Source organism: Bacteroides sp. OF03-11BH (assembly GCF_003604005.1).
GTDB classification, from domain to species: Bacteria; Bacteroidota; Bacteroidia; order Bacteroidales; family Bacteroidaceae; genus Bacteroides; species Bacteroides ovatus.
Genome location: NZ_QTMW01000020.1, coordinates 42,936 through 100,606, shown reverse-complemented (window position 1 = coordinate 100,606; position 57,671 = coordinate 42,936). Strand labels below are relative to the sequence as shown.

General features: G+C 41.4%; 37 protein-coding genes and 1 pseudogene (1 of these 38 only partly in view). 30 read left to right on the top strand and 8 right to left on the bottom strand.

What is annotated here, in order from left to right:
• Positions 1 to 1,017, top strand: a pseudogene (locus tag DXA54_RS15780) (sulfatase) (it extends 507 nt beyond the left edge of the window).
• A gap of 27 nt (positions 1,018 to 1,044) precedes the next feature.
• Positions 1,045 to 3,993, top strand: coding sequence for a glycosyl hydrolase 115 family protein (locus DXA54_RS15775; protein ID WP_008649367.1), 2,949 nt, complete (start codon positions 1,045 to 1,047; stop codon positions 3,991 to 3,993).
• Position 3,994: 1 nt separating this feature from the next.
• On the opposite strand, the gene DXA54_RS15770 is transcribed toward DXA54_RS15775, so the two are convergent.
• Positions 3,995 to 5,098 carry a family 43 glycosylhydrolase gene (locus DXA54_RS15770; RefSeq protein WP_032852727.1) on the bottom strand — a complete coding sequence of 368 codons (1,104 nt, stop codon included), beginning with the start codon at positions 5,096 to 5,098 and terminating at the stop codon, positions 3,995 to 3,997.
• A 164-nt stretch (positions 5,099 to 5,262) separates the two neighbouring features.
• Between DXA54_RS15770 and DXA54_RS15765 the strand changes: the two genes are divergently transcribed.
• From DXA54_RS15765 to DXA54_RS15695, 15 genes are all read left to right on the top strand, one after another.
• On the top strand, positions 5,263 to 6,252 hold the full coding sequence (locus DXA54_RS15765) for a glycoside hydrolase family 43 protein (RefSeq protein WP_008649371.1): 990 nt from the start codon (positions 5,263 to 5,265) through the stop codon (positions 6,250 to 6,252).
• Positions 6,253 to 6,357: 105 nt separating this feature from the next.
• The gene (locus tag DXA54_RS15760) at positions 6,358 to 6,930 is read left to right on the top strand and encodes an RNA polymerase sigma factor (protein WP_008649373.1); all 573 of its coding nucleotides are present in this window, start codon (positions 6,358 to 6,360) and stop codon (positions 6,928 to 6,930) included.
• A gap of 112 nt (positions 6,931 to 7,042) precedes the next feature.
• A complete protein-coding gene (locus tag DXA54_RS15755) occupies positions 7,043 to 8,245 on the top strand; it encodes a FecR family protein (protein WP_032852760.1) in 1,203 nt (400 codons plus the stop codon).
• A gap of 159 nt (positions 8,246 to 8,404) precedes the next feature.
• A complete protein-coding gene (locus DXA54_RS15750; RefSeq protein ID WP_032852761.1) occupies positions 8,405 to 11,836 on the top strand; it encodes a TonB-dependent receptor in 3,432 nt (1,143 codons plus the stop codon).
• Between the two features lie 11 nt (positions 11,837 to 11,847).
• On the top strand, positions 11,848 to 13,767 hold the full coding sequence (locus DXA54_RS15745) for a RagB/SusD family nutrient uptake outer membrane protein (protein WP_004322390.1): 1,920 nt from the start codon (positions 11,848 to 11,850) through the stop codon (positions 13,765 to 13,767).
• A gap of 23 nt (positions 13,768 to 13,790) precedes the next feature.
• On the top strand, positions 13,791 to 15,113 hold the full coding sequence (locus DXA54_RS15740) for a glycoside hydrolase family 76 protein (protein WP_008649377.1): 1,323 nt from the start codon (positions 13,791 to 13,793) through the stop codon (positions 15,111 to 15,113).
• Between the two features lie 25 nt (positions 15,114 to 15,138).
• Positions 15,139 to 16,281, top strand: a complete 1,143-nt coding sequence (locus DXA54_RS15735; RefSeq protein ID WP_032852728.1) for a DUF4972 domain-containing protein — start codon at positions 15,139 to 15,141, stop codon at positions 16,279 to 16,281.
• A 22-nt stretch (positions 16,282 to 16,303) separates the two neighbouring features.
• The gene (locus DXA54_RS15730) at positions 16,304 to 17,770 is read left to right on the top strand and encodes a DUF4972 domain-containing protein (RefSeq protein WP_032852762.1); all 1,467 of its coding nucleotides are present in this window, start codon (positions 16,304 to 16,306) and stop codon (positions 17,768 to 17,770) included.
• Positions 17,771 to 18,010: 240 nt separating this feature from the next.
• Complete coding sequence (locus DXA54_RS15725) at positions 18,011 to 19,270, top strand: glycoside hydrolase family 76 protein (protein ID WP_008649381.1); 1,260 nt, start codon at positions 18,011 to 18,013, stop codon at positions 19,268 to 19,270.
• A gap of 55 nt (positions 19,271 to 19,325) precedes the next feature.
• Positions 19,326 to 21,803, top strand: coding sequence for a glutaminase domain-containing protein (locus tag DXA54_RS15720; protein ID WP_008649382.1), 2,478 nt, complete (start codon positions 19,326 to 19,328; stop codon positions 21,801 to 21,803).
• Positions 21,804 to 21,815: 12 nt separating this feature from the next.
• On the top strand, positions 21,816 to 24,107 hold the full coding sequence (locus DXA54_RS15715; RefSeq protein WP_008649383.1) for a GH92 family glycosyl hydrolase: 2,292 nt from the start codon (positions 21,816 to 21,818) through the stop codon (positions 24,105 to 24,107).
• Positions 24,108 to 24,154: 47 nt separating this feature from the next.
• On the top strand, positions 24,155 to 25,573 hold the full coding sequence (locus DXA54_RS15710; protein WP_232284364.1) for a glycoside hydrolase family 125 protein: 1,419 nt from the start codon (positions 24,155 to 24,157) through the stop codon (positions 25,571 to 25,573).
• Between the two features lie 143 nt (positions 25,574 to 25,716).
• Positions 25,717 to 26,847 carry an aldose epimerase family protein gene (locus tag DXA54_RS15705; RefSeq protein WP_008642822.1) on the top strand — a complete coding sequence of 377 codons (1,131 nt, stop codon included), beginning with the start codon at positions 25,717 to 25,719 and terminating at the stop codon, positions 26,845 to 26,847.
• A 141-nt stretch (positions 26,848 to 26,988) separates the two neighbouring features.
• Positions 26,989 to 29,043 (top strand): beta-L-arabinofuranosidase domain-containing protein, encoded by a 2,055-nt coding sequence (locus DXA54_RS15700; RefSeq protein WP_120080008.1) that lies wholly within the window; start codon positions 26,989 to 26,991, stop codon positions 29,041 to 29,043.
• 26 nt (positions 29,044 to 29,069) lie between these two features.
• The gene (locus DXA54_RS15695) at positions 29,070 to 30,158 is read left to right on the top strand and encodes an acyltransferase (RefSeq protein ID WP_120080000.1); all 1,089 of its coding nucleotides are present in this window, start codon (positions 29,070 to 29,072) and stop codon (positions 30,156 to 30,158) included.
• Between the two features lie 182 nt (positions 30,159 to 30,340).
• On the opposite strand, the gene DXA54_RS15690 is transcribed toward DXA54_RS15695, so the two are convergent.
• Positions 30,341 to 31,690 (bottom strand): VapE domain-containing protein, encoded by a 1,350-nt coding sequence (locus tag DXA54_RS15690; RefSeq protein ID WP_120080006.1) that lies wholly within the window; start codon positions 31,688 to 31,690, stop codon positions 30,341 to 30,343.
• 333 nt (positions 31,691 to 32,023) lie between these two features.
• Here DXA54_RS15690 and DXA54_RS15685 point away from each other — a divergent pair, with 333 nt between their 5' ends.
• Positions 32,024 to 32,659 carry an HU family DNA-binding protein gene (locus tag DXA54_RS15685; RefSeq protein WP_120079998.1) on the top strand — a complete coding sequence of 212 codons (636 nt, stop codon included), beginning with the start codon at positions 32,024 to 32,026 and terminating at the stop codon, positions 32,657 to 32,659.
• 221 nt (positions 32,660 to 32,880) lie between these two features.
• Here DXA54_RS15685 and DXA54_RS15680 read toward each other — a convergent pair whose 3' ends face one another.
• Positions 32,881 to 33,348, bottom strand: a complete 468-nt coding sequence (locus DXA54_RS15680) for a hypothetical protein (protein ID WP_004299546.1) — start codon at positions 33,346 to 33,348, stop codon at positions 32,881 to 32,883.
• Between the two features lie 337 nt (positions 33,349 to 33,685).
• Between DXA54_RS15680 and DXA54_RS15675 the strand changes: the two genes are divergently transcribed.
• Together DXA54_RS15675 and DXA54_RS15670 are read left to right on the top strand one after the other, a co-directional pair.
• Entirely contained in the window at positions 33,686 to 34,705 is a 1,020-nt protein-coding gene (locus tag DXA54_RS15675) for a DUF2059 domain-containing protein (protein WP_120079996.1), read from the top strand.
• An 83-nt stretch (positions 34,706 to 34,788) separates the two neighbouring features.
• Positions 34,789 to 35,979: a TlpA disulfide reductase family protein gene (locus tag DXA54_RS15670; protein WP_243647659.1), complete on the top strand. Its 1,191-nt coding sequence runs from the start codon at positions 34,789 to 34,791 to the stop codon at positions 35,977 to 35,979.
• A gap of 87 nt (positions 35,980 to 36,066) precedes the next feature.
• Here DXA54_RS15670 and DXA54_RS15665 read toward each other — a convergent pair whose 3' ends face one another.
• The gene (locus tag DXA54_RS15665) at positions 36,067 to 37,134 is read right to left on the bottom strand and encodes a M20 family metallo-hydrolase (protein WP_004299550.1); all 1,068 of its coding nucleotides are present in this window, start codon (positions 37,132 to 37,134) and stop codon (positions 36,067 to 36,069) included.
• A gap of 109 nt (positions 37,135 to 37,243) precedes the next feature.
• Between DXA54_RS15665 and DXA54_RS15660 the strand changes: the two genes are divergently transcribed.
• Positions 37,244 to 39,058 (top strand): AMP-dependent synthetase/ligase, encoded by a 1,815-nt coding sequence (locus DXA54_RS15660; protein WP_120079992.1) that lies wholly within the window; start codon positions 37,244 to 37,246, stop codon positions 39,056 to 39,058.
• A gap of 189 nt (positions 39,059 to 39,247) precedes the next feature.
• On the opposite strand, the gene DXA54_RS15655 is transcribed toward DXA54_RS15660, so the two are convergent.
• On the bottom strand, positions 39,248 to 42,166 hold the full coding sequence (locus DXA54_RS15655; protein ID WP_165863257.1) for a M16 family metallopeptidase: 2,919 nt from the start codon (positions 42,164 to 42,166) through the stop codon (positions 39,248 to 39,250).
• Positions 42,167 to 42,265: 99 nt separating this feature from the next.
• Here DXA54_RS15655 and prfB point away from each other — a divergent pair.
• The 5 genes from prfB (at position 42,266) to DXA54_RS15635 (ending at position 46,819) form a co-directional block, all read left to right on the top strand.
• A protein-coding gene (prfB, locus tag DXA54_RS15650) for a peptide chain release factor 2 (RefSeq protein WP_143256892.1) occupies positions 42,266 to 43,382 on the top strand; the annotation gives its coding sequence in 2 pieces (ribosomal slippage) (positions 42,266 to 42,328 and positions 42,330 to 43,382; 1,116 coding nt in all).
• A gap of 84 nt (positions 43,383 to 43,466) precedes the next feature.
• Positions 43,467 to 43,601 carry a hypothetical protein gene (locus tag DXA54_RS28755; RefSeq protein WP_004299554.1) on the top strand — a complete coding sequence of 45 codons (135 nt, stop codon included), beginning with the start codon at positions 43,467 to 43,469 and terminating at the stop codon, positions 43,599 to 43,601.
• Positions 43,602 to 43,836: 235 nt separating this feature from the next.
• Entirely contained in the window at positions 43,837 to 44,889 is a 1,053-nt protein-coding gene (locus DXA54_RS15645; protein ID WP_008649397.1) for a porin, read from the top strand.
• Between the two features lie 111 nt (positions 44,890 to 45,000).
• Entirely contained in the window at positions 45,001 to 45,468 is a 468-nt protein-coding gene (locus DXA54_RS15640; protein ID WP_004305204.1) for a CYTH domain-containing protein, read from the top strand.
• 58 nt (positions 45,469 to 45,526) lie between these two features.
• Positions 45,527 to 46,819, top strand: coding sequence for an MgtC/SapB family protein (locus DXA54_RS15635; protein WP_117512575.1), 1,293 nt, complete (start codon positions 45,527 to 45,529; stop codon positions 46,817 to 46,819).
• Between the two features lie 218 nt (positions 46,820 to 47,037).
• On the opposite strand, the gene DXA54_RS15630 is transcribed toward DXA54_RS15635, so the two are convergent.
• Together DXA54_RS15630 and DXA54_RS15625 are read right to left on the bottom strand one after the other, a co-directional pair.
• Complete coding sequence (locus DXA54_RS15630; RefSeq protein ID WP_008642847.1) at positions 47,038 to 48,195, bottom strand: DNA/RNA non-specific endonuclease; 1,158 nt, start codon at positions 48,193 to 48,195, stop codon at positions 47,038 to 47,040.
• On the bottom strand, positions 48,192 to 49,217 hold the full coding sequence (locus DXA54_RS15625; protein WP_004305199.1) for an endonuclease: 1,026 nt from the start codon (positions 49,215 to 49,217) through the stop codon (positions 48,192 to 48,194). The genes DXA54_RS15630 and DXA54_RS15625 overlap by 4 nt, the downstream gene beginning before the upstream one ends.
• A gap of 200 nt (positions 49,218 to 49,417) precedes the next feature.
• On the opposite strand from DXA54_RS15625, the gene DXA54_RS15620 reads away from it, so the two are divergent.
• From DXA54_RS15620 to DXA54_RS15605, 4 genes are all read left to right on the top strand, one after another.
• Positions 49,418 to 51,946, top strand: a complete 2,529-nt coding sequence (locus tag DXA54_RS15620; RefSeq protein ID WP_008024272.1) for a TonB-dependent receptor — start codon at positions 49,418 to 49,420, stop codon at positions 51,944 to 51,946.
• Between the two features lie 47 nt (positions 51,947 to 51,993).
• Entirely contained in the window at positions 51,994 to 52,848 is an 855-nt protein-coding gene (locus DXA54_RS15615; RefSeq protein ID WP_004305195.1) for a DUF5689 domain-containing protein, read from the top strand.
• A gap of 21 nt (positions 52,849 to 52,869) precedes the next feature.
• Entirely contained in the window at positions 52,870 to 55,014 is a 2,145-nt protein-coding gene (locus DXA54_RS15610) for a choice-of-anchor J domain-containing protein (RefSeq protein ID WP_004305193.1), read from the top strand.
• Positions 55,015 to 55,098: 84 nt separating this feature from the next.
• Entirely contained in the window at positions 55,099 to 55,944 is an 846-nt protein-coding gene (locus DXA54_RS15605; protein WP_004305190.1) for a DNA/RNA non-specific endonuclease, read from the top strand.
• 48 nt (positions 55,945 to 55,992) lie between these two features.
• Here DXA54_RS15605 and DXA54_RS15600 read toward each other — a convergent pair whose 3' ends face one another.
• The gene (locus DXA54_RS15600) at positions 55,993 to 57,546 is read right to left on the bottom strand and encodes an ATP-binding protein (RefSeq protein ID WP_004305188.1); all 1,554 of its coding nucleotides are present in this window, start codon (positions 57,544 to 57,546) and stop codon (positions 55,993 to 55,995) included.
• Between the last annotated feature and the right edge of the window lie 125 nt (positions 57,547 to 57,671).

Genomic DNA, 57,671 nt, shown 5'->3' with positions numbered 1-57,671 from the left:
AAAATGGTTACCAAAGCTTTGGCTTGGGCGGAGCAGCAAAAAGATTCCGCATTCTTTATGTGGGTTTCAATGCCTGAACCGCATAATCCATATCAGATATCAGAGCCTTATTTCTCAATGTTTTCTCCAGAAAAGATACCGGCAACTTTGACTAGCCGGAACGATTTATCTAAAAAAGGAAATAAGTATGAGATTTTGGCGGAATTGGAAGATACAGCCTGCCCGAACCTGGCAAAAGATCTTCCTCGTTTGCGTGGAAATTATTTAGGAATGCTTCGTCTGATTGATGACCAGACCAAACGTCTGATTGAAGGATTCAAAGCAGCCGGGCTTTATGAAAATACTATTTTTGTAATCCTGTCAGACCATGGGGATTATTGTGGGGAGTATGGCTTGATTCGTAAAGGTGCAGGAGTGCCTGAATGTTTGACCCGTATTCCGATGATTTGGGCAGGATATAACATTCATCCGCAAAAATCTCCTATGGATGCACATGTTTCTATTGCTGATGTATTTCCTACTATTTGTACAGCAATTGGTGCAGATATACCTCTTGGAGTGCAAGGACGCAGTTTATGGCCGATGTTGACGGGTAAATCGTACCCCAAGAAAGAATTTTCGAGTGTAATTGTACAACAGGGATTCGGTGGTGAAGATTTCACCCGGGATGAACCGTTGACATTTGCTAAAGAGGGGGCTTTGCAACCCAATAAAATAGCTCACTTTGACGAACTGAATACCTGGACACAAAGCGGAACTGAACGTATGGTTCGCAAAGATGACTGGAAACTAGTACTCGACAATTATGGTCGTGGTGAACTGTATAACTTGAAAGCCGATCCTTCCGAGATTAATAATCTTTATAATAAAAAGAAATATGCCTCCAAACAAATGGAATTGCTGGAAGAATTGACGACTTGGGAACTGCGTGTACAAGACCCATTGCCGGTGCCAAGAAATCGTTATCATTTTAAGCGGAATCCATATAACTATCATTTTGAAGATAAAAAGAAATAGAACTGAATAACTAGAACTACTGTATCAATGAGAATCTTTTCGCTATTAATATTATTGGTAGTGGCATCTGCCCTGCAATCACAAGTGGTTGTGAATGAGAATGTAAAACATAGTAAATATGCTTTCCCATTAGTCGCATCGAAAATAAAGGCGACCGTGTGTTATGATGCCAATGATTACCCGGTTGTAAAGAAGGTTGCCGAACTGTTTGTGTCTGATATTGAAAATGTCACAGGGCAGAGATTAAAATTGGCAGATGAATGGCAGAAAGGAAGAACAGTGGTGATTGTCGGTACTATTGAAAAGAATCAGGCAATTCGTCAGCTAGCCTCCAATGGGAAAATAGATATATCTCCTTTGGAAGGAGCATGGGAACGTTATCTGATTCAGACAGTTAATCATCCTTTTCCAGGAGTAGATAAAGCGTTGATTGTAGCCGGAAGTGACAGGCGAGGAGCTTCTTACGGTTTGTTTTCTCTTTCGGAAATGGCAGGTGTGTCTCCTTGGTATTGGTGGGCGGATGTCCCTGTGAAGAAACATAAAACACTTTATGTGGATGCTCCCACTACTGTTTCCAAGACCCCTTCCGTCAAATATAGAGGCGTTTTTCTGAATGATGAAGATTGGGGACTGAAACCTTGGGCCGCTAAGACTTTTGAGAAAGAGCGTGGCAATATAGGTCCCCGTACTTATGCCAAAATATGCGAATTGTTGTTACGGTTGAAAGCCAATCATCTGGCTCCTGCCATGCATCCGGTGTCGACTGCATTTTATAAGATACCTGAAAATAAGTTGGTGGCAGATACTTTTGCTATTGTAATGGGGTCCAGTCATTGCGAACCATTATTGTTAAATACAGCTAGTGAATGGAATTCAAAAACGATGGGGCCTTGGGATTATGGTAAAAATAAGGATAAAATTAATGAAGTTCTAGGAAACCGTGTAAAGGAAAACTGTGCTTATGAGAATGTATATACATTGGCTTTGAGAGGATTGCATGATGCGGCAATGGGAGGAGGTGATGTCCCCATGAAAGAAAAGGTCAAAATGCTGGAGAGTGCGTTGAAAGACCAGCGTAATTTGATTGCAGAACATTTTGATCGACCGGTTGAAACAATTCCACAGGCATTTACTCCATACAAGGAGGTGTTGGAAATCTATTCGAATGGATTGGAATTGCCGGATGATGTAACCATTATTTGGCCGGATGATAACTTCGGCTATATGAAGCGCTTAAGTGGCCCGCATGAACAGAAGCGCTCCGGGCGTGCAGGTGTTTACTACCATGTCTCTTATCTGGGAGTTCCCCATAGCTATTTGTGGTACAGCACTACTCCCCCGGCTCTGATGTATGAGGAACTCCGAAAGGCTTATGATACGACGGCAGACCGTATCTGGCTGGCTAATTGCGGTGATTTAAAAGGAGCCGAAATGCAAGTCTCTTTATTCCTTGATATGGCTTATGATATAGATAGCTTTAATGCGAATAATGTGGTTACCTATCCCGCCCGTTGGTTGGCAAAGATGTTTGGGGAGCAGTATTATAGCGTATTTGAAGATATCACTTCTTCGCATATCAATCTGGCCTTTTCCCGGAAACCGGAATATATGGGTTGGGGATATTGGAATAATTATTGGGGCGGGGGAGAGAAACGTACGGATACGGAGTTCTCTTTTGCCAATTATAATGAAGCAGAAAATCGTCTGAACGAATATAGCCGTATTGGGAAGAAAGCGGAAAATCTTTTGGCATCTTTGGATAAAGACAGTCAGCCGGCTTTTTATCAGTTATTATACTACCCGGTGAAAGGTGCCGAACTGATGAACCACATGACTATAAAAGGACAATATTATCGGCAGTATGTTCGTCAGCAGCGTGCCGCCGCCAATTTGATAAAGGAGAAGGTAAAGAATTACCATGATAGTCTGCAAATCATAACTGAAGGGTATAATTCTTTGTTGAACGGGAAATGGAAATATATGATGTCTTTGAAACAGAATTATGAAGGTTCCAGTTCTTACTTTATGCTTCCGTTGATGGAAGAAAGTTATACACCGGTTGGTGCTCCTAAATTAGCTCTTCAGGCAGAAAGTGAAATTTTGGATAAAGGTGGGATAAGCTATCATAGTTTGCCTGTTTATAACACTTTTTCCCGTAAAAGCCATTGGATCGATGTGTATAATCAAGGAAGTGGAGATTTGAGTTGGACTGCAAAGTCTTCGGACGATTGGATTATAGTGTCTCAAAAAGCTGGGAAAACTCCGACAGAGGACCGAATCAGGGTATCTGTTGATTGGGAGAAAGTTCCGGTTGGAGAGAGTATTAAAGGTTCTGTGGAGTTTAGTTCTAATGATCAAAAAGAATGTGTATTGGTTTCTGTTTTTAATCCGGCGTCTCCTGCGCGTGATGAGATGCAAGGAGTGTATATGGAAGAGAATGGGTATGTCTCTATTCCGGCTGCAGGGGTTCATCGTAAGTTTGAGAGTAATGACATAAAAATGAATATTCTTCCCGGGGTTGGGGTTGAAGGGCATGCTTTGCAATTAGGGAATCCTATATCTCCCTTACAGATGTATCGTGCTGGTGATGTACCTAGAGTGGAATATGATTTTTATACGTTTAATGCCGGGATTTATGATGTGTATACCTATGTTCTACCTACATTCCCTTTGCACGCAGAGCGAGACTATAAATTGCCGGAACATACTAATTCGGACACAAAGTATAGTGTCCGTATAGATGATGGTTCTATTTCTACTCCATCTACTTCTGCTATTGAGTATTCTCAAGTTTGGTATGATAGTGTACTGAAGAATTGTAGAGTGAATAAATCTACTTTGTATGTGAAGAAGCCGGGCAAACACACCCTACAGATACGTTGTGGTGATCCCGGAGTCGTCATTCAAAAAATAGTCATCGACATGGGAGGATTAAAACGTTCATACCTTGGACCTGAAAGTACAAAATGTAATTAGTCTAATTGATTGGAGAACCAGATGGCTTTGCCATGGGTTCTCCGGCTTTATCCGGTATTCCGAGTACAGGCATCCCATCTTTGTCACACTCTATTTTCTGCAAGCGGGGAGTACGTGAATCCATTGCACCCGGAGCATCATTCGGTATCTGACGGGCATGATAAAGCATATAACATTCCTTTCCATCCGGTGAAGAGACGAAAGAACTGCCGCCGGGGCCAAAAACTTCATTCTCCGGTTTCTGCTGAAATACAGGTGTCGGATGTTTCTTCCAGGAAGCAGGGTCCAACAGGTTGGCATTGGCGTCTGCTGTTAGCAATCCTACACAATAATAGGGAGTCCAGCTACCGCTGGCGGAATAAAAAATGCATACTTTATCTTTATTCTTCGGCTGGAAGAAATGAGGTGCTTCGTTCACATGGATCGGATAGGCTGTTTTGCTGCCATCGGGATTCACCCATTGACACTCCCATTCATATTCAGGCTTGGAAATCAGGACTCTATCAGAAGAAAGAGTCCACGGATTTTCCATCGAAGCGATGTATATACATTGTGTCTCGCTGTCAATTCTTCGTTTTTGCCATCCGCACCAAATCATGTAACGCTGTCCGTTGTGTTCGAAAGTACTCGCATGAATTGCCCAGTTGTTATCTTTGTCGGTCGGTATGCGCCCTTTCATAACAAACTTACCCTCTGTAGGAATATCAGCCTCGTTTTCAATCACATAAATCTGGTGATTATCCATATTACCATCGTCTGCTGCGAAGTAAATATACCATTTGTTGTTGATGCGATGCATTTCGGGGGCCCATAAGTGATGGGAATTGCTTGGATCGGTTGGTATCCATACCGGCTTTCTAAGACTGTCATTCAAATTTGTAATATCACTGGTCTCCCAGAGCATGATTCTGCTTTCAGAGCCTTGCGTATAATAATATTTCCCTTTATAAAAAACAGCCCATGGCTCTGCTCCTCTTTCACGTAGCGGATTTGTATAAGTAGCTCCTGTTATGGCTTCCTTTTCCGGCTCTGTTTTCTTCTTGGGTTGACAGGATGCACAAATAATGACTAAAAGTACGGCTAGTAATAACAATCTGCTTTTCATGGTATTTTTCATTTAATAATGACACTGCAAAGAAAGCACAAAATCCTGATAAATCATCTTTTTTTTGCAGATTGGTTAGTATTTATCCTTAATTGGTTTGTATTTATTGAATTTCTAGTTGTTTTTTCTCATCTTTGTGGCACGAACTTTAAAATTGATATTGTATGAAACTGAAGCACCTTATTCTTCTTAGTGTTATTTGCTGTTCCCAGTCTGTATTTGGACAAAAAGCCAATCAACAACCGAAGACGAGTGGCAATCCTGTATTTCCGGGATGGTATGCCGATCCGGAAGGAATTGTATTTGGGGATGAATACTGGATTTATCCTACGTATTCGGCGCCTTATGACGAACAGACTTTCATGGATGCCTTCTCATCTAAAGACCTGGTGAACTGGACAAAGCACCCGAAAGTGTTATCAAAAGAGAATATTAGTTGGTTTAAACGTGCTTTGTGGGCACCTGCCGTGATTCATGCGAATGATAAATATTATATATTCTTCGGTGCGAATGATATCCAAAGCAATAATGAACTGGGCGGTATTGGTGTAGCTGTGGCCGACAATCCTGCCGGACCATTTAAAGATGCGTTAGGCAAACCTCTGATTGATAAATTTGTAAATGGTGCGCAACCGATCGATCAGTTTGTTTACAAAGACGATGACGGACAGTATTATATGTATTATGGTGGCTGGGGACATTGTAATATGGTGAAACTGGCCCCGGACTTGTTGAGTATCGTACCGTTTGAAGATGGTACCCTTTATAAGGAAGTAACCCCCGAAAAATATGTAGAGGGACCTTTTATGTTGAAACGTAACGGAAAATACTATTTTATGTGGTCAGAAGGCGGTTGGACCGGACCGGATTATTGTGTTGCTTATGCCATTGCCGACTCACCGTTCGGACCCTTCAAAAGAGAAGCAAAAATATTACAGAGAGATCCCAAAATTGGAACAGGTGCCGGTCATCATTCAGTTGTAAAAGGGCCGGGAGAGGATGAATGGTACATCATTTATCATCGCCATCCATTGGGTGAAACGGATGGAAACGCTCGTGTGACCTGCGTTGACCGTATGTACTTTGATAAAGATGGAAAAATAAAACCCATAAAGATGACTTTCGAGGGAGTAAAGGCAAGCCCATTGAAGTAAAATCTGAAAAGTTCAGCCCATCCGTAATTAATATTTTAATAAAGATGGGCTTTTTTTGATTTATTGTTTTATTTTTGTCCTTGTAAATCAAACATACTTATTATAATGACCCCAGATATACACACTCTTTCCGACTCCCTTTTGTGGAAAAGGTTTCTCGAGGGAGATTCGAGTGCGTATACCCAAATCTATAATCGAACGGTGCAAGATCTGTTTCGATTCGGACTATTATATACTTCAGACAAAGAATTAATTAAAGATTGCATACATGATGTGTTTGTGAAAATCCACATGAATCGTGCAAAGTTAGCCCCAACAGATAATATTGCAGCTTATTTGACGGTAGCGTTGAAAAACACTCTTTTTAATGCGCTAAAAAAGACAACAGATTCTCTTTCGTTTGATGAAATAGGTGAGAGAGAAGAGACGGTTGACGAATCCCCCTCCACTCCGGAAACTATATATATTAATAATGAACAGGAAAAACAAGTTCAGGCAACCGTGCATACTATGATGTCTGTATTGACGGACAGACAGCGTGAAATTATTTATTATCGATATATCAAAGAGATGAGTATCGATGAAATAAGTAAGGTGACAGACATGAATAATCAATCTGTTTCTAACTCCATTCAACGGGCTTTGGGACGTATCCGGGACTTATTTAAGAGAAAATAAGAGAGAATAATCAGCCTATTTTTCCTGTCAATCAAAAAAAGTGGAAAAAACTTCGGAAAAGGTGAGTATAAAATGAAAGTACAACTGTTATTCATACGTAAAGACAATGAAAATGATGAACTCTGAACAAAAACATACAGATTTTTCCCTATATACTTTTGAAGAATTCCTTCAGAATGATTTCTTTATTTCTTCCATGAATTACCCTACGGAAGAAACACAGAAGTTCTGGGATGAATTTGAACAGATGAATCCTTCTAATATAGATGAATATATAGCAGCAAAAAGATATTTGGAGGTTTTTTCAAAAGAGAAAGAAGAAGTACTTTCAAACGAGGAAACGGATGATTTATGGACTCGTATACAGGCAACCAATATAAATAAGGAGAAGGCGAAACGTAAGAACTATTTCTTAATAGGATTGAGCTCGGCGGCCAGTGTTGCTATTCTTGTGGGATGTTTCTTCTTATTAAAGAGTTATTCTTCGGTGCTGGATCCGGATATTGCCACTTTTGCAGTGAATACCAAAGCTGATTTGCCTCTGACGGAAGAAACACTGTTGATTTTGGCGGAAGATAACGTAGTGAGCCTGAAAGAAAAAGAAACGGAGATTACGTATGATTCCGTAGAAATCAAAACAAATCAGGAAAGTATACAAAAGGAAAAATCGGCAGCTTACAATCAATTGGTCATTCCGCGTGGAAAGCGATCGGTATTGACGTTTGCCGATGGATCTAAAGTCTGGGTGAATGCCGGCACGAGAGTGATTTATCCGGTAGAGTTTGAAAAAGATAAACGTGAAATCTATGTGGACGGAGAAATCTACATAGAAGTAGCCAGAGATGAAAACCGCCCTTTCTATGTGCGGACCAAAGATATGAATGTCAGGGTGCTTGGTACTAAATTTAATGTAACGGCGTATGAGTCGGAAGCGATTAGAAGTGTAGTGCTAGCGCAAGGATGTGTTCAGGTAGAGACAGCCCGGACTCCGAAAGCGATTTTGGCTCCTAATCAGATGTTCAGTTCTGCCGATGGAAAGGAAAATATATCACAAGTAGATGTAGAACAGGCAATATCGTGGATAAATGGACTCTATTGTTTCCAAAGTGCCGATTTGGGAATAGTCTTGCAACGCTTGTCTACCTATTATGGTGTGAATGTAGAATTTGACCCAGCGCTAAGTAAAATAAAATGTTCCGGAAAAATCGATTTGAAAGACAACTTTGAAACAGTTATTAATGGATTAACCTTTGTTGCACCAATTTCTTATGCCTATGATGAACAATATAAAACGTATCGAGTAGTAAAGAAATAGATATAAAAAAATAAGATAATAAACTAATCTAACTCCCGTATTTTATGGTAATTATTGAAGAGAGTGGATGATACGAACTATCATCCAGATGGGACTTGTGTGCCTATGAATGTTTATATACAGAAAATAATATTATGAGAAATTTTTAACATGTTTAATATGAAAAATGCAATTAGAGAACGAAAGAGTAAGGTTCTCGGGCTATTCCTGTGCTTTTTACTTCTCGGAATAGACTACTCTTTCGCAAGTTACAACAATTATTCTCAATTTAAGACTCTTTCGGTCAGCATGAGTAACTCGACGTTGAGAGAAGTGCTTAAAACAATAGAGAAAAGTAGTCAATTTGTTTTCTTCTATTTAGATGACGCTGTCAACTTAGAACGTAAGGTATCTATCGACAGTAAGAATAAAAATATAGAAGATATTCTTTCTGAACTTTTCGAAGGTACTTCGTGTACTTATCGGATCTCTGACAGGCAAATATTTATTTCCGGAAAAGCCCCTGCTTCAACCGAACAGCAACAGAATAAGCGGAAAATATCCGGACGTGTCACTGATATAAAAGGAGAGCCGCTTATTGGGGTGAACGTCACTGTGGATGGAGATGCAAACGGTTCGATTACGAATATGGATGGTTTGTATGAGATATTCGTAACCAAGAAGAGCGTAGTGCTTAAATTTACCTATATCGGGTTTAAAACTTCTGAAATACGAACCAATGCCTCGACCAACATTTATGATGTCACCTTGGAAGAACAGGTCAACGAATTGGAAGAGACTGTTATTGTGGGGTATGGTACCCAGCGTAAAATAAGTAATATCGGTGCACAGTCTTCCATGAAGATGGAAGATATTAAGACGCCTTCTGCCAGTTTAACAACTACATTGGCGGGACGTCTGGCGGGTGTTGTGGCTGTACAACGTACAGGAGAACCGGGAAAAGATGCTGCTGATATCTGGATTCGTGGTATTTCCACTCCCAACACTTCTTCTCCGCTGGTATTGGTGGATGGAGTGGAACGTTCGTTCAATGACATCGATCCGGAAGATATTGAATCGTTGACAACGCTGAAAGATGCATCAGCAACAGCTGTGTATGGTGTACGTGGTGCCAATGGCGTAATTTTGATTAAAACCAAACCGGGAAAGGTAGGAAAACCGACAGTGAGCGCGGATTATTATGAATCGTTTACCCGTTTCACGAAGATGGTCGATTTGGCAGATGGTATCACTTATATGAATGCAGCCAACGAGGCAATGCGTAATGACGGTATTGCTACGAAATATACAGAAGATCAGATACGTAACACGATTGCCGGTAAGGATCCTTATCTATATCCGAATGTGGATTGGTTGAAAGAAATCTTTAATGATTGGGGACATAATCGCCGTGTGAATGTAAATGTACGCGGTGGTAGCGAGAAAGTCGCTTATTATGCATCAGTCAGCTATTTTAATGAGACAGGTATGACGGTGACTGATAAGAATATCAACACCTATGATTCCAAAATGAAATATAGCCGTTATAACTTTACTACCAATTTGAATATCGACGTAACTCCTACTACTAAGGTCGAGATCGGTGCGCAAGGTTATCTGGGAGAAGGAAACTATCCGGCCATCTCTTCTGCCGATTTGTATAATGCGGCAATGTCTATCTCACCGGTTGAATATCCGAAGATGTTCTTTGTTAACGGAGAAGCCTTTGTGCCGGGAACTTCAACCAATAACAACTTTAATAACCCTTATTCACAGGCTACACGTCGTGGTTATGACAACCTGACGAAAAATCAGATTTACTCTAATTTGCGCGTCACACAGGATTTGGATATGCTCACGAAAGGACTGAAACTGACTGCTATGTACGCATTCGACGTATACAATGAGATACATGTACATCAGGACCGTGCGGAGTCTACCTACAACTTCCTGGACACTAGTGTTCCTTACGATATGAATGGACAACCTATTCTGCAACGTATTTATGAAGGAAGTAACGTGTTAAGCTATACACAGGAAACGAGTGGCAACAAAAAGACTTATTTGGAGGCTTCCTTGAATTATGACCGGACATTCAACGACGATCATCGTGTTAGTGCGTTATTCCTGTTCAATCAGCAATCCAAACTATTATATCCGAAAGGGACATTGGAAGATGCGATTCCGTATCGTATGATGGGTATTGCCGGTCGTGCCACTTATTCATGGAAAGACCGTTACTTCGCAGAGTTCAACATCGGTTATAACGGTGCCGAGAATTTTTCGCCCAAACATCGTTTCGGAACTTTCCCTGCATTTGGTGTAGGATGGGTTGTTTCAAATGAGAAATTCTGGCAACCTCTGTCGAAGGCAGTTTCTTTCTTGAAGATACGTTATACGGATGGTAAAGTGGGTAATAGCGAAGTTTCCGACCGTCGTTTCATGTATCTGGATCAGATGAAAGAGAATGGAGACTATGGCTATAAATTCGGACCGAATGGAACTAAGTGGGCCGGTTATGAAACAGTGAATATGGCTGTTGACCTGATCTGGGAAGAATCTCGCAAACAAGACTTGGGTATTGACCTTAAGCTATTTAATGACGACCTGTCTATTGTGTTCGACTTGTTTAAGGAACGTCGTGAAAACATTCTGTTGAAGCGTGAACATTCTATGCCTTCATTCTTGGGGTACAACACATCTGCTCCTTACGGAAACATCGGTATCATAGAAAATAAGGGATTTGACGGAACAATCGAATATAACAAGCGTATCAATAAAGACTGGGTAATTGCGCTTCGGGGTAATGTCACCTTTAATAAGGATAAATGGATTCAGGGAGAATTGCCGGAACAGAAATACGAATGGATGAACCAATATGGACGTAACATCAATGGAGCGAAAGGGTATGTTGCCGAGGGACTGTTCACTCAGGCTGAAATAGATGATATGGCACGTTGGGAATCTTTGTCGGCTGCCAATAAAGCCATTACTCCCAAACCGTTTGCTTCACAGTTTGGAACAGTGAAAGCCGGAGATATCAAATACAAGGACTTGAACAATGACGGTCAGATTGATGCGTACGACCAGACTTACATTTCTCGTGGAGATGTGCCGACAACTGTCTATGGTTTCGGATTTACAGTAGGCTGGAAAGACTTGTCTGTGGGCATGATGTTTCAGGGCGTAGCGGGAGCCGAACGTGTATTGAACGGTAGCAGTATTAATCCGTTTAATGGCGGTGGTGGTAGCGGTAACCTCTACTCTAACATTGACGACCGTTGGACAGAGGAAAATCCGGATCAGAATGCCTTTTATCCGCGTTTGTCTTATGGAAGCGAAACAACCAGTAGCATTAATAACTTCCAGAAAAGTACCTGGTGGGTGCGTAACATGAACTTCCTGCGTCTGAAGACATTGCAGATCTCTTATAATCTGCCGAAACCCTGGGTGAATAAAGTTCATCTGAAGAATGCGGCTGTATATGTAATGGGAACTAACCTGTTCACTTTGAGTCGCTTCAAATTGTGGGATCCGGAGTTGAATACCGATAATGGTGCTTCTTATCCGAATACGACTTCTTATTCAGTTGGTATTAATTTCACATTCTAAACAAAAAGATAATGAAAAAATATAATTATATAATCGTAAGTTTGCTGGCGTGTCTCTTGACGACATCTTGTAATGACTATTTTGACCAGGTGCCTGATGACCGTTTATCACTCAAGGAGATTTTCACAACCAGAGATGGAGCCTTGCGGTATCTTTCGAATGTATACACATTCTTACCGGATGAATTTAACCAACGTCAGGTGCATGAAACAAGTCTGTACCGTACTCCCGGTCCTTGGACGGGCGCTAGCGATGAGGCGGAGTGGACAAATGACAAAAAGGAAAAACTGATAAATAACAACTCTATCGATGCGACTGAAGGAACAATGGTATTATATCGCTGGAAGAGTTGGTTTTCAGGTATTCATGAAGCGGCAGTATTTACAGAAAATGTAGATCAGGCACCGCTGACTGTTACAGAAAGAAATCAATGGAAAGCGGAGGCAAGAGCTTTGCGGGCGATCTATTATTTTTATTTAGTACGTACTTATGGTCCGGTTCCTTTGCTTGAAAAGGATTTTCCGATGGATACTCCGAGTGATGAGTTGCAACTCTCGCGCAATACGGTAGATGAGTGTTTTGATTTTATCGTATCAGAACTGAAAGGTGCACAAAACGATGGTTTATTGGACGATGCTTCTACCGACAAAGTGTCCGGATATGGCCGTATTGACAAGGCGATTGCACAGGCGTTTATCATTGAAGCATTGACTTATCGTGCCAGCTGGTTGTTTAACGGAGAGTGCACTTACTATTCAGGCTTGGCTAATACGGACGGAACAAAGCTGTTCCCTAACAAACCGGATGAAGCTACCAAACGTGCCAATTGGCAGAAAGTGATTGATGAATGTAACACTTTCTTCTCTAATTACGGAAGTCGTTATCATTTGATGTATACCAATAAGGACGGTGTTGCTGTTTCCGGTCCGGACTCGGAAGGATTCAGTCCGACGGAATCTTATCGCCGTGCAGTAAGAACCTTGTTTTCTGAAATGGGTAACAATAAAGAAATGATTTTCTACCGTTTGGATAATGCTGCCGGAACCATGCAGTACGACCGTATGCCGAATAGATCCGGTAATACGACCAACTATAGGGGTGGTAGCTTGTTGGGAGCAACCCAAGAAATGGTAGATGCCTATTTCATGTCAAACGGAGAATCCCCTATTTCCGGTTATAGTGCTGACGGTGTCACTCCGATTATCAACGAAAAATCCGATTATGTAGAAGAAGGAGTCTCTACAGCAGAATACAAAGGAATAGACGGTACTTTATATGCACCGGTAGGAACCAGAATGATGTATGTTAATCGTGAACCTCGTTTCTATGCAGACATAACCTTTAGTAATTCAAAATGGTTTGAAGGAACAGAAGGCGGTTATATAGTAGATTTCACTTATAGCGGAAGCTGTGGTAAGGAACAAGGTAGCAATGACTATACGAGTACAGGTTATTTAGTACGTAAATGTATGGATTCCGGTGACCGTAACCAGAATCTGGTTTGTGTGCTCTTGCGTCTGACTAATATTTATTTTGACTATATCGAAGCGCTTGCTCATGTCAGCCCGACTCATGAAGACATCTGGACGTATATGAACATGATCCGTAAGCGTGCGGGCATTCCGGGCTACGGTGAAACAGTCAATCTGCCTAAACCGACTACAACGGAAGAAGTCATGGAGCTGATTCGTAAGGAGAAACGCATTGAGTTGAGTTTTGAAAACTGCCGTTATTTTGATGTACGTCGCTGGGGATTGGTAAATGAGTATTTCAACAAGGCAATTCACGGTATGAATGTCAATTATGACGGAAATGAATTCTTCAAGCGTACGGAGATTGTGAAGCGTATTTTTGACCGTCAGTACTTCTTCCCCATACCACAGGGCGAAATTGATATTGATAAAAACTTGGTTCAGAATACAGGATTCTAAATACTGATTATAAAATAGAAATGATGATGAAACAATATATTTTCTCTGCAGTTTGTCTCATGTCCGGTGTCCTTTGTATGTCCTCTTGCAATGAGGATAAACAGGCAAAGCCATATACTCCGGATTACGAGATTGTACCGGAGTATACCAATGCGGATACCTGGACTGCCTATGAAGCATTTAATGATAACTTACTGGACCCCGATAAGAACATTTATAAAACAAGTACCGCTTATACTGCTGCTACCGACCGTAATAACGGAGCTGCCGCTATCTGGTGCCAACCGATCTATTGGGATATGGCCATGAACGCATATAAACGTGCAAAAGCGGAAGGAGATACGGAAAGAGAAAACAAATACAAGCAGTTGTGTGATGATTTGTTTGCCGGAAATAAAGCACATTATGTAAACTTTGATTTCGACGATAATAATGAGAATACCGGCTGGTTTATCTATGATGATATACAGTGGTGGACCATTACTTTGGCACGTGCTTACGAATTATTTAAAGTGGAAGAGTATCGCAGTCTGGCAGAAGCAAGTTTTGCACGTGTATGGTACGGTTCTCCCCGCGTAGGTGATACGGGTTCTTATGCAGATCCTGAAAAGAATTTGGGTGGAGGTATGTTCTGGCAATGGCAGCCTATCGGCAATCCGAATGAAAATGCTGCCGGTGATGGTAAGATGGCTTGTATTAATTTCCCGACTGTGGTAGCTGCATTGACCCTTTACAATAACGTTCCTGCCGATCGTGTGGCTGATCCGAATCCGGAAAGCTGGAGTAATAAGTACGGTGATTTTACCCGTCCGCATTATGAAACGAAGGAAGCTTATCTGGCAAAAGGAAAAGAAATCTATGAATGGGCTGTGAAGAATCTGGTAGACAGCAATACCGGAGAGGTTGCCGACAGCAAGCATGGTGAAGGTAATCCGGCATGGTCGGACCATGTATACAATCAGGCCACTTTTATCGGAGCTTCGTTATTGCTTTATAAAGCTACCGGTGAGAAAACATATTTGGACAATGCAATTTTGGGAGCTGACTATACAATGAATACCATGTCCGGAACGTATGATTTACTGCCGTTCGAGAGTGGCGTGGAACAGGGTATTTATACCGCTATCTTTGCGGAATACATGGCCATGCTGGTGAATGATTGTGGCCAGACCCAGTACGTACCGTTCTTGAAACGTAGCATTAATTACGGCTGGGCTAATCGCGACCGGACACGTAATTTGTGTGGTGGCGAATATCATAAGGCACAGATAGAAGGCGCTACTATTGACAGCTATAGTGCATCCGGAATACCGGCATTGATGTTGTTGTTTCCGGCAGATAAATAATTGTAACCCATAAAAAAGAAGAATAATGAATACGAAATATTCAAATTGGAAAATGTGGTATTATGTGTTATGCATGGTACTGACACTTCAATTGGCGGCTTGTTCTGAAGAAACGCATGACGAGTATACTGCGGCTCCTGAAATAGAAGATACCTATATCGACCAACTGGATGCATTGATTGCTGAAATGACCGATTTGCAGCAAAATTCAGACTACGGAGATAAGAAAGGACAGTACCCCACCGAAAGCCGGGCAATTCTGACAGATGCGATAGATGATGCCAATCATGCGGTACTTTTAATCAAATATCAGCAACCCTCTCCGTCGGAAAGTGAGAAACAACGCTATGTGGCAGAAGCCAAGGCGTCTATAGAACAGTTCAAGAGTACGATCCGTACAGAAGACGCTGAAACAACACCGGCTGAACTGTTTGTGGACGGACGTGGTGATGGTGGTTCTTATATCGATTTCGGACGTAGCGAAGAATATGTCAATTTCGGAACCGAAGGAAACCAAGCCTTTACTGTTGAGTTTTGGGTGAAAGTAACCAAAGGTGGTGGAAAAGACCAGAATGTGTTCCTGTCAACTTATATGGGCGGTGATGGATGGCGTAACGGCTGGATGATGTACTGGCGTAATGCAGACGGTGGTATTTATCGTGCAACTTGGGGCGAAACAGGAGGAAATATCTGTGAACCGTCACTAAAGGCACCGGAAGATGGAGAATGGCAACATTTCTTGTTTGTGTACAGTGATAAAGGCTTGCCGGGCAGTCCGGAGCTTCGTGCGAAATTGTATGTGAACGGAGAAGTGAAAACAACCGAGGGAAGCGTGGGTAGCAGATTCTATAATTCAAGCAACTATGCCAACTATAATGCCCCGATGACCGCTTTCGGACGTTATATGCGTACCAGTGATAATCTGTTTGAAGAAGGCTTTGCCGGTTATATGAAGAAAATCCGCATCTGGAAGAGCGCAAAGGATAACGAATATGTTCAGAATTCTTATAATGGAACGGCAGAAGTGACGGGTAAAGAAGCAGATTTGGCGGCAGCATGGGATTTCATGACCAAACCTTCCGGTTCGGGTAATGAAGTAATAGATTTGACAGGCCGTCATACTGCTAAGATTATCGGTACTTACGAGTGGCAACGTATTGTTGAATAATAATGTAAAAACGATGAAAAACATGAAATGTTTAACTAATAAATGGAGAGAGGGAGCAATGCTCCTCTCTTTCCTCCTGATTTCTAGTCTGGCAGGGATATTTACCGCTTGTGACGATATTGAAGACGAGTACATAACAGATACACAATTAAGTATCTTACAGGAAAGCCGTACGTCATTGAACTATTTATTGAAAAATTCAACCTATGGAACTGCTCCCGGAACATATCCTGAAACTGGAAAGGATATATTAAATGCTGCTATTGCCGAGTTGGATGCACTGATAACACGGGTAGAAGCTGGCGAAGAACTGGATGAAACAACTTTGGAAGCTGCTGTAGCAAAGGTAAATCAAGCGATTGACGAGTTTAAAAATTCAAAATATTATAATCTGTCTCCGGAAGCACAGCAATATATCAATAATTTACTGGCTAAGGCGGATGAAATACTTGCAATCGTTAATGATGAAACGAAGTGGGGAAATCATCAGGGACAATATCCGGTAGAAAATAAGTCGGTTTTGGAGAGTGCAGCTAAAGACTTGGAAAGTCTGGCTGAAAGAATCAAATCCGGTTCCATCACAGATATGACGCAGGAGATTTATGATGAGGCTATTGCTGCTGCCGATAAGAAAGTAGAAGAAGTCGAAGATTCTGCATGGCCGGATAACAGTCAGATTACCTGGAATCTGTTTGTAGACGGAAATGCCGGTTCTTATATAGACTTTGGTTATAGCGAGGATTATGTGAAGTTTGGAGAGGATGACAATCAGGCATTTACGATTGAACTTTGGGTGAATATTAAAGAATATTGCAATAGACAGGGAGAAGACAACTGTACTTTCCTTTCTACCATGACCAACGATCCTTATTGGAGCGGATGGCGCGCACAGGATCGTACGAAGGGATTGTTGAGAACAATGGTTGCTCACTGGCAAGATAATAATCATACAAATCCACAAGAATGGGAACCGGGATGGAAAAAGTCGGACAACTGGACCAAAGATCGTTGGACGCATTATGCATTCCTCTTCAGGGATAAGGGACTGCCGGGATTTGATACTCCGACAGATGTGAAGTGTTATTCCATGATTGACGGTACGAGGCAAGGAGATCCTATTCGTGTGGGTGAGTCTTGGAGAACGTATATCAATGAACAATCCATAGCCAATCAGATTCGCATGACGGGATTCTGTATGATGGACAAAAATGGAAATCGTAACGAATGGTTCTCCGGTTACATAAAGAAGATACGTATCTGGAAAACAAACCGGACAGAAAATCAGGTATATGCTTCTTATATGGGGAATGAAGAAGGTGTAAGTGCCGATAATCCGAATTTGGTAGAAGCCTGGGATTTTGAAGTGAAAGGTGATCAGCCTACTCAAAGTGCTACCAGCACAATAACAGGTTTGAAAGGCCATACGGCAACATTGGTTGGTGATAACTGGCAATGGATTGAATCCACAGATATTACAGATAACAAATAATTGTTTACCGGAATGAGTTTTCAATAGGTAGATTAAATATTCCCCTTATCTCTGTCATAAGGACAGAGTGAGGGGGAATTATTCTCCAATAACCCTTTATTAATCCTTTATTTTTATTGTAGAAAAGTGTTTTGGTCTGTATTTGTTCTTTATTGAATAAATATTATCGTTTTTTTTCAGCTATTTCTGCAATCTTTGTAACAGGAAAAATACTATAAACTTATAAACTTATAAACTATCATGAAAGGCAAAATTCTTTTAGCTCTGACACTACTATTGGGAGCATCAACTACTATATGGGCAGTCGGCAATTCAGGAAAAGCAAACCAGAAGAAGCACGCATATACGAACGAAGATGTATGGGCAGCTTATGAAGGATTTAACAATACACTACTAGACTCCAATAAATATATTTACAAGACAAATTCTGCCTATCCAAGTGCTGTTGACCGTGGCAATGGAGCAGCGGCTATCTGGTGTCAGCCTATTTATTGGGATATGGCAATGAATGCCTATAAACTGGCAAAGGCACAGAAAGACAGAAAGAAGACAAGTTATTATAAAACACTCTGCGAGAAAATATTCGCAGGGAACAAAGCGCAATATTGTCAGTTTGATTTTGATGATAACAACGAAAATACCGGTTGGTTCATCTACGATGACATCATGTGGTGGACTATCAGCTTGGCACGCGGCTACGAACTTTTTGGAGTGGATGAATATCTGAAACTCTCGGAAGCCAGTTTCAAACGGGTATGGTATGGCTCGGAAAAAGTCGGTGATACCGGTTCGTATGACAAAGAAAACGGAGGTATGTTCTGGCAATGGCAACCCATTCAAAATCCGAAACCGAATAAATTCGGTGATGGAAAGATGGCATGTATCAACTTTCCGACAGTTGTTGCAGCATTAACCCTCTATAATAACGTGCCTGAAAATAGAAAAGAATCGACCGACAAACGGCCGGATTATCAGACGAAAGCTCAATATCTTGCCAAAGGTAAAGAAATCTATGAATGGGGAGTGGAAAATCTCTTGGATAAAGCAACAGGAAAGATTGCCGATAGCCGTCATGGAAATGGTAATCCTGACTGGAAAGCACATGTCTATAATCAGGCAACCTTTATCGGAGCGTCCATACTGCTTTATAAGGCGACCGGAGAGAAACGTTATCTGGACAATGCTATTCTGGCAGCAGACTATACAGTGAAAGATATGTCTGCAGAACATAAAGTGCTACCTTTCGAAGGTGGTATTGAACAGGGTATCTATACTGCCATCTTTGCGGAATATATGGCATGGTTGGTGTATGATTGCGGACAAACCCAATATCTCCCGTTCCTGAAACGTACCATCAAAACAGGTTGGGCAAACAGAGATAAGACACGGAACGTATGTGGAGGCGAATACTATAAAAAGTTGCCGGAAGGTGCGGAAATCGACAGTTATTCTGCTTCCGGTATACCGGCATTGATGCTTTTGTTTCCGGCTAAAAAATAAATAGAAAACGACGGAATTTGCGTAAAATAGATTAAATAAACAGGTGATTTAAATTATGAAACAACAACTGATGATGCTGTTACTGGGAACAGCTTCTGTATTTTGTAGCTGTGAGACCCAGGTAGAACAGCACGAGAAGAATGAATTACGTGCTCCGGCATATCCGCTGGTGACAATTGATCCTTATACTAGTGCATGGTCTACTACGGACAATCTATACGACAGTCCTGTAAAACATTGGACAGGCAAGGATTTTTCTTTACTTGGTGTTGCAAAAGTAGACGGACAAACCTACCGTTTCATGGGAACGGAAGAACTGGAACTACGTCCTTTGGTGAAAACATCCGAACAAGGTAGCTGGACGGGAAAGTATACCACTCAACAGCCTGCTGACGGATGGCAGAATGCTGGATTTAATGATAAAGCATGGAAAGAAGGCGAAGCTGCCTTCGGAACCATGGAGAATGAACATACAGCAAAGACTCAATGGGGTGAAGAATTTATCTGGGTACGCCGGGTAGCTGATATTCAGGAAGACTTGACAGGAAAGAATGTATATCTTGAATTCTCTCATGACGATGATGCTATTATCTATATCAACGGCATCAAAGTGGTAGATACAGGTAATGCTTGTAAAAAGAACGAGAGAGTGAAACTGCCCGAAGAAGTGGTAGCTTCTTTGAAACCGGGTGAGAATCTGATTGCCGGCTATTGCCGTAACCGTGTAGGAAACGGATTACTGGATTTCGGATTGTTGGTAGAACTGGACGGTTACCGTTCTTTCCATCAAACAGCACAACAAACATCTGCAGACGTGCAGCCTATGCAGACTTATTATACATTTACTTGTGGTCCGGTAGATCTGAAACTGACATTTACCGCTCCTATGTTCATGGATAATCTGGACTTGTTGTCACGTCCTGTCAACTATATCTCTTATGAAGTAGCCTCCAATGATGGAAAGAAACATCAGGTTGAACTGTATTTCGAAGCATCTCCGCAATGGGCAATCGACCAACCTCACCAGGAATCTGTTGCCGACAGCTTTACTGACGGCGATTTGTTATTCCTTCGTACCGGAAGCCGCAATCAGGATATTCTGAAGAAAAAGGGTGATGATGTTCGTATTGACTGGGGACATTTCTATCTGGCAGCTGAAAAGGAAAACAGTACCTATGCAATCGGTGACGGCAGAGAGCTGCGCAAGAACTTCGTAGCCAATAAACTGGAAGCTCCTACCACAAACGGTTATGATAAACTGGCTTTGGTACGTTCATTGGGCGAAACACAAAAAGCTGATGGCCATCTGCTGATCGGATATGATGATATTTATTCTATCCAATACTTTGGTGATAACCTGCGTCCTTACTGGAATCGTGAGGGCAATGAAACGATTGTTTCCCAATTCCAGAAAGCGGAGAAAGAATACAAGACACAAATGAAGAACAGTGCTGCTTTCGACAAGAAACTGATGGAAGAAGCTACTGCTGCCGGTGGACGTAAATATGCCGAACTTTGTGCATTGGCTTATCGTCAGGCATTGGCTGCACATAAACTGGTACAGGCTCCGAATGGCGACTTGGTATTCCTTTCTAAGGAGAACTTCAGTAATGGTTCCATCGGAACAGTCGACCTGACTTATCCGGGAGCTCCGTTGCTCTTATACTACAATCCGGAGTTGGTGAAGGCTACCATGAACCATATCTTCTATTATAGCGAAAGCGGAAAATGGGCGAAACCATTTGCTGCACATGATGTCGGTACTTATCCATTGGCTAACGGCCAGACTTATGGCGGTGATATGCCGGTAGAAGAATCGGGTAATATGGTAGTATTGGCTGCTGCCATTGCAAAGGTAGAAGGTAATGCAGATTACGCACAAAAACATTGGGAAACTCTGACTACATGGACAGACTATCTGGTAGAGTACGGACTTGATCCGGCCAACCAACTTTGTACCGATGACTTTGCAGGACACTTTGCACACAATGCCAACCTTTCTATCAAAGCGATCATGGGTGTTGCTTCTTATGGTTATCTGGCAGATATGCTGGGCAAGAAAGACGTGGCTGAAAAGTACACACAGAAAGCGAAAGAAATGGCTGCCGAATGGGTGAAAATGGCGGATGATGGTGACCACTATCGTCTCACATTTGACAAACCGGGAACATGGAGCCAGAAGTATAACTTGGTGTGGGATAAACTGTTGGATCTGCAAATCTTCCCTAAAAATGTTGCAGAAACGGAAATAGCTTACTATCTTTCGAAGCAAAATAAATATGGTCTTCCGTTGGATAACCGTGAAACATACACAAAGACCGACTGGATCATGTGGACAGCTACATTGGCAAATGACAAAGCTACCTTTGAGAAATTTATCGAACCCGTATATCTGTTTATGAACGTTACACCTAACCGTGTTCCGATGTCCGACTGGGTATTTACAGACGAACCGAATCAAAGAGGCTTCCAGGCACGTTCCGTTGTAGGTGGATATTATATCAAAATGCTTGAAGGAAAACTGATTAAATAAAACAAAAATACCATGAAGAAACTAGCTCTATTCGCTTTTACGTTACTTAGTGCATGGGCTATGACTGCAAAAACAATTACCGGACCGGTGGACTATGTTAGTCCGCTGGTTGGTACGCAGTCAAAGCACGCATTATCTACCGGAAATACTTACCCTGCCATTGCGCTGCCCTGGGGAATGAACTTTTGGGTTCCGCAGACTGGTAAAATGGGCGATGGATGGGCCTATACGTATGACGCTGACAAGATCAGAGGATTCAAACAAACCCATCAGCCAAGTCCCTGGATCAATGATTACGGTCAATTTGCCATCATGCCGGTAACCGGTAAGGCAGTATTTAATCAGGATGAGCGTGCCAGTTGGTTCTCTCATAAAGCTGAAACGGCTACTCCTTATTATTATAAAGTATATCTTGCCGATCATGATGTAGTGACCGAAATTGCTCCGACAGAGAGAGCGGCTGCTTTCCGTTTCACTTTCCCCGAAAACGACCACTCTTATGTAGTGGTAGACGCCTTTGATAAAGGTTCGTTTGTGAAAGTAATCCCTTCGGAGAACAAGATTATCGGTTATACCACTAAAAACAGCGGTGGTGTTCCTGCTAACTTTAAAAACTACTTTGTACTGGTATTCGACAAACCGTTCACTTATACAGCTGCCGTAGCTAGCGGTGTGATTGATGCCAATAAACTGGAAGCGACAGACAATCATGCCGGTGCACTGATCGGTTTCAAAACCCGCAAGGGCGAACAGGTAAATGTGCGTGTAGCTTCCTCTTTTATCAGCCCTGAACAGGCGGAACTGAACCTGAAAGAGCTGGGTACGGACAATGTTGAACAGATTGCAGCGAAAGGCCGCAAGATATGGAACGATGTACTGGGACGTATCGAAGTGAAAGACGATGATATCGACCATTTGCGTACATTCTACTCCTGCCTGTATCGTTCGGTATTGTTCCCCAGAAGTTTCTATGAGATAGATGCCAAAGGAGACGTGATGCACTACAGTCCTTATAATGGCGAAGTGCTTCCGGGCTATATGTTTACCGATACCGGTTTCTGGGATACGTTCCGTTGTCTTTTCCCATTCCTTAACCTGATGTATCCATCCATGAATACGAAGATGCAGGAAGGATTGGTGAACACTTATAAAGAAAGCGGATTCCTGCCGGAATGGGCAAGTCCGGGACACAGAGGTTGTATGGTTGGAAACAACTCTGCTTCTGTAGTTGCCGATGCTTACCTGAAAGGATTGAAAGGATACGATATCGAGACATTGTGGGAAGCCGTGAAACATGGAGCGAACGCAGTGCATCCGAATGTTCGTTCTACCGGACGATTAGGACATGAGTATTATAATAAATTGGGATATGTGCCTTATAATGTAGGTATTAACGAGAATGCAGCCCGTACACTGGAATATGCATACGATGACTGGTGTATCTATCAATTGGGCAAAGCCTTGAAGAAACCGAAAAAAGAGATTGAAATCTTTGCAAAGCGTGCAATGAATTATAAGAATCTCTATGACCCTAAACATAAGTTGATGCGTGGCAAGAATGAAGACGGTACGTTCCAGTCTCCGTTCAATCCGTTGAAGTGGGGGGATGCCTTTACGGAAGGTAATAGTTGGCATTATACCTGGTCGGTATTCCATGATCCTCAAGGTCTGATTGACCTGATGGGAGGTAAAGACGGATTCAACCAGATGATGGATTCTGTATTTATCCTGCCTCCGATTTTCGATGAAAGTTATTATGGAGCCGTTATTCATGAAATCCGTGAAATGCAGATTATGAACATGGGCAACTATGCACATGGCAACCAACCGATTCAGCACATGCTCTATATGTACAACTATTCCGGCCAACCCTGGAAAGCGCAACATTGGATTCGTGAAGTGATGGACAAGCTCTATACTCCAGCTCCCGACGGTTATTGCGGTGATGAGGACAACGGTCAGACTTCTGCCTGGTATGTATTCTCGGCAATGGGATTCTATCCGGTATGTCCGGGTACGGATGAATATGTCTTGGGTACTCCTTACTTCAAGGAGATGAAGCTGCATCTGGAAAACGGAAAGACGGTGACTATCTCCGCTCCGAATAACGGAGACGATAAACGTTACATTTCGTCGATGAAATTGAACGGTAAAGAATATACCAAAAACTACCTGACTCATCAGGACCTGCTGAATGGTGCCACCATTTCTTTCAAAATGGACGCAAAACCTAATCAGCAACGTGGTACCAAAGAGGCCGATTTCCCTTATTCTTTCTCTAACGAATTTAAAAAGAAGAAGTAATCATGAAGAAACATATCAAATATATCAGCGCAGGTATGCTGGCAGGTATGCTTCTCTGTGGCGGGGAGCTACAAGCCTCCAACCGTATGACGGAAATGCATGTATGTCTGGCGGATGCTATTCAGAAAGATAACCGCCCGGAAATATCCAATCGTTTGTTCTGTTCCAATGCGGTAGAGAAGGAGATTCTCCGTGTACAGAAACTTTTGAAGAATGCGAAGTTGGCATGGATGTTTACCAACTGTTTCCCGAATACACTGGATACAACCGTACATTTCCGTAAAGGAAGCGATGGCAAACCGGATACGTTCGTATATACGGGCGATATTCACGCCATGTGGCTACGCGACTCCGGTGCACAGGTCTGGCCTTATGTGCAATTAGCTAATGCGGATCCTGAACTGAAAGAAATGCTGGCAGGTGTTATTCTCCGCCAGTTCAAATGTATCAATATCGATCCGTATGCAAATGCGTTTAATGACGGCGCTATTCCTGACGGTCATTGGATGAGTGACCTTACCGATATGAAGCCGGAACTCCACGAACGTAAATGGGAAATTGACTCCTTGTGTTATCCGTTGCGCTTGGCTTATCATTACTGGAAGACTACCGGAGATGCAAGTATATTCAACGAAGAATGGATTCAGGCAATCACTAATGTACTGAAAACATTCAAAGAACAGCAACGTAAAGATGGAGTAGGCCCTTATAAATTCCAACGTAAGACGGAACGTGCACTAGATACTGTGAGCAATGACGGTCTGGGAGCACCGGTGAAACCTGTCGGTTTGATTGTTTCCAGTTTCCGTCCTTCGGACGATGCTACTACGCTTCAATTCCTGGTTCCTTCCAATTTCTTTGCCGTATCTTCTTTGCGTAAGGCAGCCGAGATTTTGGAGAAGGTAAACAAGAAGACAGCTTTGTCTAAAGAATGTAAGGACTTGGCGCAGGAGGTGGAAACAGCTTTAAAGAAATATGCGGTGTATAATCATCCTAAATATGGTAAAATCTATGCATTCGAGGTAGATGGTTTTGGAAATCATCATCTGATGGATGATGCCAATGTGCCGAGTTTGCTTGCGATGCCTTATCTGGGTGATGTGAATGTAAACGATCCGATTTATCAGAATACCCGCCGTTTTGTGTGGAGTGAGGACAATCCTTATTTCTTTAAAGGCAAGGCAGGCGAAGGGATCGGCGGACCGCATATCGGTTACGATATGGTGTGGCCGATGAGTATTATGATGAAAGCCTTCACAAGTCAGAATGATGCCGAAATCAAGACCTGTATCAAGATGTTGATGGACACGGATGCCGGTACCGGTTTTATGCACGAATCTTTCCATAAGGACAATCCGAAGAAATTTACCCGTGCATGGTTTGCCTGGCAGAATACTCTTTTCGGTGAGTTGATTTTGAAGCTGGTTAATGAAGGAAAGGTAGATTTATTGAATAGTATACAGTGATATGCTGACATAGTAAATTGAACGCGGATAACGCGGATGATGCGGCTCTTTTTCTGATGCAAAATTAGAAAAAACGCGTTATCCGCGTCGTCTGCATCTAAATATGAATAGCTGAAAACTAATATTTAAAAACCAATTGTATCATGAAAAAGTTATGTGTATGGGCAGTTGCCGCCCTTTTAATGGCAGCTTGTACTCCGAAAGCTGAAAAGGCTACAGATTCCGGTTTACTGCAGAGTAAATTCCAGACAGAAGTAGATGGAAAGAAGACTGATTTGTTCACTCTGCGTAACAAGAACAACATGGAAGTTTGTATTACGAACTTCGGTGGACGTATTGTTTCAGTGATGGTTCCCGACAAAGACGGACAGATGCGTGACGTTGTTCTCGGTTTCGATTCTATTCAGGACTATATCAGCAAGCCTTCGGATTTCGGTGCGACTATCGGACGTTATGCCAATCGTATCAATCAGGGACAGTTCACCTTGGATGGTGTAGAATATCAGCTTCCCCGCAATAACTACGGTCATTGTCTGCACGGCGGACCGCAAGGATTCCAATACCGGGTGTTTGATGCAGAATTGTTGAATCCGCAGGAATTGCAGTTGACTTATCGTGCAGAAGACGGTGAAGAAGGTTTTCCGGGAAACATCACTTGTAAGGTAGTGATGAAACTGACGGACGATAATGCCATCGATATTCAATACGAAGCGGAAACAGACAAACCGACGATTGTAAATATGACCAACCACTCTTATTTTAACCTTGAAGGTGATGCCGGCAACAACTCCGGTCATTTGTTGATGGTGGATGCGGACTATTACACTCCGGTGGATAGTACTTTCATGACAACTGGCGAGATCGTTCCGGTAGAAGGAACTCCGATGGATTTCCGCACCCCGACTCCGGTAGGCGAACGTATCAACGATTATGATTTCGTACAGCTGAAAAACGGTAACGGTTACGACCACAACTGGGTATTGAACACGAAAGGCGACGTAACCCGTAAATGCGCTTCTTTGAAATCACCGAAGACTGGCATCGTACTCGACGTTTATACTAACGAACCGGGTATTCAGGTATATGCAGGTAACTTCCTCGATGGTTCGCTGACAGGAAAGAAAGGCATTACTTACAACCAACGTGCTTCCGTATGTCTCGAAACACAGAAATATCCGGATACTCCGAACAAAGCGGAATGGCCGTCGGCTGTACTTCGCCCGGGCGAAAAGTATACAAGCCAATGTATCTTCAAATTCTCTGTTGATAAATAGGTTATAAAGGCAGTTCATGCCATTGAAGAACGGGTTGTCTGATTAGAGATTATCCGTTCTTTATTTTAATGTAATTTGTTAGTGCTCAATTGGGTTCATAGGGAAATTAGGATGATTTCCGGAAGTAGTAGAATAGACGAAATGAAGAAAAATAAAACGAAAGGACTTTTTGCATCGATAGTGCTTGGAGTGGCGGTTACAGCTTGTGCGCCTGCTTCTTCTTGTGGTACGGTGACGGTAGTGGACCGACCGGACATACAGTCCGTCAATACCAATTATATCGGGTATCGCGCTCCGCTTCGACCGTTGAATTTTATAAAGTTGCCGGTAGGTAGTATTCAGCCCGAAGGATGGGTGAAGAAGTATCTGGAGTTGCAACGTGACGGTCTGACCGGACATTTGGGAGAAATCAGCGCTTGGCTGGAAAAGGATAATAATGCCTGGTTGACAACTGGTGGCGATCACGGCTGGGAGGAAGTTCCTTACTGGCTCAAAGGGTATGGCAATCTAGCATATATCCTGAATGACCCGAAGATGATTGAAGAAACCAAATATTGGATTGAAGGTGTATTTGCCAGTCGCCAGCCGGATGGCTATTTCGGTCCGGTCAATGAACGTAACGGCAAACGCGAACTTTGGGCACAGATGATTATGCTCTGGTGTCTGCAATCTTATTATGAGTATTCTCAAGATCAGCGTGTCATTGACCTGATGACGAATTACTTCAAGTGGCAGATGACTGTTCCCGATGACCAACTTCTGGAAGATTATTGGGAGAAAAGCCGTGGCGGTGATAACATCATCAGTATCTACTGGCTTTACAACCATACCGGAGATGCTTTCCTACTCGAATTAGCCGAGAAAATTCACCGTAATACAGCCGACTGGACGAAATCCACCTCCTTACCTAACTGGCACAATGTCAATATCGCCCAATGTTTCCGTGAACCTGCCACTTATTATATGCTGACCGGAGATTTGGCGATGCTGAAAGCCTCTTATAATGTCCATCATCTGATTCGGCGTACTTTTGGTCAAGTTCCCGGTGGTATGTTCGGTGCGGACGAAAATGCCCGTCTGGGATATATTGATCCCCGTCAGGGAGTGGAAACCTGCGGACTGGTTGAACAAATGGCTTCTGATGAAATCATGCTTTGCATGACAGGAGATCCCATGTGGGCGGAACACTGTGAAGAAGTAGCGTTCAACTCTTATCCGGCTGCCGTGATGCCGGACTTCAAGGCATTGCGTTATATCACTTGTCCGAACCATGCCATCAGTGATTCGAAGAATCATCATCCGGGCATTGACAATCGTGGACCGTTCCTTTCGATGAATCCTTTCAGCAGTCGTTGCTGCCAACACAACCATGCACAAGGCTGGCCTTACTTCACCGAACATCTGGTATTGGCAACTCCCGATAACGGAGTGGCAACAGCTATTTATGCAGCTTGCAAAGCTACAGTGAAAGTGGGTGACGGCAAGGAAATCACTCTTCACGAAGAGACAAATTATCCTTTTGAAGAAGCTATTGCCTTTACTGTTTCTACCGGTGAAAAGGTCGCTTTTCCGTTCTATCTCCGTATTCCTTCATGGACTCAAAAGGCGGAAGTGCGGGTGAATGGCAAGAAGGTAAGTGCAGCTCCTGTAGCGGGAAAATATCTTTGCATCAATCGTGAGTGGGCGAATGGTGATCGTGTGGAATTGACTCTTCCGATGTCTTTGTCTATGCGTACCTGGCAGGTTAATAAAAACAGTGTAAGCGTAGATTACGGACCTTTGACTTTGTCTCTTAAGATTGCAGAGAAATATGTAGAGAAAGACAGTCGAGAAACAGCTATCGGTGATTCAAAATGGCAGAAAGGTGCTGATTCGAAGAAATGGCCTACTACTGAAATCTATCCGGATAGCCCCTGGAATTATTCATTGGTATTGGATAAGAAAGAACCTTTGAAGAATTTCAAGGTAATCCGTAAATCCTGGCCGGCTGACAACTATCCTTTCACAGCAACCAGTGTACCTTTAGAAGTAAAAGCTATCGGTCGTCCGGTACCTGAATGGAAGATAGACGAAACAGGACTGTGTGGCGTATTGCCGGAAGAAGATGCGGTGAAAGGTGATAAAGAAGAAATAACATTGATCCCCATGGGTGCGGCACGGTTGAGAATCTCTGCGTTCCCGAACACAAAAGAATAAATTAATAACTAGAAAACTTAGAATAAATGAAACGTATTGTTTTTTTAGATTACATCCGTGTGTTTGCATGCTTTCTCGTCATCCTTGTTCATGCCAGTGAGAATTTCTATGGTGCTCCCGGATCCACCGATATGGCAGGCCCGCAGTCTTTTCTAGCGAATGAAGCAGACCGGCTATGGGTATCAGTATACGACGGTTTTTCACGTATGGCAGTACCCCTGTTCATGATAGTCTCCGCCTTCCTGCTTGCACCGATGAAGGAAGAGCAGTCTATGTGGCAATTCTATCGCCAGCGCTGTCTTCGCATCCTTCCACCGTTTTTCATATTCATGATACTGTACAGCACTCTACCTATGTTGTGGGGACAGATAGACGGAGAAACATCTATGAAGGACTTGTCGCGGATATTCCTGAATTTCCCGACGCTAGCCGGACACTTGTGGTTTATGTATCCTTTGATAAGCCTTTATTTGTTTATCCCAATTATATCCCCCTGGTTGAGAAAAGCCACGGCTAAAGAAGAACGTTTCTTTATAGGGCTGTTCGTGTTGTCAACCTGTATGCCTTATCTCAATCGTTGGTGTGGTGAAGTGTGGGGACAATGTTTCTGGAATGAATACCACATGTTGTGGTACTTCTCCGGTTATCTGGGCTATCTTGTTCTGGCACATTACATTCGTGTACACCTTACCTGGAACCGTTCCAAACGTTTCACTATAGGAACTATTTTAATGGTGATCGGTGCTGTATGGACTATTTATTCATTCTATGTGCAGGCTATACCCGGCGAACTCCATTCCACACCTGTAATAGAAATAGGATGGGCTTTCTGTACGATTAACTGTGTGCTTCTCACAACGGGTACATTCCTTATGTTTACATGTATCAAACGTCCGCAAGCTCCCAAGTTGGTGACGGAAACATCGAAACTTAGCTATGGTATGTATCTTATGCACATATTCTGGCTCGGACTGTGGGTGACTGTGTTCAAAGATACATTGGCGCTTCCCACTGTTGCCGCTATACCATGTATCGCAGTGGTTACGTTTATCTGTTGTTTTGTAACAACTAAGATAATCTCGTTTATACCGGGCAGTAAATGGATAGTAGGATAAATATCCGGAAACAATAAGATTTTGAATAGATAATCAAGTTTTTCCTGATTTTCTATTCAAAATCTTACTGTTTATAGCCTATTTCCCTCTTAATGTCCTCTTTCTCTTTTCACCTCTTTCACCCCTTTGTAAACAGCTATTTACCAGCTTCTTACGGGTGAACCCTCCCTCTGTTTGGAGCTTTATGCCGCTTTCATCGGTTTCACCAAATACACGTTCCCATATTTGGTATGTTTGCGGGTGACCCCTGCCGCAAGCAAAACTTGCGCGAACGTAGCCGGATTACTTCCACGCATGGCAGCGGGGTTATACATCTTCAGTCTCCTGAATATGTCCGAAGCCGAGAGCCGTTCGCTTCCCTCTTCATTATCTTTAGCTATCCGGAAGCAGGCATGAAAGACTTCCTCTGCCGGACACGGATGATAAAAAGCAGCATTGTGGCGTTGCAGTTCCCGTTCCTCTTCTTTTGTGAACCAATAGCGGATGCCGGAGAGTAGTTCAGCTTTCAGTTGGGCATAGATCTGATTGTGCATGATACCTTCGCAATCGATCAGATGTTCTGCTTCAATGCAGATGAATCGCCGGCTACCGGTGGGATCGGTGAGCAAGTCAAAACGGTTGCTTGTACCGATGAAAGAAGCGATGCGCGGCAGGTTGCGGAAATTCTTTTGATAAGCTTTGCAGATATTCAGGTTTGCCATTTGCATCAGATTCTTCAATAATGGCATTTGCTGCGTTCCGTATTTGTCAAATTCATCCATGTTCAGAAGTCCCATTTCGGCAAGTAACCTTTCCGGTTTTCCTTGTGCAGACAGTTTCAGGTTGTCCATGTAATAACGTGACAGTGCCGGCGGCATCAGTGCCTTGCAGAATGTGGATTTTTGTCGTCCTTGCTCGCTGCTGACAAGTATGGGGGCTACGCTGTTGGCATGTGTTCCCGTCATGCCTAACCATTGGGCGGTGAGTCCCAGCATCCAGGTATGGAAGCTTTTTATCCAGAGCTGATTGTCAGAGACACGCTGCGCCAAAGCCTCCAGTCTGTCTGTCCCATCCCAGCCGGGCAGTTCTTCCATGTAAAGCCGGAAAGGATGGTATTCAGGAATACAAGTGGAATAAATGTAACGGCTCAAGTCTTTATCCCAGCAGGATATGCCCTGGTCGTGTGCTTCCATGCAGAAAGTGTTCAGTTCCCTCTTACTTACAGGTTCGAAAGGAACGGCACGCTTGTTGGCAGGACGATATTCCGTTTCTTCCGTCAATAGGTTGTAACGAAAATCATACTGTTTTTGCAGGAATGTACGTACCTCCTGGGTTAATCGGACCGGTTGTTTTCGTTTTGCCTCTTTCTCTTTTTCTCTTCCAATAGGCAGTGCAGTGTCCGGCAGGGGAACGGCATATTTGTCTTCATGACATTTTAGCGTTTTCTGTAGCTCTTTGTCCGTTTTCTCACCTGCATCTTCTTTGTTCCCCTTCGTTTGAAACAATTTTAGTTCCTTCAATACCTGTTTCCATATCAATGTTATTGCATTCATCATTTTTTCTATTTTTAAGTGATTAAAATCGGTTTATTGTTCAGCGCTGATACTGCGAATGTACTATAGGATGATATCGGTTTGCAAGTATTTCTCCGGAAAAAAGATTAATTTCTACGTACCTGAAGAAGTCGGCTTCTTATCGTCCTTTTCTCTATTTTTTATCGTATCTTTGACGAAGAGTTATTGTTGATTCACTTTCGTGGTTCAATCAAATGACAAGAGTGATCTAATTGGATAACAATCGTGATTTAAATGAACCACAATAGTGGTTTGATGATAAACTTAAAGTTTTTACATGAAATATATTCACTATCAAAACGTTAACGACTAATGGCTATACTTTACGATTGGTATGAGAATCCCGGTGAGTCCGACGATTCGGAAGAGAAAGGTTTGCATCCCCGCATTTTTTTGAATGGTAAGGTGGGAACGGATAAACTGTGCCGGATGATTCACGGGCGCAGTTCGCTTTCCGTAGGTGATGTAAAAAATGCGTTCGAGATGCTTGCCCAAATTTGTGGTGAAGAACTGCGCGAGGGACGTGAGGTGCATATTGAGGGACTTGGCTATTTTGCTCCAATCTTGCGGAGTACACAAAAAGTGACTCGCAGCACTAAGAACAAATGGTCGAAAATGGAGTTGAAAACAATCGGTTTTCGTCCCGATGCCCGTTTGCGGGGGGAGTTGGTAGGTGCTAAAGTCAGCCGGAGCAAGTATGCACGCCATTCGGAATCCTTGTCGGAGGTAGAGATAGATATGCGGTTGAAGGAATATTTCGCCGATCATGACGTAATGCTTCGTTATGATTTTCAGGAGGTATGCTGCATGACACGGACTACGGCGAACCGTCACCTCCGGCGATTACTGGAAGAAGGCAAATTGAAAAATATCGGCAAACGTATGCAGCCGATTTATGTGGCTTCAGCAGGTTATTACGGGGTGTCTCGTGATGTGCTCCGGCGGTAAGCGGAACTATTTGAAGTGTGTAGGTGAAACCTTTGAAAGTAGGATGGAAGGGCTTTTCATGGTCGCTTTCACCCGCTTTCCTGCTTTGGGTGGAGGTTTCAGGAAGAAAGTGAAAGCGGTGAAGGATGTAGTCTTATAGATGATTTACTTTCATTGTTTGATTGAATAGTAAGGCTTTTTTAGTTATCTGTTAAATTGATAATATATCTGCTTAGAGGGGATTATTTAATAGCATCGAACTTCAGTGTCCCGTTTACGTCGATAATTTTCAAAGTACGGTTACCCTTTATTCCCATATCAATGAAATTGACCTTGTATAAACCATTTCCCAATGCAGTTACTGATGTTACTTTAGATATGTCGCTTGGTCCGTCTTGCATACCTGTTCGGAAGTTCCATATCGCATATCCTTCGCCGTCATACTCGTAGTTATCTTTCAGCTGCTTTTGCAATTTGGCTGTACAATGCTTTTTTACTGCCGGAACATAATTCTTTGCTCCAAAAACGTAGTTTGCGTAGAAATCTTTGATGAACTGAATGGTTTTGGTATTGTCCACTTTAGGTGATTGTAGAATAATGGCAGTCCCATTGGCGAGAACAGCCTCATTGTCGAGACAACAAGCTTGAATTTGTATGGGTTGTAGGGCAAATCCTAGATGAATGATATATAAAAATAAAATCTTTTTCATATTCGTATATTATGTATTTTAAAAGTCTTATGTAGATTTAGCGACCTATTGCAAAGATAGCGTTAATTACGAAAAATGAACGAAGTATGTGAGAAAAAGATAATAATATCATATCAAAAGATGAAATGAATTGTTCAAAGCCATTTTGATAAGAGAGGGGGATGAATGTTATAATTAGGGATGAATAGGGGATATTTCGTTTATCTATACATTGCAGGGCAGCCGGATAGTAGCCTCATTGATTGTACTATTCTATTAAATGATATAGATTTAATGTGTATCTTTGTAGGAAATGCAAAATAAAATATGGAATCAAAATAAATAAAATCAGATAATTATGAAAAACATTTTCCTTCCCAAAGTAATGATGTGCATAATTGCACTGTTTACTTTAATTTTACCAGCTTCTGCACAAAAAACAAATGCGACAGATGAGTACAAAGAAACGTTGAAAAAGATTATGGTACTTTCCGGTGCTTCGGCTACTACGGATGACTTTCTCCAGAGATTATCATCTATAATGAAATTGAATGCGCCGAAAAAGGATGAGGCTTATTGGAATGAGTTCTCTAAAAACTGGAAAGAGAAAGTAGAAAATAAGGTGTTTGAAATGTATATGCCTGTTTATGAGAAGCATTTAACATTGGAAGAATTAAAAGCTGTTGCTGCATTTTATGAATCTCCCGTAGGTAAAAAATATAAAGAGGCTTCATTGGTTGTTATGCGTGAGACAACGCCGTTGTTAGTGCAGCAACTCCATACAGAGATGTCCAAAGAGGTAATGCCGGAGAAAAGTGAACGAGTAAAAAGAGGTGAACAGCGGTTGAAAGAATATGAGCAAAAGCAGAAGCGTGATAAAGAATTATATGCACAAGCCTATATGCTTCCAAGCGATAGTCTAGTTATAGTTCCTGAAGAAGTGTATGAGAAAGCGTATGAGAATGGGAGGTCTACAACTCCTTCTTTATATTCGATTGAAAGGAGAAAGAATGATACTAAAGTGACATTCATACAACCTATTTATTGGGACTGGCAATGGTTGTATTATAGTCCGGGATTTAAGATTATCGATAAGAAAAGTGGCGATGAGTATAATGTACGAGGATATGATGGTGGAGCTCCGATGGGTAGGCTGTTGGCTGTCAAAGGATTTAATCATAAATATATTTATATCAGTCTTTTATTCCCGAAACTGAAGAAGAGTGTGAAAGAAATAGATATTCTTGAGTTGCCACACAAAAAAGATAAAGAACAGTTGCCTTCTAATGATGATGGAAAGTCTAAATCATATTTTAATATAAAGGTGAAAGATTATCAGACCATTTCCGATAAGAAAAATAAGAAGATCTATTATTAGTTTAAATGATTATCAGAATTTGAAATGATAATAGCAGGTATTGAACATGAGTGTTTACTGTTTTTGATATAAATTTATTCTATATGAGAAATCGAATTATGATTTTATGCACGTTTTGTGCTATTGCTATATTTTCTTCTGCCCAAGAGAAATTCTCTATCCAAGGAATTGCTAATGAGGAATTGAATAATCAATTGTTGTATTTATGTCTGATGGGAGATAGAGAGAAAGCCAAAGAAGTCGTTTTGGACAGTACAACAGTGGAAAAAGGTAAGTTCTCTTTTTCTGGTGTACATCAGATGCCGGATATTGCGATCATCAAGGATATGGATGGAGAAACCTATCCGTTGATTTTCGAAAAAGGAGAAATATCAGTAAATATTGCTGCGAATAAGAGAGGGGGAACGCCTTTAAATGATTCATTGAATATAGCTTTAAATCGTATGCAGCTAATAATGGATAATATGTTGAAAACATCGAATGATATTTATAAGTTAATGCTTGGGATGAAACCGGAAGTATTTTCGGATAAGATGAGGAATGATACTGCATTTAGAGCAAGATATGATAAAATAGAGAAGAAATTTCTTGCACAAATGGATTCAGTATCACATTGTATAAAGGATTATAAGAATAGTATAGTGGGTGTATATCTTTTCTCCGTTGGAGGTATGATGATGCCTTTTGATGATATGAAGATTCTGATGAAAGAAGCTTCGCCTCTGTTTTCACAAAATAATTTGGTGAGAAATATTGTGGAAAAGAAGAACCAAGCAGAGCTGCGAAGGAAGGCGGAACTTGAAAATAAAATGACTCCGGAACAGCGTGAAGAACGAAAGAAACGGCAGGAGATGGATGCCAAGATAAAGATTGGCGAACGTTTCCCGGATGCTAAAGTGAAAGACAATGCAGGTAACATGAAACTCTTGTCTGATTATGTGGGTAAGGGAAAATATGTCTTGATTGACTTTTGGGCTTCATGGTGCGGACCTTGCCGGCATGAAATGCCCAATGTGAAAGCTGCCTATGAAAAATATGCTTCTAAGGGATTTGAGGTGATTAGCATATCCACAGATCGGAAACTGAAACCTTGGAGGGCTGCTGTTGAAGAACTTGGAATGAATTGGGTACAATTGTTGGATGTGGATGCTTCTGATATATATGGTATCTATGCTATACCCAGAACTTTCCTTGTAGATCCTACGGGAATTGTTATAGGCAAAAATTTAAGGGGTGAAAAACTGGAGGAAGCTTTATCGAAGTTGTTTGAATAATCGTTGCTTTGTTTTTATTGTATGGGTGAATTGATAGTTGAGAACTATATAATAGGATAACCACTATCAATTCACCAATGACTTTTATTAAATCAGAAGTCCGTCCAATAGCTCTAAATAAAGTCCGATCGCTTCTTCTATTTCTTTTAACATGATATATTCTTCTGCCGTGTGTGAACGTGACGAACGTCCCGGACCTATTTTTACCGATGGGAAGGACATTAAGGCCTGGTCGGACAATGTTGGAGAACCAAAAGGAACGCGTCCTAACTTCATAGCTTTCTGTACAAATGGGTGCTTTTCGTCAATTCGTGAAGAATTGAGACGGAATGAACGGGCTTGGGCTTCACAGGAAATATGCTTTTTGATTTCAGCAAACAGTTCTTCATTTGAGTAAAGCTCGTTACTCCGGACATCGACGATGAAAGTACATTTGTCGGGAATCACATTGTGTTGTGTACCGGCATTGATGACAGTGACACTCATCTTTACGGGACCCAACAAGGGTGACTCTTTCTCAAAACGATAGTCACGGAACCAGGCAATATCATCTAATACTTTGTAAATAGCATTGTCTCCTTCATTACGCGCTGCGTGTCCCGCCTTACCTGTGGCAGTAACATCCAATACCATTAATCCCTTTTCGGCAATGGCGGGTTGCATCTCTGTCGGTTCGCCCACTATGGCAAATGAGACTGGAGGAAGTCCCGGCAATACGCTCTCAATTCCGTCTTTTCCAGAAACTTCTTCTTCACAAGAGGCCAGATAAATCAGATTATACTTCTGCGAAGTGCGACATAGTTGCAGGAACACCTGTAATAACGAAACAACGCTGGCACCGGCATCGTTACTTCCTAATCCATATAACTTACCGTTTTCTTCACGTGGAGTGAACGGATCTTTCCGCCAACCGTTAACAGGTTTCACTGTGTCTATGTGGGAGTTAAGTAAAATAGTCGGCTTCTTCAGATCAAACATAGGACTAAAGCACCACACATTATTTCCTTTACGTCCCGTCTGCATACCTGCCATTTCAATATAGTTTTGCAGGAAATCCGCAGCTTGGGTTTCTTCCCGGCTGATTGAAGGAATACTAATCAGTGATTTAAGCAGGCTTACAGCCTCTGTTGTCATATATGGAATATCATATTTCATAGTGCAAATCTTTTATCTATATCTTAATCTTTGCACAAAGATAGTCGTTTTGAGCAATAGTTTCAAATAAAACTAATACCTTTGTACCATATTTACTAATACAAAGAGTATGACTTATCATCATTTATCTGTCCTGGTCCATCGTCAGGCCGAAAAATATGGCGACAAGGTAGCCTTAAAATACCGTGACTATGAGACAGCTCAATGGATTCCTATTTCATGGAAGCAGTTCTCCGGAACAGTACGGCAAGCAGCTAATGCTTTCGTGGCATTGGGAGTGGAAGAACAAGAGAATATCGGTATATTTTCACAGAATAAACCCGAATGGTTCTATGTAGACTTTGGTGCATTTGCCAACCGGGCGGTTACCATTCCGTTTTATGCAACGAGTTCACCTGCGCAGGCGCAATATATCACTAATGATGCGCAGATTCGTTTTCTTTTTGTCGGTGAGCAATACCAGTATGATGCCGCTTTCAGTATCTTTGGTTTCTGTTCTTCTTTGCAACAACTGATAATCTTTGACCGTTCGGTGGTAAAAGACCCTCGTGACGTATCATCTATCTATTTTGATGAATTTATGGCGACGGGAGAGGGATTGCCTCATAATGATACGGTAGAAGAACGTACGGAGCGGGCTTCTTATGATGATTTGGCAAATATTCTCTATACTTCCGGCACAACGGGGGAACCGAAAGGGGTTATGCTTCATCATTCTTGTTATCTGGAACAGTTTCATACACATGATGACCGTTTGACGACGATGTCGGATAAGGATGTATCGATGAACTTCCTTCCATTAACACACGTGTTTGAGAAAGCATGGTGTTATCTCTGTATTCATAAAGGAGTGCAGATTTGTATCAATCTCCGTCCGGCAGATATACAAACAACCATTAAGGAAATTCGCCCGACACTGATGTGCAGTGTTCCCCGTTTTTGGGAGAAGGTGTATGCAGGGGTACAGGAAAAAATAAACGAAACTACAGGGTTGAAGAAGGCACTGATGCTGGATGCTATCCGGGTAGGTAGAATCCATAATCTGGATTATCTGCGTCTGGGAAAGACTCCTCCGGTGATGAATCAACTGAAATATAAGTTTTACGAAAAGACTATCTATTCTTTGCTAAAAAAAACAATCGGTATTGAGAATGGTAACTTTTTCCCGACTGCCGGTGCTGCCGTTCCCGATGAGATTAATGAATTCGTTCATTCGGTAGGAATCAATATGGTGGTAGGATATGGACTGACGGAATCTACGGCTACTGTATCTTGTACACTGCCGGTTGGCTATGATATCGGTTCGGTAGGTGTTGTACTGCCGGGGATTGAAGTGAAAATCGGTGAAGACAATGAAATCCTGCTTCGGGGTAAGACGATCACAAAAGGCTATTACAAAAAAGCGGAAGCCACAGCTGCCGCTATTGAGCCGGATGGCTGGTTCCATACAGGTGATGCCGGTTACTTTAAAAATGGACAGCTTTTCCTGACGGAACGTATTAAAGATTTATTCAAAACATCAAACGGCAAATACGTCGCTCCGCAAGCTTTGGAAACGAAGTTGGTCATTGACCGTTATATCGACCAGATTGCCATTATCGCCGATCAACGTAAGTTTGTCTCGGCTCTGATTGTTCCTGTATATGGATTTGTGAAAGAGTATGCCAAAGAAAAGGGTATTGAATATAAGGATATGACGGAACTGTTGCAGCATCCGAAGATTGTAGGATTGTTCCGTGCCCGGATCGATACACTTCAGCAACAATTTGCGCACTATGAACAAATCAAACGTTTCACTTTACTGCCTGAGCCATTCAGCATGGAACGTGGAGAATTGACTAATACACTGAAACTGAAACGGGCGGTGGTTGCCAAGAATTATAGTGAGCAGATAGAGAAGATGTACGAAGAAAGTGAGAAATAGGCGATAAGCGGTTTATCGTTAAAAATGAAACGATAAACCGTAAATGATAAATCGGAAACAATAAAGAGTGTATTGGAGCTCTCTTTAAAAGTATTACCCCTGTTACAGTTCAATTTGTAACAGGGGTAAACTTTGTGTTTAGGGGGGGCTTTGACACCTGCTAATTATTTATGGCCGGCTCGTTTCTTTTTAGTATCCGAAAATCTGTTCTTGGGTCAATTCTTCAATAGGACCTACAGCTTTCAATTTATCCAGCTCCAAATCTTTCTTATCTCCCAGGATGCAATAAACATACGTACGTCCTTTTACCCATTGCTTTTGGAAATCGACAATATCTTTTAGCGACATGTTCTGTATGTCGTTGTAGAGCTTGATGCGCGGGTCTACGTTTTGCCCTAAATCTTGTGCATTGATATAACTCCAGATAATGTCACCTTTGATGATACGTTCGGCGCGCAGACGGTTGGTTAATCCGTCTTTAGCCAGTTTGAAAGCAGCTTCGGATTCCGGCATATTATTGATGATGTCATTAAATGTAGTGACGGCATCAATCATTTTGTCGTTTTGCGTGGCAATCTGTGTACGTAGTACATAGGGATACTTCAAGTAGCTCGGCGGCATTATGCTAGCCCAGGCGGAATAAGCCAATCCACGTGTTTCACGCATTTCCTGGAAGACGATAGAGTTCATGCCCCCTCCGAAGTATTCATCATATAATGCGCGGATAGGTTCAATGGCAGGATCATACTTCTTATCGAGATTGGATATCTGTGCCATGTATATTTGCTTGGCGTCATAAGGAGCTACTAGAACTTTAGTAACGGGAGTTTCGAGATAAGCATACTCGTTTCCGGCAGGAATATCCTTCAGGACTGCCGGAACCTGATGATATTGGTTGATGGTAGCCAGTAAATCTTTGCTGCTGCTTGGGCCGTAGTATAAAATACGGTGCTTGTAGCTGTTCTGATTGTGAATCCGGTCTACCAGTTCCTGTGGATTCATATTTGTCAGTTCCGCCTCCGTCAGTAGATTGGTGGCAGGGGATTTGGGACCGTACATGGCAAAGCTCATCAAACGGGAGAAGTTCTGTCCCTGATTCAGTTTGGCGTCCGAACGGGCTTTCAGTATATCGCTGGTCATATTAGTATAGGCTTCCTTATTAACCTGCGCATCTGCCAGTAGCTTTTCGAATAATTGTACGGCAGCAGGCATATTCTCATTCAGTCCGGAAAGTACGACATACGTGCGTTCGTTACCCGGAGAAACATAGAAAGTACAAGCCAGGCGATAGAATTCACTTTTCAGTTCTTCCGGTGTCATGTCCGAAGTACCGAGATATTCGAGATAATCGAATGCTGTTCCAAAAGCTTTGTCATGGTTGTTTCCCATATCAAAGACATAAATCAATTGGAACAGGTCATTGGCTACATTCTGTTTGTAAAGAACCGGAATATCCGATTTTGCCTTTAATTGGCTCATATCCTTTTGATAATCGAGAAACACTGGTTCAATCGGTTTGACTGCGCTTTCCTGTACCTCCACAAGGAACGGACTGGCTACATCACGATTGGTTATGATAGGAGTAATCTCCGGTTTCGTCATCTTCTTTTCGTTCGGGTCTTTTCCTTGCTTTTTGTAGATAACGGCATAATTATCTTCTTTCAGGTATTTGTTGGCGAACGCTACGATGTCTTCTTTGGTCAGTTTGGCCATACGGTCGATGGCAGTAACTTCATTTTTCCAGTCTGTGCCGTTAATAAATGAGTTGACAAACATATCGGCACGTCCTTCGTTGCTTTCCATGTTTTGCAGTTCACCGAGTTTGAAATTGTTGATGTTCGCTTCCAGCATTTTCTCGTCGAACTCTCCGGCACGGAGCTTCTTGATTTCGCTGAGTAGCAAGTCTTTTACCTCTTCCAGTGTTTGTCCTTGTTTAGGAAGTCCTCCTAACAGCAATGCAGAGTAATCTGCCAGTCCCATCGGGTAACCGTAACTATTCAAGACCTTCTGTTGCTGGTTCAGATCAAGGTCGATAAGTCCTGCCTTTCCATTGTACAATACTTGCGAAACGACTTGCAGGATTTCAAAGTCTTTGTCGGATACACCGGGGAATCTCCAAGCCAATGCAACGCTTTCGGCATCCGGACCTAACACCTCTTTTACAACAGGTTGCGTGATTGGCGCCTCTTTCGGAAGGTCCAGTTTCGGGAGTTCCGGATTGGGTTTCAATCCACCAAAATATTTATCGATTAATGCAATTGTTGCATCCGGGTCTAAATCGCCAGACATACAGATTGCCATATTGTTGGGCACATACCATTGTTTATAGTAGTTCTTGATATTCGTGATAGAAGGATTCTTTAGGTTCTCCTGTGTACCTAACACAGTCTGCGTTCCATAAGGATGCTTGGGAAAAAGAGAAGAAAAAATAGCTTCCTGCACTTTGCTGTTGTCACGGGTGAGTGACATATTTTTCTCTTCATATACAGCTTCCAATTCAGTATGGAAACCACGAATTACATTGTTTTCAAAACGATCTGCCTGAATCTTCGCCCAGTTTTCTATCTGGTTGGAAGGAATGTCTTCCTGATAGACCGTCTGGTCATACCAGGTATAAGCATTGCTGCCGGTAGATCCGATGGCTGCCATTAATTTGTCATATTCATTAGGGATAGCATACTTGGAAGCTTCGTAAGAAAGGCTGTCGATGGTGTGGTAGATCGCCTTACGTTCCGCTTCATCCGTAGTCTTACGATAAATTTCGAACTGTTGTTCGATTGCATCCAGCAGAGGTTTTTCGGTCGCGTAGTCTTTTGTGCCAAACTTGTCGGTGCCTTTAAACATGAGATGTTCGAAATAATGGGCAAGTCCCGTCGTTTCTGCCGGGTCATTCTTCCCGCCCACTCTTACTGCGATAAATGTTTGTATGCGCGGAGTTTCCTTGTTTACGGTGAGGTAAACCTTTAGTCCGTTATCCAGTGTGTAAATGCGGGCTTTTAGCGGGTCATTGGGCACTGTTTCGTAGCTATACTTCTTTTGTGAGCTACAGCTGCAAATCACTAATGCCAGGAAGAGTGACAAGCAAGAAAGTTTCAATCGTTTGTTCATAATATGACAACATTTTAATAACAAAAACAAAGGTAGCAGAATTTTGCTTATCTTTGTCCCCGATATCTGAAATTTGTAAATAATAAATTTGTAAATCAAATGATTACTATTGAACAACTTAAAGACGTGAAAGAGCGCACTGATGCGCTGAGGAGGTATCTTTGACATCGACGGGAAGAAAATTCAAGTCGAAGAAGAGCAATTAAGAACACAAGCTCCGGGATTCTGGGATGACCAGAAGAGAGCCGAAGCTCAAATGAAACTGGTGAAAGACCTGCAAAAGTGGATTGAGGGTTACAACGAACTCAAAACGCTGGCAGACGAACTCGAACTGGCATTTGATTTCTATAAAGAAGAACTGGTGACTGAGGAAGATGTAGATGCTGCTTATGCAAAAGCCAGTGAGGCGGTAGAGGCACTCGAACTCAAAAATATGCTTCGTGATGAAGCCGACCAGATGGATTGTGTGCTGAAAATCAATTCAGGTGCCGGTGGTACGGAAAGTCAGGACTGGGCTTCCATGTTGATGCGTATGTATCTGCGTTATGCCGAGACGAATGGTTATAAAGCTACCATTGCCAACCTTCAGGAAGGGGATGAAGCCGGAATCAAGACCTGTACTATCAATATCGAAGGTGACTTTGCTTATGGTTATTTGAAAGGAGAGAACGGTGTGCACCGTTTGGTTCGTGTTTCTCCCTACAATGCGCAGGGTAAACGTATGACCTCTTTTGCTTCTGTGTTTGTTACTCCGTTGGTAGATGACAGTATTGAAGTTAATATTTTGCCTGCCAATATCTCTTGGGATACGTTCCGAAGCGGTGGTGCCGGTGGACAGAATGTGAATAAGGTGGAGTCCGGTGTCCGTTTGCGTTATCAGTATAAAGACCCTTATACCGGTGAGGAAGAAGAAATCCTGATCGAGAATACCGAAACCCGTGACCAACCGAAGAATCGTGAGAATGCAATGCGTCAGTTACGTTCTATCTTATATGATAAGGAATTGCAGCACCGTATGGCAGAACAGGCGAAGGTGGAAGCCGGTAAGAAGAAAATCGAATGGGGTTCTCAAATCCGAAGCTACGTATTTGATGACCGTCGTGTGAAAGACCACCGTACCAACTATCAAACCTCGGATGTGAACGGCGTGATGGATGGCAAAATAGATGGTTTTATCAAAGCTTATTTGATGGAGTTTTCTTCACAAGAATCATAAAAAATAAAATTAGCAAGAATTATTTTTGGAAAGTTAATAGATTTGTACTTACTTTGTTAGCGTTGAACTTTAAAGCTAACTATTATGGGTAAGGTGAAGAAAAAAGTAGCAATTAGTAAGAAAGAAGAAGAACAAGCCCAGAAGGTTGTCAAAATAGTGTTCGTCTCATTAATTATTTTGGCATTGATTATGCTGATCGCATTTTCCTTTTTCGGCTGATAAGTTCGCCACAAATTATACGGTTAACCCAGATTGTTTGGTTATTGATAGGATAAATATCAAATCCGATCTGTGTTAATCTGCGTAATTTGTGGCGAACTCTTTGTTTTGTAATGCATTTGTGTTCTCTGTAATATAAATGTAACTTTTCTGTCATTTTCCTGTATTCGATTTGTCATCTTCGTGTATCCTCACAGTTGTACTTTTGCCGTGAATTTAGTAGCAGACAACTGAAATGAGTAGAATCAGAACAACCGTCGTTATGCTTTTGCTGGCGACAATGGCCTTTGGACAGGCAAAAGAAGATGCAGGGGATGGTAAGATGCTGGATAAACAGACCATGGAGTTTAAGGATTATCTGCCGGAGATTCACGGAACAATCCGGGGAAAGTACGAATACCAGACAGAAACAAGTGAAAGCCGTTTTGAAGTACGTAATGCACGCTTCAGTGTTTCGGGAAATGTGCATCCGATAGTTGCTTATAAAGCGGAAATCGACCTTTCCGATGAAGGCTCTATCAAGATGCTCGATGCGTATGCACGTGTTTTTCCGGTGAAAGACCTGAATTTTACGATTGGTCAGATGCGCGTTCCTTTCACAATAGACGCTCACCGTTCACCACATCAACAGTATTTTGCAAATCGCTCATTCATAGCTAAACAAGTAGGAAATGTGCGTGACGTTGGTTTTACGGCTGGCTATACGAATAAAGGTGGCTTCCCTTTTATCCTTGAAGGAGGATTATTCAACGGCTCCGGTTTGACCAATCAGAAAGAATGGCATAAAACGCTGAATTACTCCATAAAAGCGCAGTTACTGCCTAATAAGAACTGGAATCTGACACTTAGCACCCAAATGATAAAACCGGAAAATGTGCGGATTAATATGTACGATGCCGGTGTCTATTATCAGAATGATCGTTTTCATATTGAGGCGGAATATTTATATAAAATGTACGGTCACGAAGCATTTAAAGATGTTCATGCGGTGAATAGTTTTATTAATTACGATTTACCATTAAAGAAAGTATTCAATAAAATCTCCTTCCTGGCTCGCTATGATATGATGACCGATCATAGTGATGGTAAGATGGATGAAACGACAAAAGCTTTGATTATAAATGATTATGCCCGACATCGTGTGACAGGCGGAATCACATTAAGTCTTTCCAAAGCTTTCATTGCCGACCTCCGACTGAACTTCGAGAAATATTTCTATAAGAACTCCGGCGTTCCAAAAGAATCGGAACGGGACAAAATCGTGATTGAGTTCATGACGAGATTCTGAAATAAATAGAGACTTGAAAATTGAGAATTGTAGTTTTCTGATACATGATGTGAGGTATCAAACTATCATTTTTTAATTCTCAATTTTCAATTTTTAATTTATCTTTGTGCCATGGCACAGGAAATAGAACGTAAATTTTTAGTTATCGGTGAATTCAAGTCTTCGGCTTTTGCGCAGAGTCATATTGTGCAGGGGTATATCAGTAGTGCTCGCGGGCGTACTGTCCGGGTTCGTATTCGGGATGAAAAAGGTTATCTGACAATAAAGGGAGCTTCTAATGCTTCCGGTACCAGTCGTTATGAATGGGAAAAGGAGCTGGCCTTATCAGAAGCAGAAGAATTGATGAGGCTTTGCGAACCGGGGATTATTGACAAGACCCGTTATTTGGTACGTAGTGGCAAACATGTATTTGAAGTCGACGAGTTTTATGGTGAGAATGAAGGACTTATTGTGGCAGAAGTAGAGTTGGAATCGGAAGATGAGGCTTTTGTAAAACCCGACTTTATTGGTGAGGAGGTAACGGGCGACATACGCTACTATAATTCACAGCTAATGAAAAAACCGTATAAAACGTGGTGAGCGTTAACAAATAAACCGTATATTTGTTCTTATATAAAAAAGAGAGCAGTGTATGGATATGGAACAGTTGTACAGCTATGTGCCGCGTGAATTGGTTACTTTTGTTTTAGTAACCTTGTTTTCTTTATTAATCGGACTTTCGCAACGTCGAATCAGTCTGAAGCGTGAGGGGGAAACTACTCTTTTCGGAACCGACCGCACCTTTACCTTTATTGGTATACTGGGTTACTTGCTTTATATCTTAGACCCTACGGATATGCGTCTGTTTATGGGAGGTGGAGCGGTATTGGGATTGCTGTTGGGATTAAACTATTATGTAAAGCAATCACAATTTCATGTTTTTGGTGTAACTACCATCATTATTGCCCTGATTACTTATTGTATGGCTCCTATCGTAGCTACCCAACCTTCCTGGTTTTATGTTATGGTAGTTGTGACTGTGCTCCTGCTGACAGAACTCAAACATACTTTTACAGAGTTTGCGCAACGGATGAAGAATGATGAAATGATTACGTTAGCCAAGTTCTTGGCTATCAGCGGTATCATATTACCGATGCTTCCGCATAAGAATCTGATTCCGGATATTAATCTTACTCCTTATTCTATCTGGTTGGCAACGGTAGTAGTATCCGGCATTTCCTATCTCTCTTATCTATTAAAGAGATATGTATTCCATGAATCCGGAACGTTAGTTTCCGGTATTATTGGTGGATTATACAGCAGTACGGCTACGATCTCGGTACTTGCCCGTAAAAGCCGGAAAGCCTCTGAACAGGAAGCTACTGATTATGTTGCTGCCATGTTGTTGGCTGTCAGCATGATGTTTCTGCGATTTATGATACTGATACTTATTTTCAGTAGAGAAATCTTCCTGTCTATTTATCCGTATCTGTTGACTATGGCGGTGGTGGCGGCTATTGTTGCTTGGTTTATCCATTCCCGACAAAAACGACCGGAAGACCAGCCTGCTGAAACAGAAGAGGATGATAGTAGCAACCCGTTGGAATTTAAAGTTGCTTTGATTTTTGCCGTACTCTTTGTGATATTTACTTTCTTAACTCACTATACGTTAGTGTATGCGGGCACAGGCGGATTAAATCTCTTGTCTTTTGTTTCCGGTTTTAGTGATATAACTCCTTTCATCTTAAACTTGTTGCAAAATACAGGTAGTGTGGTTGCATTGATAATTACTGCTTGTAGTATGCAGGCTATCATTAGTAATATAATGGTAAATATGTTCTATGCTCTATTCTTTGCAGGAAAGGGGAGTAAACTTCGTCCTTGGATTTTGGGAGGATTCGGTGTGGTAATTACTTGTAATCTCGTTTTGTTGCTGTTCTTTTATATTTAAGAAAAGCGAGCAATTGATCGTTTTTCATTAATCCAATTCAAGTAATTTACTATTTTGTCGAATATAATCGATAAAATAGAGGTGTTTTTATCGACTATACTCGATAAAGTGAAATGGATAAAAAATGAAGAGTAAATTTCATTAAAAAGGAAACTTACTCTTCATTTAAATTCAAAGTGAGATATTTGTTGAATATCTTTAAGTAGTGGTATGACTTGTTACCATTTCCAGTTGTCTTTACTCTTTTCTACCTCTTTTTCTATGTCTGAAGGAAGATTAGGGAAAAAATCAATATCCGTATTAGCTTCTAACTCGTCTATAGTAACCTCATATTTAGAAAAGGGTTCTTTACTATTATAAGATTTATGCTCAAACCAATACCCTATGGCAGAATATTTTCCATCTTTAAGGGATAACAGTGCCATAAAATAGTATTTGGGAACGGCTATATTATGAGAGCCATCAGATATATATTTTAGTATCTGGTCATCCCTAATTGTTCCCCCTTTTACTACATATAATGTATCTTTTGAATTAGTAATGCTATAGCCTTTACTTTGAACTTGTCTTTCTAAATTTAGCCAAATACCTCCGTTGAATCCATCTTGAATTTGTGGACTCATATTTGACATGTAGAATGTTTTTTTGTTGGCTGCTACTGAATATTGTCTGTCTTCGGAAGCTATTAAATGTCCTCTACTGTAGTTAGAACCAGAAAAAGCTTTTTCTCCAAGTCTGTATGCTGGAGGTAATGAAAGATCTTCTGTAAAGTTCTCATTTCTTCCTGCATCTTGGTCAGAAGTGGCGGTGCTAAAAGTGCATGCGACCCAACGAGAATGCATTTTGTTACAATCATACTCATAGCTATAAGTAATAATCTCTTTGTTATTCTCTTTAGTAGTGTGTGTGATGAACTTATACATATCTCCAGAACGCAAAGCTGGAATTTCAATCCTCCCTGCATATCCTGAAGGCTTTTCCGGGTCTGGATCTGGATCAGGATTAGAACCATTGCCTGCTAATTGTTTGAGTGTAAACTCTGCTTTTTCTTTCCCTGCTATGATTGTAATAATGACACTTCGTTCAGCTCCGGTATTTGCTTTCATATATCCACTGATAGAGCCATTTCCATTGCCGGATGTTCTACTCAATGTACACCAAGTCTCACTACTTGAAGCCTGCCATGTGCCATCAGCTTTTACACGAATGATAAATCCGCCTCCATTTGCATTGATTTGCGTTTGGTCAATAGAGGCAATTCCTTGATTGGTATTGCCCGGATTGTCCGGAAGTTCTGGAGAATCCTGTTCACTACATGAGATTACAGTGCTACAAGTTATGAACAGGATGAATAGTTTAAATAATGCTTTTGTCATTTCACTTCTTTAATTAGATAAATAATAGTAGGCAAGTGATCGCTATACCCATTTAGCCATACACCACCTGCTTGCGTCCGTTTAGGATAACCTTTGTATTTCCCTTCTTTTTGGAACATAAAATCACGGCGGAAGATTTCATGTTTATAGAATTTCAGTGTACTGCGATCAGTGCCCAATAAATTCCCGGTGAATACGATTTGATCGAACAAATTCCATTTGCCTTTGTACATCAGAGTTCCGTATCCTTTTTTCAAAGTATCCCACCAAGGATTGTACAAATCTGTAGGTCCTACATCAGCAGGCTTACGTTTAGCTCCAAGTGCTACGGCCATACTTTTATCCATCGGGTCGTCATTCATATCCCCCATGATAACAATTTTGGCTGCGGAGTCTTCCCTTAACAGTGAGTCTTTGATCGCTCTAACCTGCTCCCCTGCGCGTTCACGCGCCGGAGAAGCAGCTGCTCTCGAAGGCCAGTGATTGACGATAAAGTGCATTTTCTCACCTGCGATATTACCGCTGGCAATCAGGAAACCACGTGTCTTATGCACCGTATCATTGATATATACATAAGGTACGAGTTTACTATTTGTCAGTTCAAACAATTTGGGATTATAGAAGAAAGCACAGTCCACACCACGTTGGTCTGCTCCTTCGTAGTGAACATATTGGTACCCTCTGTCCGCTAAAGCAGGTTGTTTCAGTATGTCCTCCAATACTCTGTAATTTTCGATTTCAGAAACGCCGATAATGGCGGGACCCATTGGTAACTTGTCGGTACTTAACATACTTAATATTTCCGACATGTTTTTCAGCTTAGCCTTATACTTCATCGTATTCCACTGATTAGTACCGTTAGGAAGATACTCGTAGTCATTCTTACCTTCATCATGAATGGTGTCAAACAAATTCTCCATATTGTAGAACGCTACACTGTAGAGGGCAAATTTCTTTTCTTGTCCGTAGGCCATGAGGACAAAAAGAGCGAGTACACCTAAAGTCATTAAGCTTTTTTTCATCTTTAAAATTGATTTTAAAAGTGGGTAATTTGTCATTTGTATGACAAATATCTAAAAAGAAAACGGAAAAACCACCCTTGCTAGTTACTTTTTTTGCAAAAAACATTGTTATATATAAAATTCTTTGTTATTTTGCGTAACAACATATTTCTTTTATGTTGCAAAATGAAAGACCAATTAACATTAATATAAATTAAATTATGAAACAACGACTAGGGTTAGCGATCGTGCTATTTTGCTTAATGCCAGCACTTTTTGCGCAGCAAAAGGCAAAGCAAAACGCCCGTGAGGACAATGCTTCTTTCATGTTTACAGAATCACAATTGAATGAGGATGATGATGCAGCACAGAGCACATCTGCATTGGTCACTTCTAACAATGATGTTTATCTGTCAAATGTAGGTTATCTGTTTAGCCCAATGAGATTTCGTGTAAGGGGATATGATTCCCAGTACAGTGACATGTATATCAATGGGGTACAGTTTAATGATGCAGAAACAGGACGTTTCAGCTACGGATTAATAGGAGGATTGAACGATGCTACCCGTAATAAGGAAGGGATCGGTCCTTTTGAATTTAACAACTTTACTTTTGGCGCGATAGGAGGTGCCACCAATATCAATTTACGTGCCAGCCAATATGCGGCCGGCTCAAAACTAACACTGTCAGGTAGTAACCGCAACTACATTTTGCGTGGAATGTATACTTATTCTACAGGTCTGATGAACAATGGTTGGGCATTTACCGGATCATTGGGTTATCGCTGGGGTAATGAGGGAAATATTGAAGGAATCAAATATAATTCTTTTTCTTACTTTCTCGGTGCGGAGAAAGTATTCAACGAACGCCATAGTCTCTCTTTGGCAACTTGGGGAACACCGACAGAGAGAGGACAGCAAATGGCGGCAACCGAAGAAGCTTATTATTTAGCGAACAGTCATTATTATAATCCGAACTGGGGATATCAGAATGGAGAAAAACGAAATGCACGTATTGTACGTCAGTTCGAACCATCGGCTATTGCTTCATGGAATTTCACCATTGATGATAATAAGAAGTTAGTGACAAGTGCCGGATTCAAATATTCCAACTATGGGAAAAGTGCTCTAGGCTGGAATGGTAATGCGGCCGATCCACGCCCGGATTATTATAAAAAGTTGCCTAGCTCAATCTTTGATGTATGGGAATCTGTTCCTACTGCCGATGAATTGCAGCAGTTTAATGAAGTTACAGATAATTGGAAAAATAATAAAGCTTATCGTCAGTTAGATTGGGATGCTCTTTATTTTGCCAATAAACAGGCGAATGCATTAGGTAAAGAGACACTTTATTATGTAGAAGAACGTCATGATGATCAGTTGGCTTTCAACCTTAGTTCGGTATTCAATCATCAATGGAATGAACACAACAGCTACATTGCGGGAGTTGCCGTGAATACAACCAAAGGTATGCATTATAAAAAAATGAAGGATTTGCTGGGCGGACAGCTTTATACTGACGTCGACAAATTTGCAGTGCGCGATCATGGAGCTAGTTCCAGTATGGTGCAAAATGATCTTGATAATCCTAACCGCCGTATTGGTGAAGGTGATAAATTTGGTTATGATTATAACATCTATGTGAATAAGCAGAGTGCATGGGTGCGTTATCAGGGTAACAATGGCGGGTCATTAAACTATTTTGCTTCCGGTAAGATAGGATCTACACAGATGTTCCGCGATGGATTGATGAGAAACGGACGTGCTCCGTTGAAATCACTTGGTAGCAGCGGTACGGCTAAATTCCTTGAAGGAGGTATAAAAGCCGGTTTGAATTGGGCTATCAATGGTAACCATTCTTTCACGTTGAATGCCGGATATGAAGAACGTGCACCGTTGGCCTATAACTCTTTTATTGCTCCACGTATTAAGAATGACTTTGTGAGAGACTTGAAAACAGAGCGTATCATTGGTGGTGATTTGACTTATAACTTCAACACTCCATGGGTGATGGGACGTTTGACTGGTTATTACACTCGCTTCCAGAATCAGGTAGAAATGGATGCTTTTTATAATGATAGCGAAGCACGTTTCACTTATCTTTCTATGAATGGCATTGAAAAGGAACATTGGGGAATAGAAGCAGCGGCTACCTTTAAGTTGACAAGTGAACTTTCATTGACGGCTATCGGTACTTGGAGTGAAGCTAAATACACCAATAATCCGGATGCTGTATTGACATATGAAAGTGAGAATGAGTCAAACCTCGATCGTGTTTATGCTAAAGGTATGCGTGCTAATGGTACTCCGCTTTCTGCTTATAGCCTTGCTTTGGATTATAACGTAAAAGGTTGGTTCTTCAATTTGACCGGAAACTATTATGATCGTGTATATATCGATTTCTCAAGCTATCGTCGTCTTGGCAGCGTATTGGATAAAAATGGTGCCGGCGTAGATGCTAATGGAAATCCGGTTCTCCATGTACCAGGTCAGGAGAAACTGGATGGTGGATTTATGTTGGATGCTTCCATCGGAAAATACATTCGTTTACGTAATGGAAAGAGCATTAGCCTTAATTTGAGTTTGACTAATATCTTGAACAATACAGATTTGCGTACAGGCGGTTTCGAACAAAACCGTGATGATAATTACAAAGACGGTGACGCACGTGTTTACAAGTTTTCTAAGAACTCTAAGTATTTCTACGCATTCCCGTTCAACGCTTTCTTGAACATTGGTTATAGATTTTAAGAATGTGTAGTTATCAATCCAAAACAATAAGAAAGGAAGAAACAATTATGAAGAAATTACTATCTATATTATGTACCGGATTGCTGCTATGTGGCGCAGGTCTCACTTCCTGTGAGAACTATGATGATCCGGTGACGGGAAATGCTTATGGCAATAATTCAATCCCGGAAGGACGCACCATTTCAATAGCTGCGCTGAAAGAGAAATACAATGATTTCATCGATACGAGTACTGATACGTATACTACTATTGAGGATGAAACACGTATTGAAGGTGTAATAATTGGAGATGATGAAAGTGGGAACATCTACAAACAGCTTGTCGTTGGTGATGAAACAGGTGCTATTATTGTAGGAGTTAATAATTCCGGATTATATGCCTTTTGTCCGGTAGGTCAAAAAGTCGTAATTGACTGTAAGGGATTGCAAATCGGTAGTTACCGTAAGCTTGCACAAATCGGTTCAATTTATGAAGGTAAAGTGGGACGTATGCCCGAATATGTATGGAAACAGCATGTACGTTTGATTAATGAACCGAAGTTGTTTTATGATGAATTAAGACCTTTAGAAATCTCTACGGCTGCAGAATTGACCGCTGTGGATATGAAGCAGGCGCCATTGCTTGTTACATTAAAAAATGTAAGTTTTCCGGATGCAAATGGTACTACAACTTATGCAGCAGAGGAAGATGTAGCCAATCCAAATCTTTCTTTTGTAGAACGCAATATCAACTATGCTGATGGTACTAAGTCTGCGGCTGTGGCACATACCAGTATCTATGCTAACTTCTCAAAAGATGTTCTTCCGCAAGGTACTTTAAATGTGACAGGTATACTGACCCGATATAACAATGCTTGGCAATTGATTATTCGTACTGGCAGTGATGTAAAACGCAATAAATAATTCAAATAACAATATACAATTATGAAAAAGATTCTAAATGCTTTATTCTTGACACTGCTTGCAGTGTTCACATTTAGTTCATGTAGTGATGTACCGGCTCCTTATGATATATTGGGAGAGGGTGATGTTCCGGGGCTGACGGGTGATGGTTCTAAAGATAATCCATATACTGTATCAGATTTAAAGGCTAAGGCCGATGGTACTACTGTAGCTTGGGTACAAGCATATATTGTAGCAGGTATTAAGTCTTCTACCGATATGTCCATAAGTTCTGAAAATGATGTTGTTTTTGGAACACAACCCACAGGTGTGAAAGCTACTGCATTTCTGATTGCAGATGACCGTGGAGAAAGCGATTATAAGAATTGTTCAGCGGTTAATTTAAGTGGTAAAACTGCTGGCTGCTCTGAAGTTAAGGCAGCTTTAAATTTGGTTGATAATGCAACAACTCCTCTTCCTCGTTTAGTGACTTTGAAAGGAACCTTAGTGAAAAATACATGGGGATTACCGGGATTGAAAGAAGTTACAACTGCGATATTGGAAGATGGCACTATTATTGGTGAAGGGGGAGATGAGCCTACGCCTCCGGTTGGCGGAGTTACATTCTTTGAAGAATCATTTGCTTCAGATAAAGGTACATTTACTATTGAAGATAAAACACGTCCTACTAAAGTAAGCGAAATCTGGAAATGGGAGTCTTATACACCGGAGACTGGCGGAACTGCCAGCAAATATATGAAAGCTAGTGCTTATATCTCTGCAACAGAAAAAGAAGCATCAGAAAGCTGGTTGATATCTCCTGTTGTAAATCTGACAAAAGCGACCAAAGCTTCATTGACATTTGAACATGCTCATAAATTCTGTGGTGATCCTGCAAAAGAGTTGACTATATGGGTGAAGGAAAGTACTGCTTCTGATTGGACTCAAGCTACTATACCAACTTATGGAACTAATCAGGATTGGAAATTTGTTTCTTCTGGTAATATTGACCTTGCTAGCTATGTTGGTAAAAATATTCAATTTGCTTTCAAATATATAAGTACTACTTCTAATGTAGGTACATGGGAAGTGAAGAATGTGAAGATTGTTGGAGAAGGTGAAGGTGGTGAAACTCCTGAACCTCCTGTTGAGGGAACTGAAATATTTACAGAAAAGTTTGGTGCTAAGATTATAGGAAAAGATGAAGAAAGACCAGCTATAAGTGCTTATCAGGGTTGGGATAATTCGAATTTGACTTTTGCAGCAACGAGTGGAGATATACGTGCTATTGCTCATAAGACTCCTGAAGTTTCTTCAGATGCACCTATGGTGAATCATGCTTGGTTTCCTAAAAATAGTGAGGTGAATTTCTCAATTTCTAATATAAAAGCTTCTGGTTATAGTAAGTTCATTGTTGCTTATGAAGTAGCGTCTAATGTGTATAATGCAGGTGAAACTGCAGATTTGAGTGCTATCAAAGTTGTTTTGAATGACAAGGAAGTAGTGGCAGCAAGTAAGGTTGTGAGCGCAGCAAATAAAGAAGCTAATATTTTCTATTCTATGCAAGTGGAAGTGGAGGTTGCAGGTACTGATGCTTCTACGTTAAAGTTTGTTGCTGATGTAGCTGATAACACTGTAGGTTTCCGTCTTTATAACATTAGATTATATGGTGTGGAAGGAGGTACTGCCCCGGAACCATCAGGTGAATTATTGAAGAATGGTAGTTTTGAAGTTTGGAATGATACTAAGCCAGAAGGTTGGGGGAGAGAATCTGCAACTAATGCTACCTATAGTAAATATACAGAAAGCGCGCAAGATGGTACGATGTCGGTGTTAATATCTAATACCTCAACGAGTAATAAACGTTTAGGTAGTGATGATATAAAATTAAGTGTTGGAAATTACACACTTTCTGTATATGCAAAGAATGCTGTAGCAGGTGCTACTGCTAATATGAAAGTTGGTTATGTGCTAATAAAGGAAGACGGTACGGTGGATAGTGGCAAATATAATTATGTTAGTGGAACGACTGCAATTGCTTTAACTGATGAATGGACTAAATATGAATATTCAATTGAGTTGGAAGCAGAGCAAACTGTTTCTATTGTATTTATGAGTTCGGGTAGTAAGTCTGTTGCGGCTAAAGATATGTTGATTGATAATGCATCTTTGGTTGTAAAAAAATAATTGGTATTCCTCAAAAATAGAATCTAAAACTGGCTCAAATAATGTTTGGGTCAGTTTTAGTTCTTTTTTAATATTTGATATTGTATGAGATATAATACTTTGCTTTGGCTGGGCTTATTATGTATAAGCTTTTGCGCTTGTGATAAAGATGAAAATAACAACTCCAATAATTTCGCCACCGGCATCGTAGAACTCCCAGCCTTACGCAATGGTGCAAACGATGTGTTTGTAACACACTACACCACATTCAATGGGCAGAAAGTAACTTCTTTCAGTATGGAATACGATAAGAGTAAGAAACATTCCCGTTGGATTGCCTTTCGATTTGACAATCAAACAAAGCAACAAAATGTATCACGTAGTGATGAGCCTTTTGATGCAGATCCTGCTATCGGTTCACAATACCAACGTGTGCAAGCAGATTTTGGGAAACAAGGTTATGATAGAGGGCATCTTTGTGCTTCTGCCGACAGACTTTATTCGCGTGAGGTAAATGAACAGACTTTTTATTACACTAATATGAGTCCTCAACGAAATAAATTTAATACAGGTATTTGGTTGACTTTGGAGGGACAGGTGCAATCATGGGGACGTAGCTGCACATCTTCAGATACCTTATATGTGGTAAAAGGAGGAACGATTGATAAGGAAGATCAGATCAGAGGATATATTAGTAACGACCGTAGCAAGCCCATTCCTAGATATTATTATATGGCTTTGTTGTTTAAAAAAGGAGATTCATTCAAAGCGATCGCTTTTTGGATGGAGCATACCGACTCTCCGAAATCAACAAAGTTAGTTGACTATGCATTATCAATAGACGAACTGGAGGAAAAGACAGGAATCGATTTCTTCCCGAGTCTGAATGATAATTTAGAAAATGCGCTTGAGGCTACGTATTCAACAAAAGCGTGGCCGGGATTGGAATAAGATCACCACGTTAATAATAACAGACTCTTTGTCAAGGCGGGGTATACTTCAGGATTCTACTACCCATTTTTCGATATTACGGGTTTTCTCACTGAAGTTAATCCCTATCTTGAATAGTTTCCGTCCATCCGCTTCGAAAGGTAGCGCATAGCGTTTGTCATTAATTTGCTGCAAAGCCTCTTCTGCTGTTCCGTTTAGCTTGAATTCCATTATATAAATGAACTTCTCTGTCTGTAGCACGAGATCTATACGCCCGTCATTAGTGTGGTATTCCACCTTGGTATAGAAGCCAACCAGCTTGAAAACGATGAAAAGTACGTTCTCATAATGTAGTTCCTGCTCCCGGATTACTTCGTAAGTCGTATCGGCAAAGAAACTCTGCAGGCGGTGGAAGAAAGAATCATAATCTCCCGTTTCTACTTCACGGACGAATTTTTGAACTTCAAATGGGGATTCCACCTTATTCACATTCGCGTAAAAAGGAAGCAGAAAGCGAATGAATCCTTCTTCTACTTCACGGTTGGGGAAACCTAAACGGTATATGCCAAAACGTTCGTCATATCCTTTAATGGTGAGGTATCCGCTTTGGTAAATCACTGGAATCGGGTTGGTTGATTCGGAGTCGATGCTATTCAGTACTTGTGCATCAGTTTCTTCGTGTGCCATCCGTTCCAGATCATAATGATGCTTTTTTAGTAACTTAACCAGATAGGTAGGTGTCCCCGTCTCAAACCAATAACTGCCGAATTCTTTATATTTGAAAGCGTTGAGCAGACTAAACGGATTATATATACCGATAGAATTATGTGTAAAATGATAGCCATCATAATATTCTTTTAGTTTTGTACAGAGCTTGTCATACGACAAACCTTGCGTCTCTGCAAACTCATGAAGTTCGATATCTAAGTTTTCATGAAGCTCCTGATCGCTGACACCGCAGATTTCAACATAATCTTTTCGCATTGAGATGTCATCCAAATTATTCAAGTCGCTAAACACACTGACTTTGCCAAACTTTGTAACGCCGGTCAAGAACGCAAACTTTATATAGCCATCCATTGTTTTGAGTGCCCCATAGAAAGGTTTTAAAGTGTCCCGGAATTGTTTTTGCAATTTTTCGTTGCCGATGGCTTGCAACATGGGCTTATCATATTCATCTACCAAAATAACTACGCGCTGTCCTGCCTGCTTGCAGGCGCGTTCTATGATACCGGCAAAACGCAGGGAAAATGAGCGTTCGGATGGCTCGGCACCATAGAGCTTTTCCCATGCAGTCAACGATTTTTCGAGTATATTATCCAGACTTTCCGGCGTATCATATTTTTCGATATTAAGGTCCAGATGTAGTATCGGATATTTAATCCAATCCTTTTCCAACCTTTCTACAGCCAGTCCTGTAAACAGTTCTTTTTTTCCTTGAAAATAGGCTTCAAGAGTAGAGATGAGCAGACTCTTTCCGAAGCGGCGCGGGCGGCTTAAGAAATAGTAACTACCGGTTTTTACCATTTGATACATCAATGCCGTTTTATCAATATATAAATAGCCGTCATTACGAATCTTTTCGAAATTCTGTATGCCAATGGGATAAATTTTAGTGCTCATATACTCCGGTTTTATAAATCAATTACACAAAGGTAATAAATTTCCGGGTACTTCATTGCTTTTAAAAAGAGGAAAGTATAAGTATAGTTGCTTTTAACTGAATGAAGTGTAGAAAACAGTCATAC

Bases quoted from the DNA above. Each gene is read 5' to 3' on its own strand.
- DXA54_RS15775 (WP_008649367.1), top strand. From the start codon at position 1,045: ATGAGAATCTTTTCGCTATTAATATTATTGGTAGTGGCATCTGCCCTG.
- DXA54_RS15770 (WP_032852727.1), bottom strand. From the start codon at position 5,098: ATGAAAAGCAGATTGTTATTACTAGCCGTACTTTTAGTCATTATTTGT.
- DXA54_RS15765 (WP_008649371.1), top strand. From the start codon at position 5,263: ATGAAACTGAAGCACCTTATTCTTCTTAGTGTTATTTGCTGTTCCCAG.
- DXA54_RS15760 (WP_008649373.1), top strand. From the start codon at position 6,358: ATGACCCCAGATATACACACTCTTTCCGACTCCCTTTTGTGGAAAAGG.
- DXA54_RS15755 (WP_032852760.1), top strand. From the start codon at position 7,043: ATGATGAACTCTGAACAAAAACATACAGATTTTTCCCTATATACTTTT.
- DXA54_RS15750 (WP_032852761.1), top strand. From the start codon at position 8,405: ATGAAAAATGCAATTAGAGAACGAAAGAGTAAGGTTCTCGGGCTATTC.
- DXA54_RS15745 (WP_004322390.1), top strand. From the start codon at position 11,848: ATGAAAAAATATAATTATATAATCGTAAGTTTGCTGGCGTGTCTCTTG.
- DXA54_RS15740 (WP_008649377.1), top strand. From the start codon at position 13,791: ATGATGAAACAATATATTTTCTCTGCAGTTTGTCTCATGTCCGGTGTC.
- DXA54_RS15735 (WP_032852728.1), top strand. From the start codon at position 15,139: ATGAATACGAAATATTCAAATTGGAAAATGTGGTATTATGTGTTATGC.
- DXA54_RS15730 (WP_032852762.1), top strand. From the start codon at position 16,304: ATGAAATGTTTAACTAATAAATGGAGAGAGGGAGCAATGCTCCTCTCT.
- DXA54_RS15725 (WP_008649381.1), top strand. From the start codon at position 18,011: ATGAAAGGCAAAATTCTTTTAGCTCTGACACTACTATTGGGAGCATCA.
- DXA54_RS15720 (WP_008649382.1), top strand. From the start codon at position 19,326: ATGAAACAACAACTGATGATGCTGTTACTGGGAACAGCTTCTGTATTT.
- DXA54_RS15715 (WP_008649383.1), top strand. From the start codon at position 21,816: ATGAAGAAACTAGCTCTATTCGCTTTTACGTTACTTAGTGCATGGGCT.
- DXA54_RS15710 (WP_232284364.1), top strand. From the start codon at position 24,155: ATGCTTCTCTGTGGCGGGGAGCTACAAGCCTCCAACCGTATGACGGAA.
- DXA54_RS15705 (WP_008642822.1), top strand. From the start codon at position 25,717: ATGAAAAAGTTATGTGTATGGGCAGTTGCCGCCCTTTTAATGGCAGCT.
- DXA54_RS15700 (WP_120080008.1), top strand. From the start codon at position 26,989: ATGAAGAAAAATAAAACGAAAGGACTTTTTGCATCGATAGTGCTTGGA.
- DXA54_RS15695 (WP_120080000.1), top strand. From the start codon at position 29,070: ATGAAACGTATTGTTTTTTTAGATTACATCCGTGTGTTTGCATGCTTT.
- DXA54_RS15690 (WP_120080006.1), bottom strand. From the start codon at position 31,690: ATGAATGCAATAACATTGATATGGAAACAGGTATTGAAGGAACTAAAA.
- DXA54_RS15685 (WP_120079998.1), top strand. From the start codon at position 32,024: ATGGCTATACTTTACGATTGGTATGAGAATCCCGGTGAGTCCGACGAT.
- DXA54_RS15680 (WP_004299546.1), bottom strand. From the start codon at position 33,348: ATGAAAAAGATTTTATTTTTATATATCATTCATCTAGGATTTGCCCTA.
- DXA54_RS15675 (WP_120079996.1), top strand. From the start codon at position 33,686: ATGAAAAACATTTTCCTTCCCAAAGTAATGATGTGCATAATTGCACTG.
- DXA54_RS15670 (WP_243647659.1), top strand. From the start codon at position 34,789: ATGAGAAATCGAATTATGATTTTATGCACGTTTTGTGCTATTGCTATA.
- DXA54_RS15665 (WP_004299550.1), bottom strand. From the start codon at position 37,134: ATGAAATATGATATTCCATATATGACAACAGAGGCTGTAAGCCTGCTT.
- DXA54_RS15660 (WP_120079992.1), top strand. From the start codon at position 37,244: ATGACTTATCATCATTTATCTGTCCTGGTCCATCGTCAGGCCGAAAAA.
- DXA54_RS15655 (WP_165863257.1), bottom strand. From the start codon at position 42,166: ATGAACAAACGATTGAAACTTTCTTGCTTGTCACTCTTCCTGGCATTA.
- DXA54_RS28755 (WP_004299554.1), top strand. From the start codon at position 43,467: ATGGGTAAGGTGAAGAAAAAAGTAGCAATTAGTAAGAAAGAAGAAGAA.
- DXA54_RS15645 (WP_008649397.1), top strand. From the start codon at position 43,837: ATGAGTAGAATCAGAACAACCGTCGTTATGCTTTTGCTGGCGACAATG.
- DXA54_RS15640 (WP_004305204.1), top strand. From the start codon at position 45,001: ATGGCACAGGAAATAGAACGTAAATTTTTAGTTATCGGTGAATTCAAG.
- DXA54_RS15635 (WP_117512575.1), top strand. From the start codon at position 45,527: ATGGAACAGTTGTACAGCTATGTGCCGCGTGAATTGGTTACTTTTGTT.
- DXA54_RS15630 (WP_008642847.1), bottom strand. From the start codon at position 48,195: ATGACAAAAGCATTATTTAAACTATTCATCCTGTTCATAACTTGTAGC.
- DXA54_RS15625 (WP_004305199.1), bottom strand. From the start codon at position 49,217: ATGAAAAAAAGCTTAATGACTTTAGGTGTACTCGCTCTTTTTGTCCTC.
- DXA54_RS15620 (WP_008024272.1), top strand. From the start codon at position 49,418: ATGAAACAACGACTAGGGTTAGCGATCGTGCTATTTTGCTTAATGCCA.
- DXA54_RS15615 (WP_004305195.1), top strand. From the start codon at position 51,994: ATGAAGAAATTACTATCTATATTATGTACCGGATTGCTGCTATGTGGC.
- DXA54_RS15610 (WP_004305193.1), top strand. From the start codon at position 52,870: ATGAAAAAGATTCTAAATGCTTTATTCTTGACACTGCTTGCAGTGTTC.
- DXA54_RS15605 (WP_004305190.1), top strand. From the start codon at position 55,099: ATGAGATATAATACTTTGCTTTGGCTGGGCTTATTATGTATAAGCTTT.
- DXA54_RS15600 (WP_004305188.1), bottom strand. From the start codon at position 57,546: ATGAGCACTAAAATTTATCCCATTGGCATACAGAATTTCGAAAAGATT.